The 49,965-nt window shown below is 71.6% G+C and carries 47 protein-coding genes and 2 riboswitches; of the genes, 18 read left to right on the top strand and 29 right to left on the bottom strand.

The genetic code is table 11. The features are described 5' to 3' along the window. Positions 1 to 50 precede the first annotated feature (50 nt). From VIM26_RS23895 to VIM26_RS23920, 6 genes are all read right to left on the bottom strand, one after another. Complete coding sequence (locus VIM26_RS23895) at positions 51 to 566, bottom strand: GNAT family N-acetyltransferase (RefSeq protein WP_331955832.1); 516 nt, start codon at positions 564 to 566, stop codon at positions 51 to 53. Between the two features lie 137 nt (positions 567 to 703). Beyond that, entirely contained in the window at positions 704 to 1,036 is a 333-nt protein-coding gene (locus VIM26_RS23900) for a hypothetical protein (protein ID WP_331955833.1), read from the bottom strand. Positions 1,037 to 1,191: 155 nt separating this feature from the next. Then, a complete protein-coding gene (locus tag VIM26_RS23905) occupies positions 1,192 to 1,902 on the bottom strand; it encodes a hypothetical protein (RefSeq protein WP_331955834.1) in 711 nt (236 codons plus the stop codon). 31 nt (positions 1,903 to 1,933) lie between these two features. Then, positions 1,934 to 2,251, bottom strand: coding sequence for a hypothetical protein (locus tag VIM26_RS23910; protein WP_331955835.1), 318 nt, complete (start codon positions 2,249 to 2,251; stop codon positions 1,934 to 1,936). A 38-nt stretch (positions 2,252 to 2,289) separates the two neighbouring features. Further along, the gene (locus VIM26_RS23915; protein WP_331955836.1) at positions 2,290 to 2,997 is read right to left on the bottom strand and encodes a hypothetical protein; all 708 of its coding nucleotides are present in this window, start codon (positions 2,995 to 2,997) and stop codon (positions 2,290 to 2,292) included. 130 nt (positions 2,998 to 3,127) lie between these two features. Next, positions 3,128 to 4,198, bottom strand: a complete 1,071-nt coding sequence (locus VIM26_RS23920) for a sugar-binding transcriptional regulator (RefSeq protein ID WP_331955837.1) — start codon at positions 4,196 to 4,198, stop codon at positions 3,128 to 3,130. A gap of 157 nt (positions 4,199 to 4,355) precedes the next feature. Between VIM26_RS23920 and VIM26_RS23925 the strand changes: the two genes are divergently transcribed. From VIM26_RS23925 to glpK, 3 genes are all read left to right on the top strand, one after another. Next, a complete protein-coding gene (locus tag VIM26_RS23925) occupies positions 4,356 to 6,104 on the top strand; it encodes a glycerol-3-phosphate dehydrogenase/oxidase (protein WP_331955838.1) in 1,749 nt (582 codons plus the stop codon). 107 nt (positions 6,105 to 6,211) lie between these two features. Then, positions 6,212 to 6,946, top strand: coding sequence for an MIP/aquaporin family protein (locus VIM26_RS23930; RefSeq protein ID WP_331955839.1), 735 nt, complete (start codon positions 6,212 to 6,214; stop codon positions 6,944 to 6,946). Between the two features lie 135 nt (positions 6,947 to 7,081). Next, complete coding sequence (gene glpK / locus VIM26_RS23935; RefSeq protein ID WP_331955840.1) at positions 7,082 to 8,599, top strand: glycerol kinase GlpK; 1,518 nt, start codon at positions 7,082 to 7,084, stop codon at positions 8,597 to 8,599. 75 nt (positions 8,600 to 8,674) lie between these two features. On the opposite strand, the gene VIM26_RS23940 is transcribed toward glpK, so the two are convergent. The 6 genes from VIM26_RS23940 to VIM26_RS23965 all read right to left on the bottom strand — a co-directional run bounded on the left by VIM26_RS23940 (position 8,675) and on the right by VIM26_RS23965 (position 14,448). Beyond that, on the bottom strand, positions 8,675 to 9,778 hold the full coding sequence (locus VIM26_RS23940) for a sugar kinase (protein ID WP_331955841.1): 1,104 nt from the start codon (positions 9,776 to 9,778) through the stop codon (positions 8,675 to 8,677). A gap of 57 nt (positions 9,779 to 9,835) precedes the next feature. Next, positions 9,836 to 10,462: a bifunctional 4-hydroxy-2-oxoglutarate aldolase/2-dehydro-3-deoxy-phosphogluconate aldolase gene (gene eda, locus VIM26_RS23945; protein ID WP_331955842.1), complete on the bottom strand. Its 627-nt coding sequence runs from the start codon at positions 10,460 to 10,462 to the stop codon at positions 9,836 to 9,838. Between the two features lie 206 nt (positions 10,463 to 10,668). Continuing rightward, complete coding sequence (locus VIM26_RS23950) at positions 10,669 to 11,490, bottom strand: IclR family transcriptional regulator (RefSeq protein ID WP_331955843.1); 822 nt, start codon at positions 11,488 to 11,490, stop codon at positions 10,669 to 10,671. Between the two features lie 163 nt (positions 11,491 to 11,653). Further along, positions 11,654 to 12,358 carry a methylated-DNA--[protein]-cysteine S-methyltransferase gene (locus VIM26_RS23955; protein ID WP_331955844.1) on the bottom strand — a complete coding sequence of 235 codons (705 nt, stop codon included), beginning with the start codon at positions 12,356 to 12,358 and terminating at the stop codon, positions 11,654 to 11,656. 170 nt (positions 12,359 to 12,528) lie between these two features. Further along, positions 12,529 to 14,139, bottom strand: a complete 1,611-nt coding sequence (locus VIM26_RS23960; RefSeq protein WP_331955845.1) for a DNA-3-methyladenine glycosylase 2 family protein — start codon at positions 14,137 to 14,139, stop codon at positions 12,529 to 12,531. Positions 14,140 to 14,241: 102 nt separating this feature from the next. Further along, on the bottom strand, positions 14,242 to 14,448 hold the full coding sequence (locus tag VIM26_RS23965) for a BldC family transcriptional regulator (protein WP_331955846.1): 207 nt from the start codon (positions 14,446 to 14,448) through the stop codon (positions 14,242 to 14,244). A 598-nt stretch (positions 14,449 to 15,046) separates the two neighbouring features. Here VIM26_RS23965 and VIM26_RS23970 point away from each other — a divergent pair. Next, positions 15,047 to 15,256, top strand: coding sequence for a DUF3073 domain-containing protein (locus VIM26_RS23970; protein WP_331955874.1), 210 nt, complete (start codon positions 15,047 to 15,049; stop codon positions 15,254 to 15,256). Positions 15,257 to 15,294: 38 nt separating this feature from the next. Here the strand turns inward: VIM26_RS23970 and purM are convergent, their stop codons facing one another. The 7 genes from purM to purL form a co-directional block, all read right to left on the bottom strand. After that, complete coding sequence (gene purM / locus VIM26_RS23975; RefSeq protein WP_331955875.1) at positions 15,295 to 16,425, bottom strand: phosphoribosylformylglycinamidine cyclo-ligase; 1,131 nt, start codon at positions 16,423 to 16,425, stop codon at positions 15,295 to 15,297. Positions 16,426 to 16,436: 11 nt separating this feature from the next. Then, entirely contained in the window at positions 16,437 to 17,984 is a 1,548-nt protein-coding gene (purF, locus tag VIM26_RS23980; protein ID WP_331955847.1) for an amidophosphoribosyltransferase, read from the bottom strand. A gap of 31 nt (positions 17,985 to 18,015) precedes the next feature. Then, complete coding sequence (locus VIM26_RS23985; protein ID WP_331955848.1) at positions 18,016 to 18,549, bottom strand: hypothetical protein; 534 nt, start codon at positions 18,547 to 18,549, stop codon at positions 18,016 to 18,018. A gap of 132 nt (positions 18,550 to 18,681) precedes the next feature. Further along, the gene (locus VIM26_RS23990; protein ID WP_331955849.1) at positions 18,682 to 19,077 is read right to left on the bottom strand and encodes a sterol carrier family protein; all 396 of its coding nucleotides are present in this window, start codon (positions 19,075 to 19,077) and stop codon (positions 18,682 to 18,684) included. A 393-nt stretch (positions 19,078 to 19,470) separates the two neighbouring features. After that, a complete protein-coding gene (gene rsgA / locus VIM26_RS23995) occupies positions 19,471 to 20,622 on the bottom strand; it encodes a ribosome small subunit-dependent GTPase A (RefSeq protein WP_331955850.1) in 1,152 nt (383 codons plus the stop codon). 672 nt (positions 20,623 to 21,294) lie between these two features. After that, on the bottom strand, positions 21,295 to 22,023 hold the full coding sequence (locus tag VIM26_RS24000) for a copper homeostasis protein CutC (protein WP_414696559.1): 729 nt from the start codon (positions 22,021 to 22,023) through the stop codon (positions 21,295 to 21,297). A gap of 314 nt (positions 22,024 to 22,337) precedes the next feature. Further along, the gene (purL, locus tag VIM26_RS24005; protein ID WP_331955851.1) at positions 22,338 to 24,692 is read right to left on the bottom strand and encodes a phosphoribosylformylglycinamidine synthase subunit PurL; all 2,355 of its coding nucleotides are present in this window, start codon (positions 24,690 to 24,692) and stop codon (positions 22,338 to 22,340) included. Positions 24,693 to 24,775: 83 nt separating this feature from the next. On the opposite strand from purL, the gene VIM26_RS24010 reads away from it, so the two are divergent. The 5 genes from VIM26_RS24010 (at position 24,776) to VIM26_RS24030 (ending at position 30,899) form a co-directional block, all read left to right on the top strand. Next, positions 24,776 to 25,936, top strand: coding sequence for a LacI family DNA-binding transcriptional regulator (locus VIM26_RS24010; RefSeq protein WP_331955852.1), 1,161 nt, complete (start codon positions 24,776 to 24,778; stop codon positions 25,934 to 25,936). A gap of 59 nt (positions 25,937 to 25,995) precedes the next feature. After that, positions 25,996 to 27,258, top strand: a complete 1,263-nt coding sequence (locus tag VIM26_RS24015) for a sugar ABC transporter substrate-binding protein (protein WP_331955853.1) — start codon at positions 25,996 to 25,998, stop codon at positions 27,256 to 27,258. 65 nt (positions 27,259 to 27,323) lie between these two features. Next, on the top strand, positions 27,324 to 28,358 hold the full coding sequence (locus VIM26_RS24020; RefSeq protein ID WP_331955854.1) for a sugar ABC transporter permease: 1,035 nt from the start codon (positions 27,324 to 27,326) through the stop codon (positions 28,356 to 28,358). 5 nt (positions 28,359 to 28,363) lie between these two features. Then, positions 28,364 to 29,230: a carbohydrate ABC transporter permease gene (locus VIM26_RS24025; RefSeq protein WP_414696560.1), complete on the top strand. Its 867-nt coding sequence runs from the start codon at positions 28,364 to 28,366 to the stop codon at positions 29,228 to 29,230. A 91-nt stretch (positions 29,231 to 29,321) separates the two neighbouring features. After that, the gene (locus VIM26_RS24030; protein WP_331955856.1) at positions 29,322 to 30,899 is read left to right on the top strand and encodes a glucoamylase family protein; all 1,578 of its coding nucleotides are present in this window, start codon (positions 29,322 to 29,324) and stop codon (positions 30,897 to 30,899) included. Between the two features lie 229 nt (positions 30,900 to 31,128). Here the strand turns inward: VIM26_RS24030 and VIM26_RS24035 are convergent, their stop codons facing one another. The 3 genes from VIM26_RS24035 to VIM26_RS24045 are packed head-to-tail and all read right to left on the bottom strand — an operon-like array spanning position 31,129 to position 34,573. After that, the gene (locus tag VIM26_RS24035; RefSeq protein WP_331955857.1) at positions 31,129 to 31,620 is read right to left on the bottom strand and encodes an AAA family ATPase; all 492 of its coding nucleotides are present in this window, start codon (positions 31,618 to 31,620) and stop codon (positions 31,129 to 31,131) included. 2 nt (positions 31,621 to 31,622) lie between these two features. Continuing rightward, positions 31,623 to 33,764 (bottom strand): acyl-CoA dehydrogenase, encoded by a 2,142-nt coding sequence (locus VIM26_RS24040; RefSeq protein ID WP_331955858.1) that lies wholly within the window; start codon positions 33,762 to 33,764, stop codon positions 31,623 to 31,625. Next, positions 33,761 to 34,573, bottom strand: coding sequence for a TetR/AcrR family transcriptional regulator (locus VIM26_RS24045; protein WP_331955859.1), 813 nt, complete (start codon positions 34,571 to 34,573; stop codon positions 33,761 to 33,763). Before VIM26_RS24045 ends, VIM26_RS24040 begins: the two co-directional genes overlap by 4 nt. A gap of 117 nt (positions 34,574 to 34,690) precedes the next feature. Here VIM26_RS24045 and VIM26_RS24050 point away from each other — a divergent pair, with 117 nt between their 5' ends. The 5 genes from VIM26_RS24050 to VIM26_RS24070 all read left to right on the top strand — a co-directional run bounded on the left by VIM26_RS24050 (position 34,691) and on the right by VIM26_RS24070 (position 40,055). Next, entirely contained in the window at positions 34,691 to 36,052 is a 1,362-nt protein-coding gene (locus VIM26_RS24050) for an acetyl-CoA C-acetyltransferase (protein WP_331955860.1), read from the top strand. Then, positions 36,049 to 37,398, top strand: coding sequence for a 3-oxoacyl-ACP reductase (locus VIM26_RS24055; RefSeq protein WP_331955861.1), 1,350 nt, complete (start codon positions 36,049 to 36,051; stop codon positions 37,396 to 37,398). Before VIM26_RS24050 ends, VIM26_RS24055 begins: the two co-directional genes overlap by 4 nt. A 32-nt stretch (positions 37,399 to 37,430) precedes the next feature. After that, complete coding sequence (locus tag VIM26_RS24060; RefSeq protein WP_331955862.1) at positions 37,431 to 38,447, top strand: MaoC/PaaZ C-terminal domain-containing protein; 1,017 nt, start codon at positions 37,431 to 37,433, stop codon at positions 38,445 to 38,447. Positions 38,448 to 38,563: 116 nt separating this feature from the next. Continuing rightward, on the top strand, positions 38,564 to 39,271 hold the full coding sequence (locus VIM26_RS24065; RefSeq protein ID WP_331955863.1) for a DUF5995 family protein: 708 nt from the start codon (positions 38,564 to 38,566) through the stop codon (positions 39,269 to 39,271). 145 nt (positions 39,272 to 39,416) lie between these two features. Then, positions 39,417 to 40,055, top strand: coding sequence for a pentapeptide repeat-containing protein (locus VIM26_RS24070; RefSeq protein ID WP_331955864.1), 639 nt, complete (start codon positions 39,417 to 39,419; stop codon positions 40,053 to 40,055). Positions 40,056 to 40,333: 278 nt separating this feature from the next. Here VIM26_RS24070 and VIM26_RS24075 read toward each other — a convergent pair whose 3' ends face one another. Continuing rightward, positions 40,334 to 41,710: an aminotransferase class V-fold PLP-dependent enzyme gene (locus VIM26_RS24075; protein WP_331955865.1), complete on the bottom strand. Its 1,377-nt coding sequence runs from the start codon at positions 41,708 to 41,710 to the stop codon at positions 40,334 to 40,336. 39 nt (positions 41,711 to 41,749) lie between these two features. Further along, positions 41,750 to 41,862: riboswitch (SAM riboswitch) on the bottom strand. A 150-nt stretch (positions 41,863 to 42,012) separates the two neighbouring features. Further along, a riboswitch (SAM riboswitch) is annotated at positions 42,013 to 42,114 on the top strand. A 5-nt stretch (positions 42,115 to 42,119) separates the two neighbouring features. Here VIM26_RS24075 and VIM26_RS24080 point away from each other — a divergent pair. Beyond that, positions 42,120 to 42,569 (top strand): rhodanese-like domain-containing protein, encoded by a 450-nt coding sequence (locus VIM26_RS24080; RefSeq protein WP_331955866.1) that lies wholly within the window; start codon positions 42,120 to 42,122, stop codon positions 42,567 to 42,569. 65 nt (positions 42,570 to 42,634) lie between these two features. Beyond that, a complete protein-coding gene (locus tag VIM26_RS24085; RefSeq protein WP_331955877.1) occupies positions 42,635 to 43,885 on the top strand; it encodes an O-succinylhomoserine sulfhydrylase in 1,251 nt (416 codons plus the stop codon). Between the two features lie 123 nt (positions 43,886 to 44,008). Here VIM26_RS24085 and VIM26_RS24090 read toward each other — a convergent pair whose 3' ends face one another. Beyond that, entirely contained in the window at positions 44,009 to 45,433 is a 1,425-nt protein-coding gene (locus VIM26_RS24090; protein WP_331955867.1) for a hypothetical protein, read from the bottom strand. Between the two features lie 344 nt (positions 45,434 to 45,777). On the opposite strand from VIM26_RS24090, the gene VIM26_RS24095 reads away from it, so the two are divergent. Together VIM26_RS24095 and VIM26_RS24100 are read left to right on the top strand one after the other, a co-directional pair. Beyond that, positions 45,778 to 46,095, top strand: a complete 318-nt coding sequence (locus VIM26_RS24095; protein ID WP_331955868.1) for a hypothetical protein — start codon at positions 45,778 to 45,780, stop codon at positions 46,093 to 46,095. 178 nt (positions 46,096 to 46,273) lie between these two features. Beyond that, on the top strand, positions 46,274 to 47,551 hold the full coding sequence (locus tag VIM26_RS24100; protein WP_331955869.1) for a hypothetical protein: 1,278 nt from the start codon (positions 46,274 to 46,276) through the stop codon (positions 47,549 to 47,551). A gap of 21 nt (positions 47,552 to 47,572) precedes the next feature. Here VIM26_RS24100 and VIM26_RS24105 read toward each other — a convergent pair whose 3' ends face one another. The 5 genes from VIM26_RS24105 to purS all read right to left on the bottom strand — a co-directional run bounded on the left by VIM26_RS24105 (position 47,573) and on the right by purS (position 49,803). Next, positions 47,573 to 48,001, bottom strand: coding sequence for a type II toxin-antitoxin system VapC family toxin (locus tag VIM26_RS24105; RefSeq protein ID WP_331955870.1), 429 nt, complete (start codon positions 47,999 to 48,001; stop codon positions 47,573 to 47,575). After that, entirely contained in the window at positions 47,998 to 48,243 is a 246-nt protein-coding gene (locus tag VIM26_RS24110) for a ribbon-helix-helix protein, CopG family (protein ID WP_331955871.1), read from the bottom strand. The genes VIM26_RS24105 and VIM26_RS24110 overlap by 4 nt, the downstream gene beginning before the upstream one ends. A gap of 107 nt (positions 48,244 to 48,350) precedes the next feature. Beyond that, the gene (locus VIM26_RS24115) at positions 48,351 to 48,863 is read right to left on the bottom strand and encodes a GNAT family N-acetyltransferase (RefSeq protein ID WP_331955872.1); all 513 of its coding nucleotides are present in this window, start codon (positions 48,861 to 48,863) and stop codon (positions 48,351 to 48,353) included. Then, the gene (purQ, locus tag VIM26_RS24120) at positions 48,860 to 49,552 is read right to left on the bottom strand and encodes a phosphoribosylformylglycinamidine synthase subunit PurQ (RefSeq protein WP_414696558.1); all 693 of its coding nucleotides are present in this window, start codon (positions 49,550 to 49,552) and stop codon (positions 48,860 to 48,862) included. The genes VIM26_RS24115 and purQ overlap by 4 nt, the downstream gene beginning before the upstream one ends. Beyond that, positions 49,552 to 49,803, bottom strand: a complete 252-nt coding sequence (gene purS, locus VIM26_RS24125) for a phosphoribosylformylglycinamidine synthase subunit PurS (protein WP_331955873.1) — start codon at positions 49,801 to 49,803, stop codon at positions 49,552 to 49,554. The genes purQ and purS overlap by 1 nt, the downstream gene beginning before the upstream one ends. Between the last annotated feature and the right edge of the window lie 162 nt (positions 49,804 to 49,965).

Consider the following 49,965-nt stretch of genomic DNA (forward strand, 5'->3'; position numbering starts at 1 on the left):
CCGCCGCATCGAGGTAGAGCGGTGCACCGCTCTACCTCGATGCGGCGGTACTACCTCGGCGAGGTCCGGGGATCGGGTCCATCGAACGAGATCCAGACGTCGGGGGGTAGGTCGGCGCGGCCGGGGACTGGGCGGCGCTGCTCGTGCCAGGCCTCGCCGCTGAGCTCCGTCGCGACCCGGCGCCAGAAGAGCACCGCGCCCACGTTCTCGTCCTGAAACGCGACCTCCCAGGGGCCGGGGTGCAGCTCGACGAGCGCCCGAACCGCATTCAGGCCGACCGCGCGCCGCCGCGCGCCGCGCACGACGAAGCAGGAATTGAGCACCCGCACCGGGCCGCGCAGGCCCCGGACCAGAGCCAGTCCCACCGGACGGTCGCCGGACTCCATGAGATAGGCCGCCCAGTCCGGGTCGGTGAACGCCGCCCGGAGCCGGTCGCCGCGAAACGTCCCGTCCGGCTCCGGCAACACCCCTCGAAACTCGGACAGGTCGTGCCGAAACATCAGCCACAGGCGTTCGAGCACGGCCCGGTCATCGCCGTTCGCGCGGCGCAGCGTCATCGTGGACATCGGATCTCCTCAGCAGGACGGACAGGGCACAAAAAAACCTCCCGACCGGAGGAGATTCACGGTCGCGAGGCTTCTCGGATCATTCTACTGGGCGCGCCGACATCACCGCAGGCTGCTCAGGAGCGCGCCAGCCGGCGTCAACGCTCAGTGAGAGCCGGTACCGCACTCCGCTGGCCGCAACGCCGACGAGTCATGAGCGCAAGGACGAGCACCGCGAGCAGGAAGAGCACGACGAATATCCCCATCGCGAGGGTGTCGGCCGCCGTCGACGAGCCCGTGGTTCGTTCCCAGACCACCGTCGCGACAACACCCACGACGAGGGCACCGGTGACAGCCGCCGCGCGGCCAGCCCAGCGGGCAAGGCCCACGAGCGGTCGCCCTGCCCGGTCATCAGCCAGCGCGAGCGCGTTGATGACCCCGAGGGAGGCGGAGACCGGCGCACCTATGGCGGCGAGGACCGCGAGGCACACCAACGAAGGCGTGGGCGACGTTGAAAGGGACGTCTGGCTCATCTGGGAGAGAAAGTAGGCCTCCCCCACAAGCCCTAGCGCCAAGACGAGACCGTTGAGGGAACGCGCGATACCTTGCTTGCGCCACGCAGACCGGACGGGGCCAAAGATTCGAGTCATGCCAGTGCGCCCTTCGGCCAGCGCCCGTCGAGGAACCCACTGTTGTCGCCGACCTTCTGCTGGAGCGCGTTAAGGGCTGATTGGCAGCTGGACTTCAGCAGGATGCCGCCGGTGAACACGGCCGCTGCGGCAACGAGGAACGCTCCGGCGCCGATGAGGATCCCGGCAGGGATTCCCAGGATTGTCGCTGTCGAGGCCAACGCGCCAAGGATCCCGACGACGAGCGAGGCCAACGCGCCGAGGAGGCAACCGAAGAAGGTCCAGATGCCCGTCTTCACCGTGTCGAGGGCGCTGCTCATCCCGACAGCGATGGTCGACTGGACCTTGTCGAGCGCTGTCTTATGCAGCGAGATCCGTTGACGGTAATTGTCGGCGGCTTTGCCCGACCACGTCTCGTCGACCTCGAGGTTGCCCGCGTCGGCGACCTGCACCTTGGCACTCACCGGCGCACCGACGTCGGCATTCCACCTGGTCGACATATCGCTGAGCGCCCCTGGATCGCCCATGTTCCCCAAGATTTCCCCGATCGCATTCCAAAACTTCTCGGCCTCGGTGCAGATCTTCGTCCACGCGTCCTGAATCTGATCAGCCACGACTGCCGCCCACGAACCCACCGCGCTCAGGGCGCCGGACACGGCACGTTGTAGTTCCCCGAACTTCGTCTCAATCGTCTTGAGCAGGTCTCGGATCTCGTCTTCCAGAGTCATCGCACGGTCCTTCGTCGTCGAGAATGGCCGGTCACGGCGTGGGCTTCCAGAGCTTCACCAGGCGCTCCTGGGCGCTGACATCGATCGCCTCGTAGTCCGCCTTGACCTTTCGCAGCGTGCTAGCGATGAGCGCGGTCTCCTCCCCACCTTCGGTCAGAAGTCGCTGGGCACGAGCCCTTGCGGACTCGTAGTAGGCCTCGAGGCCGACGTCGGTTGCAGCCCACGAGAGCTGGACGGCCGAGAGATTCAGCTCCGCAGCGGTCGAACCCGCCGTTGCCAGCGTGGTCGCAGCCCCGTCCCAGAGTCTGGCGTCGTGCTCCAACGCGTCGAGGTTCACACTGAAGTTCATCTGATCGTGCCTTCCTGTTCGATCCGGTCCGAGAACGCTCAGCGACGCAGGCGCAGGCGTTCGGCGAGAGCCCGCGGGTCACTGGCCAGCGCTTGGAGCCGCCCGAGATCACTGGCAGCGAGCACATCGGCGACGCTTCTCCCCGCCAACAAGCGCAACGCGTCGTCCTGGGCCACGAGCGTCTCGCGGCCGATGTTCGCGACGTGCGCCCGCTCGAGCCAGGTCGCGTCGTACTGGATCCTCTGAACCTCGCCGTCACCGCTGAGCTGAAGATGTACGCGGCCGCGCGCGCTGCGGCCGGTGACCTGCGACCGCTGCAGCGCTGCGACATCTGCCGACGCCGAGTCGATGCTGTCGTTGATCTCACGCACGAACGCTGCCATCGCCTCGAGGGTCGCGTCCGACTCCGCTCGGGAGGTCGAACCCCGCGTCATGACCTCGTCCAACTTCGCGCCGAAGCTCTCGCTGAACGACGGCATCGGTCGAGTCGATGGCGGGGCCTCATCGAGCCCCTCCGCGAAGCCCGTCCCGAACTGCTCGAGACGATTCAGGCGCGCGGCGGAGTACGCCTCGACCACCGCGGCACCCACTGCGGTGGGCTCGACCTTGGTGCGCCAGGCTGTCGCGACCCTCACGTCCTTGAGTCGACCCTCGCCGGTCACGGTCGCCGCGACCATCCCGGTCGCGTCGTGTGCGCTGAAGTTGCCGGGACCCTTGACCGCCGCCGCTGTGAAGCGCTGAGACATGCGGTCCGTACTGTCGCGAAGGTCCGCGATCTGTTCGATGGGATCTGTCGGCATCGTCGGACTTCCCCTGATCGGGCCTGGCACCGAACTGCGGACCGGGGCGGCTCTACTTCGGCGGGGGTGGAACGGGCTACTGGACGTCCCCCGGCCAGCCCAGCCGACCCCGCACCGCGCCGCCGGCCAGACCGCCGACGGGCAGCGCGCCGCCGAGCGCCCGGGTCAGCCGTCCACCGGCGGCGTCCCGCGCGGGCATCGCGCTCAGCAACCGCGACGCCGTCAGCTCATCCACCACGAGGTCCGTCACCACCCCGGACCGCAGCGCGGCCAGCAGCGGCACCACCTTGTTGTCCCCGGCCACGACGCAGATCCGGCGCGGCACGCGGTGCAGCTCCGCCGGCGTCGGGCCGGTCGCGCGCGAGTTCAGCGCGATGTCCTCGTAGCTTCCGTCGGCCCGCAGGAAGACGGTGCACACGTCGCCGACCACGCCCTCGGCGTGCAGGGTGCGCACGTCGTCGTCGTCCAGGTACCCGGCCGCGTACACGTGGCTGGGCACCGCACCCGCGACTGCCCCGACCGAGAACAGCGCGATGTCCGCGCGCCGTTGCTCGTCGAGCACGCGGCGCACCGAGCGCTCGCGCCACATCGCCGCCTTGGTGTCGGGGAAGTCGAAGAACGCCGGCACGGGGAAGTGGTTCACCGCGGCGTCGAAGGCGGAGCCGAAGCTGGAGATGAGGTCGCTCGCGTACTCGATCCCGCTCGTGCGGTAGTTCGCGGCCCCGTTCAGCTGCACCACCGCGCTGCCACGGGTCGGCTTGTGCGCCAGGTGCCGGCTGACGGCCGCGAGCGTCGTCCCCCACGCGATCCCCAGGATCATGTCGGAGTCGAACCACGAGGCGAGCAGCTTCGCCGTCGTGATCGCGACCTGGTCCAGCCGCTCGAGGTGCCCGGCCGAGTCGGGCACCGGCACCACGTAGCTCGAGATCCCGAACGCCTGACTGATGCTGCGGCCCAGCCCGGGCGCCCTGCTGCTCGCGGGCCGGAGGGAAATTTCTACCAGTCCCATCGCGCGCGCACGCTTGATGAGCCGGGAGACCGTCGACCGCGAGGTGTGCAGGTGCCGCGCGATGACCTCCATCTTCATGTCCTGCAAGTAGTACATGGCCGCCGCCCGAAGGACGTCCTGCTCACCGTCGTTGGCCATCGGGTTCTCCTGTCTCTGCACGTTCGTGCATAGCGGTTGCGCGTTCGTTCGCAACACCGACAGCATAGGAGCGTCGCCCGGTCGACACCTCGACGATGCCGTCGGGAGCCTCGGGGGGCGCGTGGTCCGAGCGTGACCACGGGGCGAGGAGGACAAAGTGAAGACGGCGGCACTCACGGCGCAGACGCGGGCAGCGGCCCTCGAAGCGCTCCAGGCGAGCACCAGCACCGGCCAGGAGCTCGACGTCCTGGTCATCGGCGGCGGCGTCACGGGCGCCGGCATCGCGCTCGACGCGGTGACCCGTGGCCTCAAGGTCGGCATCGTCGAGGCCCAGGACTGGGCCAGCGGCACCTCGAGCCGGTCGAGCAAGCTCGTCCACGGCGGGCTGCGCTACCTCCAGATGCTCGACTTCCACCTCGTCCGCGAGGCGCTCACCGAGCGCGACCTGCTGCTCACGCGGCTCGCACCGCACCTGGTCCGCCCCGTCTCCTTCCTCTACCCGCTCGAGCACCGGCTGTGGGAGCGCGCCTACGTCGGCGCCGGCGTCGCGCTCTACGACACCCTGGCGAGCATCAACGGCCGCCGTCGGGCGCTCCCGCTGCACAGCCACGTGACCCGCCGCGGCCTCGAGAAGCTCTTTCCCGACCTCCGGCACGACGCCGCGATCGGCGCCGTGCGCTACTGGGACGCGAGCGTCGACGACGCGCGCCTGGTCTCCACGATCGTCCGCACCGCCGCGACCTACGGGGCCGCCGCGGCCACGCGCACCCAGGTGGTCGCGATGTCGACCAACGAGAGCGGCTCGGTCACCGGCGCCACCGTCGAGGACCTCGAGACCGGGAACCGGTTCGACGTCCGCGCGCGCCAGGTCGTCAACGCGACCGGCGTCTGGACCGAGGAGACCGAGTCGCTCGCCGGGACCGACGGCGGCCTGCGCGTGCTCGCCTCGAAGGGCATCCACATCGTCGTCCCGCGGGACCGCATCGCGGGCGACACCGGCCTGATCCTGCAGACCGAGAAGAGCGTGCTCTTCATCATCCCGTGGTCGCGCTACTGGGTGATCGGGACGACCGACACCCCCTGGAAGCAGGAGCTGGTGCACCCCGTCGCGACCGCCGCCGACGTCGAGTACGTCATCGACCACGCGAACACGGTGCTGGCACGGCCGATCTCGCGCAAGGACGTCATCGGCACCTGGGCCGGGCTGCGGCCGCTGCTCCAGCCGGGCACCAAGGAGGGCACGTCGTCGTCGAAGGTCTCCCGTGAGCACACCGTCGCCTCGCCGACCCCGGGCCTCACCGTGATCGCGGGCGGCAAGCTCACGACCTACCGGGTGATGGCCAAGGACGCGATCGACTTCGCGCTGGCCGGACGTGCGCACTCGCTGCCGTCGATCACCGACACGATCCCGCTCGCCGGCGCCGAGGGCCTGCGCGTGCTGCAGCGCCAGGCCTCGACCATCGGGCGCAAGTACGGCTGGAGCAAAGCCATGCTCGACCACCTGCTGCACCGCTACGGCTCGCTGCTGAGCGAGCTGGTCGAGACCGTGGACGCCGACCCGGGCCTGCGAGCCCCGCTCGAGCACGCACCCGCGTACCTGCGGGCCGAGATCGCGTACGCCGTCACGCACGAGGGCGCCCTGCACCTGGACGACGTCCTCATGCACCGCACCCGGCTCAACTACGAGCAGGCCGACCGCGGCCTGAGCGCGGTCGACGAGATCGCGGAGATCATCTCCCCGCTCCTCGGCTGGGACGACGACGCGCGGGCGCGCGAGATCGCCGCCTACCGCGAGCGCGCCGAGGCCGAGGCCGAGGCCGAGCTCCAGCCCGACGACGAGTCGGCCGAGCAGGTCCGCCTCAAGGCAGTGGAGATCGCCCCCCTGAGGGCAGTGTCCGCGCCCTGACGATTTCCGTCCGGGCCGCCCAGCAGGGGGGATTGGACGGAGCAAGAGTTCCGGGCGCCCTCGCCCGGGACAGCATGTGACAACGACGTCAAGAAATGAGGTAGACCGTGGACAGTCTCCTTGCCGACGCCTTCGTGTCGGAGATACTCGGCACCGCCACTCTGCTCCTGCTCGGTGCCGGTGTGGTGGCCACAGTGATCCTGCCGAAGAGCAAGGGATTCGACGGCGGATGGCTTCTCATCAACTTCGGCTGGGGCTTTGCGGTCTTCGCGGGTGTGTTCGTCGCGTACAAGTCGGGCGCGCACCTCAACCCGGCCGTGACCCTCGGGCTGTTCGTCGCGGGCGCTGACTTCACCAAGGGCATCGACCCGACGATCCCCCACCTGCTCGTGTACTGGGCCGGCGAGCTGCTCGGGGCCTTCCTCGGCGCCGTGCTCGCGTTCCTCGCCTTCAAGAAGCACTTCGACGAGGAGGCCGACCCCGGCACCAAGCTCGCGGTCTTCTCGACCGGTCCGGCGATCCGGTCCTACGGCTGGAACTTCGTCACCGAGGTCCTCGGCACGTTCGTGCTGCTGTTCTGGATCATGGTCAGCGGGAAGACGCCGACCGGCCTCGGCCCGCTAGGCGTGGCGCTGATCGTCGTCAGCATCGGTGCGAGCCTCGGTGGCCCCACCGGGTACGCGATCAACCCGGCACGTGACCTCGGCCCGCGCATCGCGCACGCTCTGCTGCCAATCAAGGGCAAGGGTTCGAGCGACTGGTCCTACGCCTGGGTCCCCGTCCTCGGTCCGCTCGTCGGCGGCGCGCTCGGTGGCCTGGTCGGTCACTGGTACGTCGGCTGACACCGGCGGTTCCACCCCATCGGGCGGGGCGCACCCGAGCACAGCCGCACGCGGCGCGCCCCGCCCGCTCTTCACCTCAAGAAGACATCTGCACGCCAAGAAATCGCACCATCTCGACACGGAGGATTGACGCACATGGCTGACTACGTTCTCGCTATCGACCAGGGCACCACCAGCTCCCGGGCGATCATCTTCAACCACGGCGGCACGATCGTGGAGACCGGCCAGCTCGAGCACGAGCAGATCTTCCCGCGCGCGGGCTGGGTCGAGCACGACGCCGCGGAGATCTGGACGAACGTCCGTGAGGTCGTCGGCATCGTCCTCGCGCGCGCGAACCTCACGCACGCCGACCTCGCCGCCGTCGGCATCACGAACCAGCGCGAGACCGCCGTCGTCTGGGACAAGAAGACCGGCAAGCCCGTGTACAACGCGATCGTCTGGCAGGACACCCGCACGCAGAAGATCGCCGAGGCACTCGGCGCGCTCGGCGGCGGGGCGGACCGCTACAAGGACCGCGTCGGCCTGCCGCTGGCCACGTACTTCTCGGGCCCGAAGATCAAGTGGATCCTCGACAACGTCGACGGCGCGCGCGCCAAGGCGGAGGCCGGCGACCTGCTGTTCGGCAACACCGACTCGTGGGTGCTGTGGAACATGACCGGCGGGGTCGACGGCGGCGTGCACGTCACGGACCCGACGAACGCGTCGCGCACCATGCTGATGAACCTCGACACGCTCACGTGGAACGAGGAGATCGCGGCGGAGATGACCATCCCGCTGTCGATGCTCCCCGAGATCCGCTCGTCGTCCGAGGTCTACGGCACCGGCCGCCCGGGCGGTCTCGTGCCCGGCGTACCGATCGCCGGCATCCTGGGCGACCAGCAGGCCGCGACGTTCGGGCAGGCCTGCTTCGAGGTCGGCAACGCCAAGAACACCTACGGCACCGGCAACTTCATGCTGCTCAACACGGGCACCGAACCGATCCCGTCGAAGAACGGCCTGCTCACCACGGTCGCGTACAAGATCGGCGACCAGCCGACGGTGTACGCGCTCGAGGGCTCGATCGCCGTGACCGGCTCGCTCGTGCAGTGGCTGCGCGACAACCTCGGCATGATCACGACGGCACCGGAGATCGAGGAGCTCGCCAAGACGGTCGACGACAACGGCGGCGCCTACTTCGTGCCGGCGTTCTCGGGCCTGTTCGCGCCGTACTGGCGCGCGGACGCCCGCGGTGCGCTGGTCGGCCTGACCCGGTACGTCAACAAGGGTCACATCGCCCGCGCGGCCCTGGAGGCCACCGCCTTCCAGACGCGCGAGGTGCTCGACGCCATGAACGCCGACTCCGGCGTCGACCTGACCGAGCTCAAGGTCGACGGCGGCATGGTCCAGAACGAGACCCTGATGCAGTTCCAGGCCGACATCCTCGGCGTTCCGGTGATCCGTCCGCAGGTTGCCGAGACGACCGCCCTCGGCGCCGCCTACGCAGCCGGCATCGCGGTCGGGTTCTGGTCCGGCGAGCAGGACGTCATCGACAACTGGGCCGAGGACAAGCGCTGGGAGCCGAACATGGACTCCGCCGAGCGCGACCGCCAGTACCGGCTCTGGAAGAAGGCCGTCACGAAGACCTTCGACTGGATCGACGAAGACGTGAAGTAGCACTACTCCGCAACGTCCGAGCGTTGACGTCCTATAGGACGTCAACGCTCGGACGTTGCGGGTTTCTTTGTCGGGTCAGCGGTCGACGCGGGCTCCGCCGCCGCCGGCTAGCTTGAGGACCTCGGCCTTCGTCACCATGGTGGTGTCGCCGGGGGTGGTCATCGCCAGCGCGCCGTGCGCGGCGCCGTACTCGACGGCGGTCTGCAGCGGCTCGCCCTCGAGCAGGCCGTAGATCAGGCCGGACGCGAACGAGTCGCCGCCGCCGACGCGGTCCATGATCTCCAGGCGCTCGCGGTGCGTGGCCTGCACGACGCCGGTCGACGGCGACCAGGCGATGGCGCCCCAGTCGTTGATGCTGGCCGAACGCACGGTCCGCATCGTGGTGCCGATGACCCTGAAGTTCGGGTACGCGGCCGCGGCCTTCTCGATCATCGCGGCGAACTTGTCGACCTCGAGCGCCGACAGGCTCTCGTCGACGCCCTCGACCTCGAAGCCGAGGCTCGCGGTGAAGTCCTCCTCGTTGCCGATCATCACGTCGATGTACTGCGCGATCTCGCGGTTGACCTCCTGCGCCTTGGCCTGGCCGCCGATCGCCTTCCACAGGCTCGGGCGGTAGTTCAGGTCGTAGGAGACGACCGTGCCGTACTTCTTCGCCGCGGTGACGGCCTCGACGACGGTCTCGGCGGCGGACTCGCTCAGCGCGGCGAAGATCCCGCCGGTGTGCAGCCAGCGCACCCCGAGCTCGCCGAACAGGTGGTCCCAGTCGACGTCGCCGGGCTTCATCTGGGACACGGCCGTGTTGCCGCGGTCGGAGACCCCGACGGCACCCCGCACGCCGAACCCGCGCTCGGTGAAGTTCAGGCCGTTGCGCACTCCGCGCCCGATCCCGTCGTAGGGCACCCAGTTGATGAACGAGGTGTCCAGGCCGCCGGTGAGGATGAAGTCCTCGACCAGGCGCCCGATCTCGTTGTCCGCGAGCGCGGTGACGATCGCGCCGCGCAGGCCGAACGCACGCCGCAGGCCACGGGCGACGTTGTACTCCCCGCCGCCCTCCCAGGCGCGGAACGAGCGCGCCGTGCGGATGCGCCCCTCGCCGGGATCCAGCCGCAGCATCACCTCGCCGAGGGACACCGCGTCGAAGCGGCACTCGGAGGCGGGTCGCAGGTTGAGGTGAGGCATTGTCGAGATCCTTGTCGTGGGTGGGTCGGCGGGACGGTTCGGCGGGTGCGGTGCGGGTCAGAGCGAGGCGGCGAGCGCGACGGCGTCGGCGGTGAGCTTCACGATGCCCGCGAAGTCGCCGGCCTTGACCAGCGCGTTCGGCACCATCCACGAGCCGCCGACGGCGACGACGGACGGCAGTGCCAGGTAGTCCCCGAGGTTCTTCGGGCCGACGCCGCCGGTGGGCACGAAGCTGACGCCGACGAACGGGGCCGAGAGCGCCTTGATCGCGGGCGCGCCGCCGGAGGTGCCCGCCGGGAAGAACTTGACCGTGGTCAGCCCGAGCTCGAGCGCGGCCTGGATCTCGGTCGCGGTGATCGCGCCCGGGAGGACCGTCACGCCGTGCTCCTGGCACCGCTCGACGACGGCGCGGCTCAGGCCGGGCGACACCACGTAGCTCGCGCCGGCGGCCACTGCCTGGTCGACCTGCGCGGCGGTGAGCACGGTGCCCGCGCCGACCAGGATGTCGCCGCGGTCGGCCATCGCACGGATGGCGTCCTGCGCGGCCGCGGTGCGGAACGTGACCTCCGCGACCGGCAGGCCGCCGGCGACCAGCGCACCAGCCAGGGCATCGGCGTCCTTGGCGTCGTCGAGCACGACGACGGGGACGAGGCGTGCGGTGCTCAGGGCTGACAGGACGTCCATCGTTGGATCCGTTTCGCTAGGTGAAACACAAGTGTCACTCTCAGAAACGATCCTCTCATACCACGCCCCGCAACGGGGAAATCAGAGGCCGCAATACGCCTCCCGTGGACAAACTGCGCACAAACGTGCGAACTGCGCACATCGGATGTGCGCATTGCGCACCGATGTGCGCAGTCTGCGGCGGGAGCGTGCGGTTCGCTCGTCGGTTACGGGGTGGGGAGGGAGAGGGCGGGAGGTAGCAGCGGGGGCAGGATCTGCTGGATCTGGGTGTGCAGCCACTCGATGCGATCGGGGGTCATGCGCTCGGCGGGGGCGGTGATGCTCACGGCGGCGATCGCGACGCCCGCGCGCAGCAGCGGGACGGCGAGGCAGCTGATGCCGGCCTCGTTCTCCTGGTCCTCGGTCGCGTAGCCGCGGCTGCGGGCCAGCTCCAGGATCGACCAGACCTGGTCGGCGTCGAGCACCGGACGCGCGATCGCCCCGTTCTCGCTCGTGCCGCTCTGGCTCGTCCCTTGCGTGCTCGACCCGATCTCGCTCGCCGCGCGCACGTACCCGGGCAGCGCGGACCGCTCGGTGCCGCGGTACGCGAGCAGGGCCCGGCCGAGCGCCGTCGTGACCGCCGCACGGCGCCGCCCGACGGCGGACCACACCCGCACCGATCGCTCGGGCTCGACCTTGTCGAGGTAGACCACCTGTGTCCCACTCAGCACGCCGAGGTGCACGAGCTCGGCAGCGGCCCCGCACAGCGCGACCAGCGCCGGGTGCAGCAGGACGGGCAGGTTCTCGTCGCCGAAGAAGTCCTCGGCGAGCTGGGTGGCCGACGGCCCAAGCAGGTAGGTGCCCGACGCCGGATCCTGGGTCACGAACCCCCGGAACCGCAGCGCGGCCAGCGACCGGTGGACCGTCGACTTGTTCAGCCCGAGGTCGGCCGCGAGTTCGGCGAGGCCGATCCCCCGCGCACCGGCCTCCGCGAGCGCCTGGAGCACGAGCAGCGCCCGATCGACGCTCTCCACGGGTGAGGTGTCCACTCCCGACACTGCAGCCAACTTTCTTCTCGAGACGAGCGGGCCGGCGCACCACCCGTGAGGTTCAGCCTGCCACCCCGGCCCAACCCCGTTCGCCCGTGATCACCCCCATCACCCGATCACCCGCATCCCTCGTGATCACCCCCATCACCCGTGATCACCGCCATCACCCGTGATCACCGCCATCACCCCCGGGACGTCCGAGCGTTGACGTCCTATAGGACGTCAACGCTCGGACGTTGGCGGGAGGCGGGGGTTGGCGTCCGTGGTTCAGGTCCCGCTGCAGGTCCAGGTCCAGCTCGAGGCCCAGGTCGAGCTCGGCGACCGGCGGCGTTGGGGTCAGCGCACCCTCGTGCTCGAGCAGCGCTCGCTTGGTCCCGAGGCCGTAGTAGTAACCGCCCAGGTCACCGCCTGTGCGCAGCACCCGGTGGCACGGCACGAACGGCGCCAGCAGGTTGCGCGCGCACGCGCTGCCCGCCGCACGGACCGCCTTCGGGTTCCCCGCCGCCGCCGCGAGCTCGGCGTACGACGCCGTCCGCCCGGCCGGGATCGCCCGCATCGCACTCCACACCGCATGGAAGAACGGGCCGCCCGGCTGCTCGGCCGGCACGGCGTCGAGGGCTCCCCGCTCGCCCGCGGCGTATCTGCGCACCGCGCCGACGACGGCGCCGAGGGCTGGGTCCGCGGCGGCGTCGACCTCGGTTAGCTCGCGCACTCCGCGCGCGAGCAACGGCTCGGGGAGCCGGGCTGCGGTCTCCCCGACGGGCTCGAACCCCGCGGCGCGCACGACGCCGTCCTCGGGGGTCACGACGAAGGCCAGGGTGCCACCCGGGGTCGGCACGGCGGTCGCCAGCAGGGGTGTCTCGGTCATCATCGGGTCCTCGGGTCGCTCGGGGGGCTGGCGGGCGGGACGGCGGCACGTGCGCCGGGAGGCCGAACGCGGCGACTCGGCACTCGGGCGACCTGCGGCACTCGGGCGGCTACCGGCTCTCGCGCTACCTGCGGCGCTCGGGCCGCCAACGGCACTCGGGCCAACGGCACTCAGGCCAACGGCACTCGGGCGGCCACCGGCGCTACCGCGCCCTGCGGGCGGTCGCGTCCCGCCCAGGCGGACCACAGGTGCTGCGCGGCGTACCCGCGCCAGGGGCTCCAGTCCGCCGCGAGGGCCACCGCCCCCACGATGTCGATCGGCCGCCCGGCGCCGCCGGGAAGCTCGGCGAGCGCCTTGCGGAGCACCAGGTCGCCGGCCGGGAACACGTCGGGGTCGCCCAGCGCGCGCAGCGCGACGTAGTCGGCGGTCCAGGGCCCGATCCCGGGCAGCGCGAGCAGGCGTGCGCGCACCTCCGCCCGGTCCGCGCCCGGTTCGAGCGCCAACCCGCCGGCGACGGCGGCCGCGAGCCCGGCAAGCGTCGCCGCCCGGGAGGCGGGCAGGCCGATCTCGCGCAGCCGGTCGGGTCCGGCAGCCGCGAGCGTGGACGCGTCCGGGAACACCCGCAGACCGTCGTAGGCCGGGCTGCCGTAGGTCTCGACCAGGCGGCCGGCCAGGGTGCGGGCTCCCGCGACCGAGACCTGCTGCCCGAGCACGGCGCGCACCGCGAGCTCGAAGGGGTCCGTGGTGCCGGGGATGCGCAGCCCGGGCCGCGCCGCGACGAGCGGGCCGAGGAGCGGGTCCGAGCCGAGCGCCTGCCGGACCAGCGCCGGGTCGGCGTCGAGGTCGAGCCAGCGGCGCAGCCGGGTGACCACCCCGGCGAGGTCCGCGAGGTCGGTGAGCGCGAGGCGCGCCGAGATCTCGCCGGGCACCCCGAACGAGATCGTCACCCGCACGGGGCCACGGGGAGCCGCGAGCAGCCGGGTCACGGTCCGCCCGCCGTCGATCCGCTCGAGCCCCGGGATCGCCCGACCCGCCACGTGGGCGAGCCAGCCGACGTCGTCGTACGGGCCGGTGTGCCGCAACCGCAGGGTCAGCTCGGCGGCGTCGACCGGCTCGCGCTCTTCCGAACCCGAGCCGGGATCCGGGGCGCGGCCGAGATCCGAAGCCGGGCGGGGATCGCGCGCGTCTCGGCTCCGGACCGCCGAAGCTCGCCGCAGGGTCGACGGTGGAGCGCCGAACTCCGCGCGCATCACGTCGTTGAACTGCCGCAGGCTCGCGAAGCCCGCCGCGAACGCGACGTCGATCATCGACAGTGCGGTCTGGTCGAGCAGCATCCGGGCCAGCTGCGCGCGGCGCGTTCGGGCCAACTGCAGAGGCGAGGCGCCGACCTCCGCGACGAGCAGCCGGTGCAGATGCCGGGGGCTCACGTGCATGCGCTCCGCGAGGCCGTGCACGCCGTGGGTGTCCACGGCGCCGTCGGCGATCGCCCGGAGCGCGCGGGCGGCGAGGTCACCGCGGACGTCCCAGTCGCGCGAGCCGGGCAGCGAGTCCGGCCGGCAGCGCCGGCAGGCCCGGAACCCGGCGGCGACCGCAGCCGCGGCGGCGGGGTAGAAGCGGCAGTTCTCGGCCTTGGGCGTGCGTGCCGGGCACGACGGACGGCAGTAGATGCCGGTGGACAGCACCCCGACGAAGAGCCGCCCGTCGAAGCGCGGGTCTCGCCCGCTGATCGCCCGGTACGCGGCCTGCGGGTCTTGCCAGGGCGCGACCGTCGGGGTGCTCATGCACCCATTCTCAGCCCCGCCCGACGGGGTGGCTCGCGGGTTTCGGACGGGGCAGTGCGCGCGCAGCCGAAGCGCGCCGCGCAGGCGCGGGAGCTTGCTCGGCTAGTCGGTCGGGCGCTGCTGCGGGACGCCGTTGAGCAGGTCGCGGACCTCGAGCTCGCGGTAGCGGCGGTGGCCGCCGAGCGTGCGGATCGACGAGAGCTTGCCGGCCTTCGCCCAGCGCGTGACCGTCTTGGGGTCGACTCGGAAAAGGTTCGCAACCTCCGACGGCGTGAGCAGGGCATCGGAGTCGGTTGCGTGAGTCAGCATGTTTTCCTCCACGTTGGCGGACATCAGGGAGTGCGGCTGTCGGGAACGAGACCCGTGAACAGGCTTGAGGGCTCCACGGGCTCAACCCGGATAAGAAGTCATCACCACAGGTGTATCAAATCCCCCCATGTCCGGCAGCAGTACGAAGGTCCCGATTTCGACCAGCCCGGTCCCGGCCAACCCAGGACCTAACCGGTCAAATCGCTCCTACCGGGACAAACAGGGTCCGATCGGTCGTCCCGGAGGCGGAACTCGAAACATCCGATGACTTTCCGCGTGTTCGCTCGTGGCGGAATAGTGTCCAGCATGAGAGACGGTCGCCCATGCGGTCTGGCCGCTCCCGCGGCGGCCGGATCGGCGCGGCGCGACGGCTCCGATGAGGGATCCGGGCCCCGCGTGCGGACGCTCGTCGGGCACCTGGCGGGCGCCCGCCAGAGGTTCACCCACCACCCAGACGCCGAGCCGCGCTCAGCTAGGTGGTCGGATGGGCTGGGGACCATGTAAAGTCGGCCTCGAACAGAGAAACCAGCACCCCGGGGCCGCACGTGTTGAAGAACACGGAGCCAGCCCGGCTTCTTACGTTAAGGGGGTCGATGCCATGGGGCGCGGCCGTCAGAAGGCCAAGCAGACGAAGGTTGCCCGGGAGCTGAAGTACTACTCCCCGGATACCAACTACCGAGCTCTCGAGCAAGAGCTCACGTCTCCGCCTGGCCGTACCGACGTAGTCACCGAGCGGCGCAAGCCTCCCGTCGACTCGAACAACGAGTCTGAAGCGGAACTTCGCTCCCGCTGGGCTGACGAGCTTTGAGTCTCGCCCGGGTCGCACACCGCGACCCGGGCGATTCGCTATTGCGTCCGGTAGCTCCCCGTCATCCGCACGGCACCGCCGTGCACCCCCTTGGAGCCCCGCACGATGTCCGCGCCCTGAGCCCCGTCGTCGACGCCCACGGTGCCGAGCACCCAGGCCGGCAGCCCGAGCGACGCGAGGTGACGCAGGGCAGCGTCCGCCCCGCTCGCTCCGGTGACCGCGACCATCCCGACACCGAGGTTCAGCGTCGCCTCCAGGTCGCTCCACGGCACCCGTCCGAGACCGCGCACGACGTCGAAGATCGCCGGCACCGTCCAGCTCGAGCGGTCAACGCTCGCGGCGAGACCGACCGGGAGCACCCGGGCCAGGTTGGCCGCGAGGCCGCCGCCGGTGATGTGGCTGTAGGCATGCACCTCGGCGCCGGCGTCGCGGGCCAGCGCGAGCAGGTCGGCGGAGTACACGCGGGTCGGGGTGAGCAGCTCCCCGCCCAGGGTCTTGCCGAGCTCCGGGACGTCGCGGTCGAGCTTCCAGCCGGCGACCTCGATCACCTTGCGGACCAGCGAGAAGCCGTTGGAGTGCAGCCCGGACGATGCGATCGCGATCACGACGTCGCCGTCGCGCACCTTGTCCGGACCGAGCAGGTCGGCCGCCTCGACGACGCCGACCGCCGCGCCCGCCACGTCGTACTCGGCCGGGCCCAGCAGGCCCGGGTGCTCGGCGGTCTCGCCGCCGACGAGGGCGACGCCGGCGACCTCGCAGGCTGCGGCGATGCCGCGCACGATGTCGGCGATCCGTTCCGGGACGACCTTCCCGCACGCGATGTAGTCGGTCATCATCAGCGGCGCGGCGCCGCACACGACGATGTCGTCCACGACCATTCCGACGAGGTCGAACCCGATCGTGTCGTGGATGTCGAGCGCCTGCGCGATCGCCACCTTGGTGCCGACCCCGTCGGTCGAGGAGGCCAGCAGCGGGCGGTCGTAGGACTTCAGCGCGCTGACGTCGAGCAGCCCGGCGAAGCCGCCGACCCCCCCGATGACCAGCGGGCCGTGGGTGCGCGCGACGGCGGCCTTCATCAGCTCGACGGCACGGTCGCCGGCGCTGGTGTCAACGCCGGCGTCGGCGTAGGTGAGGCCCGGGGTCTTGGCGGACGCGGCGGCGTCGGACATCAGGTCGGCGCTCACGGCTGCTCGAGCGCGGTCGCGCCACCGGGGGAGACGGCCAGGGTGTGCAGGCCGTCCTCGGGCGCACCGAGCGGCAGCTCGTTCTGCTCGAGCTGATGCTTGCCGAGCAGGGCCGAGCGTGGTGGTTCGATGGGGTACGTCCCGGTGAAGCAGGCGGCGCAGAGCTGGGCGGCAGGCTGCTCGGTCGCGGTGATCATTCCTTCGAGCGAGATGTAGCCGAGCGAGTCGGCGCCGAGCGAGGCGCCGATCTCCTCGGGGCTGAGACCGTTCGCGATCAGCTCCGCACGGGAGGCGAAGTCGATCCCGTAGTAGCAGGGCCATCGCACGGGCGGTGAGGAGATGCGCACGTGCACCTCGGCCGCCCCCGCCTCGCGCAGCATCCGGATCAGGGCGCGCTGGGTGTTGCCGCGGACGATCGAGTCGTCGACGACGACGAGCCGCTTGCCCCGGATGACCTCCTTCAGCGGGTTGAGCTTGAGCCGGATGCCGAGCTGGCGCAGCGTCTGGGACGGCTGGATGAAGGTGCGGCCCACGTAGGCGTTCTTGGTCAGGCCCTGACCGAACGGGATGCCGGACTCCGCGGCGTACCCGACCGCGGCCGGCGTGCCGGACTCCGGGACCGGGATGACCAGGTCGGCCTCGACCGGGAACTCACGAGCGAGCTGGCGGCCCATCTCCACGCGGGTGGTGTGCACCGAGCGGCCCGCGATCGAGGTGTCCGGACGGGCCAGGTAGACGTACTCGAAGACGCAGCCGGCGCGGTCGACCGGGGCGAACCGCTGGCTGCGCAGCCCGTCGGCGTCGATGCAGATCAGCTCGCCCGGCTCGACCTCGCGCACGAACGACGCGCCGACGATGTCGAGCGCGGCGTTCTCGCTCGCGACGACCCAGCCGCGCTCGAGCCGGCCCAGCACGAGCGGGCGCACGCCCTGCGCGTCACGTGCCGCGTACAGGGTGTGCTCGTCCATGAAGACCAGGCAGAACGCGCCCTTCAGGTGCGGCAGGACCTCCAGGGCGGTGGCCTCGAGGGTGTGGTCGGGGTCGCCCGCGAGCAGCGCGGTGACCAGCGCGGTATCCGTGGTGTTGCCCCGCGCCAGCTCGCCGCGGCGCTGCGCGCCGTACCGCTCGGCGACGAGCTCGACGAGCTCCTCGGTGTTGGTGAGGTTGCCGTTGTGCCCCAGGGCGATCGTGCCGCCCGCGGTCGCGCCGAGCGTCGGCTGGGCGTTCTCCCAGGTGCTCGCGCCCGTGGTCGAGTACCGGTTGTGCCCGATGGCGAGGTGTCCGGTCAGCGCGTTGAGCGCCGTCTCGTCGAACACCTGGGACACCAGACCCATGTCCTTGTAGACGAGCAGCTGCTCGCCGTTGGACGTGGCGATGCCGGCAGATTCCTGCCCTCGATGCTGCAGGGCGTACAACCCGAAGTAGGCGAGCTTGGCGACTTCCTCCCCGGGTGCCCAGACTCCGAAGACCCCGCAGGCGTCCTGCGGGCCCTTCTCGCCGGGTAGGAGGTCGTGTGAAAGAAGTCCGTCTCCGCGGTGGGCCACGCGTCAATGGTCGCACGGCCGACGGCGGGCCTTAGCGCTTGGGGCGGCTTCGGCGATCCGCGAGCACCGCGAAAGCCCCTCCGAGCAGCGCACCGAGCGCGGCAAGGCTGAGTGCGGTCAGCCAGATCACGGCGGCCCGGGGCTCGTCTGCAGCCCGCGGGGTCAGCGTGGCGGCCACCGCTCCGACGATCGCGCCGAGCAGGATCCCGGCACGGATGAACGCCCAGTACTTCGGCGCCCGGCGCAGGGCGGCGGGGGTCGCGATGAGGTCGAGGGCGGTCGGGTCGGGGTCGGTCAGGTCGGGGGCCGTCGGGTCGGGAACGGTCGAGTCGGCGCCCGACGGGTCAGCGGCGGGGGCGGGTGCCTGGGCGGCGGCCGGAATCGGCGCGCCGTCTGGGGCGGACTCGGCGCCAGGTACCGGCGTGCCGTGCTCGGGCGCGGCATCGGGGGCGTACTCCGCGCCAGGTACCGGCATGGCGTGCTCGGACGCGGCGTCGGGCACCGGGGCGGCGTCGGGCATGGATTCGGGCGGGGGCTCGGACGCGGGGGTCTCCTGGCTGCTCACGGCGCCCGACGATACCGGCGACAAACCGGCGACGCGTCCGCGAGTTCGCCGGTCCGACGCGAGATCGTCGATCGAAACAGGCGAACTCGCGTCCGAAACGGCGAACTCACCGACCCCGGGGGCCCGGGATCGTCATGGGGCGAGGGGGCCGGGGCGGTGACGGGCCGCCTGGAGCGGGAGGAAGAGGGTCAGGTCGGCGCGGGCGCCGGACGCCGACACCGTGCCGCTATGCAGAGCGTCCGCCCAGCTCAGCGCACCGGTTGCGAGCGCGAGCCACGTCTCCGGGTCGGTCTCGACGACGCTCGGCGGGGTGCCGCGGGTGTGCCGCGGCCCCGCGACGGCTTGCACCGCGCCGTCGGGCGGGACCCGCACCTCGACCGCATGGCCGGGCGCGACGTCGGCGAGCTCCTCGAGCGTGAATCGCACGGCCGTGCGGACGACCGCGCGCGTCGCCGCGGACGGGTCGGCCCGCCAGAGCGCGAGGGCCGCGCGACCGTCGACGGGGTCCGTCCGGCGGCGTGGGGGCATGAGGTTCAGGTTAGTGCTGGCGTTCCCGGGGGCGACCTCCGGCGTCGGCACGCCGGGGCCGATCGCACGACGTACTGGGTGGGCCGACAAGCTGGGTGCCAAGTTTGGGCGCGGCCGTTGCTCGGGCACTGCGATCCAGGGCTCTCCGCGACCGTCAGAGATCGGCAACCCGGGGTCCAGCGCGTTCGGCGCGGTGTGGACAGCCGCGCGGGGGACTCACGGGACAGAAGTGAACGGCGAGGTTTCACATGAGTCCCATCCTCACCACCAGTCACCCGCGCGGCTCTCCACACCGCGACCACCCGTCGCGGGCCCGCCGAAGGGGGTGCGCGGCGGGCGCCCGGGGGTCCGCGCCTGCGAGCGGCCGCGGCCGGCGCCCGGCGGTCCGCGCGGCTAGCGGCCGCGGCGGGCGCTGCGGTGCGTGGCCGTCAGCTGCTTCCAGCGCGCCTTCTCGAGCGCGGCGAGGCGGGCATCCGAGCGCCGCGCCTGCCACGCGGCCTCGCGTCCCAGCCGGCGCCAGCTCTCGAAGCGCCGCTCTGGGAGCTCTCCCGACTCGAGCGCTTCCTGCACCGCGCAACCCGGCTCGCCGTCGTGCGCGCAGTCGTTGAACCGGCAGCGCTCCGCGAGCTCGGCGACGTCGGCGAACGTCGCGCCGAGGGATGCCGCATCGGCGACGACACCGACTGCGCGAAGGCCCGGGGTGTCGATCAGCACGGCGCCGGAGCCGAGCGGCACGAGCTCGCGGTGCGTGGTCGTGTGCCGCCCACGGCCGTCGTCGCGGCGCTCGCCCGTCTCCATCACGTCGGCGCCGGCGAGCGCGTTGACCAGCGTGGACTTGCCCGCACCCGACGGTCCGACGATGACGAGCGTGCTTCTCGGCACCAGCAGAGCCCGCACCGGATCGAGCCCGGCACCGGTGACGGCGCTGACCGCGTGCACGGCGGCGCCCGGAGCGGCGGCTGCGACGTCGGCAGCCATCCCGGCGGCGTCGGGCACGAGATCCGCCTTGGTCAGCACGACCACCGGCTGCGCGCCCGAGCGCCACGCGATCGTCAGCAGGCGCTCGACGCGCCCGAGGTCCGGGTCGGGGTCCAGGTGTTCGGCGACGAGCACGATGTCGACGTTCGCGGCGAGCACCTGGGTGTGCGACGTCCCGCCGGCGGACCCGCGAACCAGCTCGGTCCGGCGAGGCAGGAGCCGGTCGAGCCGAGCGGCACCGTCGGCCCGGTGGCCGACGTCCACGTAGTCGCCGACGGCCGGCACGCGGCGCTCACCTGCGGCGTCGGATACGAGGCCGTCACGGTCAAGCTCGACCCGCACCGGCTCTTCGCGGTCGAGCCCGACCGGCACCAGCCCAGCACCGTCGAGCCCGACCGGCACGAGCCCGTGAGCGTCGAGCCCGACGCGCACGCGCCCGTCACGATCGAGCTCGGCGTACGCGGGTGCGCTGCGTCGCGACTCCGGCGCGGGCATCGGCCCGTCGGTCGGGACGACGAGCACGGAGCCACGGTCGACGCGCGCGATGCGCATCCGGAAGCTGACCATGGGGCCGAACGTAGAACCCCTCAGCCCGCGACCGCCACAGAATTTCCCTTCCCCCGAGCCGCCGATACCGGCTTGCCACAAGCTGGCCTTTCGCCCGGCAACACGCGAGTGCGCGACTTTGGCTGTTGATCAGGCGATTTCAGCAGCCAAAATCGCGCACTCGGTGGACGAGTGGGATGTCCGGTCCGGCGGAACTACCGGCGGTCAGGTTGTTGCGTGGGTGGGGGCGTTCCCGTCGGAGCGTCTGGTCGGGGCCCGGCGTGGTTCTCGGGCCACCCCGCCGGCCAAACCCGACGCGTACCACTCGAGCGCGGCCCTCGGCTCCCGGCGGAACTCGGTGCTCGGTGCTCGGTGCGCTCGGGCAGATCCGTCCGTGCGGAGCATGGTGCGCGAGTGACCAAGATGTCCCGCTGGACGGGCAATTCGATCAACTCCTGCCCCACCAGCACCATGCTCCGCACCGACGGACGATGCCGACCGACGGAGCGAGCGTCTCGAGGGGAGCCGCGACGACCTGTCTGGCAGCCCGCCGCTCAGTGTCCGAGCTTGACGTGGGCCTTCGAATCCTGCGGAGGGAGGTCGTGCAAAGGAGCCGGCCGGGGCGATACGACCGCCCGCGGGGTGCGGCTCCGCGCGGGGTGCGGCTCCGCGCGGGGTGCGGCCACCGGGGAACTACGCGCGGGCGGCGGCTAGTGCGGCGTGGACTACGTGCTCGTCGGTGACGTCGTAGCCGGCGGAGCCGCCGCCGGGGCCCTGGACGCCCGGTGCGACGGCGGGGCGGCGGGCGGAGAGGTGCACGGCGTCGACGCCCGCGGCGAACAGGTCGCCGATGTCGGTGACCCGGACGCCGCCACCGGCCATGATCCGCACCCGGCCACCGGTCGAGCGGGCGTGTGCGGCGACCGTCGCGAGGACGTCGCGGCCGTCGATCGCCCGCGTGGCGCCCCCGGAGGTCAGCACCCGCCGCACCCCGAGCTCGGCGAGCCGGTCGAGCACCGTGAGCGGGTCCGGGACGACGTCGAACGCGCGGTGGAAGGTCACGTGCGCCTCCCCCGCGGCCTCGACCAGGGCACGCAGCGCGCCCGCGTCCACGCCGCCCTCGGACGTCAGGGCGCCGACGACGACGCCCGCCGCACCCGCGCGGACGGCAGCCCGCACGTCGCGCACGAGGACGTCGAGCTCGTCGGCGTCGTAGCCGAACCCGCCGGGACGGGTCCGGATCAGCGGGTGCACGGGCAGGCCGGTCGCGACTGCCGCCTCGATCAGCCCGATCGGCGGCGTCAGCCCGCCGGTCGCCGCGAGCGCGACGCAGAGCTCGATGCGGTCGGCGCCCGCCGCCTGCGCGATCCGCACGCCCGCGACGTCCTGCACCGCGATCTCGACCTCGTGCCAGGTCAGCACGAGGCCATGCTCTCCGACGTACTTCGGGGCAGGTCGGAGCGCCACGTCAGCACCCGTTCCGACGCAGGCGGGCAGGGACGACTCCACGCCCAGCGCGCCACGTCAGCAACTCGAACCCCGCGGACCTCGCCATACCGGCTTCCTGGCCGCCGAACTCGGAGGTTCGTGTCGAACTCGGACATTGCAATGTCCGAGTTCGGACCAGACCTCCGAGTTCGCGCGATCGGCTTTGAGGCTTTCAGTCGGGTTTCGTTCCGACGTCGGCTGGCAGGGGCCGTGCCGGTCATTGGAGCCTGCCCACGTCCGGGCCCCGATCAGCCGAAGTAGGCCGGCAGGGTCGCTTCCGAGACGGTCCTGGCCTCGGATAGCGGCACCGTGAACAGACCGGCGACCTCGACCGCGGGGCTCTGGGCGTCGTCGTCGGCGGTGGGCGCGGGGGCGTCCGCGGTGATCCCGAGCTTGAGCAGCGGGAAGCCACGCGCGCCGACCAGGTCGGCGAACCGGACCGCCTCCGAGCGGGGCACCGCGACGATCGCGCGGGCGGTCGACTCCGAGAACAGGGCCTCGAACGGCGTGACGCCGTCGCGCTCGCAGAGCGCGTCGAGGTCGACGCTCACGCCGGTGCCGTGCCGCAGCGAGGACTCGATCAGCGCCTGCGCGAGACCGCCCTCGGAGAGGTCGTGCGCGGCATCGATGAGGTGGTCCCGCGAGGCGCGCACCAGGATCTCGGCGAGCGTGCGCTCGGCGGCCAGGTCGACGCGCGGCGGCACCCCTCCCAGGTGGGAGTGCACGACGTCGGCCCAGGCCGAGCCGTCGAGCTCCGCGCTGGTCGTGCCGAGCAGGTAGACCGCCTGACCGGGTGCGGTCCACCCGGAGCCGGTCGCGTTCGAGACGTCGTCGAGCACGCCGAGCACGCCGACCACGGGGGTCGGGTGGATCGAGGAGTCGAGCTGCCCCGGCTCGCCGGTGCCGTTGTACAGGGACACGTTTCCGCCGGTCACCGGCACGCCGAGCACCGCGCAGCCGTCCGCGAGGCCGCGGATGGCCTCGACGAGCTGCCACATGGCGTCGGGGTCCTCGGGGGAGCCGAAGTTGAGGCAGTCGGTCACGGCAAGCGGCCGCGCGCCGGTCGTGGCGACGTTGCGGTACGCCTCGGCGAGCGCGAGCTGCGCACCCGTGAACGGGTCGAGCTTGGTGTAGCGGCCGTTCGCATCGGTCGCGAGCGCGACGCCGAGGCCGGTCTTCTCGTCGACGCGGACGACGCCGCCGTCGTCGGGCTGGGCAAGCTTGGTGTTGCCCTGCACGTACCGGTCGTACTGGTCGGTGACCCACGCCTTGGACGCGAGGTTCGGCGACGCGAGCAGGGTCAGCAGGGTGGACCGGAGCTCGGCGGGGGTGGACGGCCGCGCGAGGCCGGCGGCGTCGACGGTGTCCGCGACGAGCGCGTCCTGCCAGGCCGGGCGAGCGTACGGGCGGTGGTAGACCGGACCGTCGTGCGCGACCGTGCGCGGCGGCACGTCGACGACCGTCTCGCCCTTGAAGTCGATGACGAGGCGACCGGTCTCGGTGACCTCACCGAGTACCGCGGTCTCCACGTCCCACTTGAGCGTGATGGCGAGGAACGCGTCCAGCTGGTCCGGCCGCACGACCGCCATCATGCGTTCCTGCGACTCGCTCATCAGGATCTCCTCGGCGCGCAGCGAGGGATCGCGCAGCGGGACGAGGTCGAGGTCGACGTGCATGCCGCCGTCGCCCGCGCTGGCGAGCTCGGAGGTCGCGCACGAGAGGCCCGCGCCGCCGAGGTCCTGGATGCCCTCGACGACCTTGGCGGCGAAGAGCTCCAGGCAGCACTCGATGAGCACCTTCTCCTGGAACGGGTCCCCGACCTGGACGCTCGGGCGCTTGGCGGACGACCGGCCGTCCTCGTCGAAGGTCTCCGAGGCGAGCACGGAGACCCCGCCGATGCCGTCCCCGCCGGTGCGCGCACCGAACAGGACGATCTTGTTGCCGACACCCGAGGCGTTCGCGAGGTGGATGTCCTCGTGCCGCATCGAGCCGATGCACAGCGCGTTGACCAGCGGGTTTCCCTGGTAGGACGCATCGAAGACGAGCTCCCCGCCGATGTTCGGCAGGCCCAGGCTGTTGCCGTAGCCGCCGACGCCGGAGACGATCCCGTGCACGACGCGCTGGGTGTCCGGGTGGTCGATCGCGCCGAACCGGAGCTGGTCCATCACGGCGATCGGCCGCGCGCCCATGGCCATGATGTCGCGCACGATGCCGCCGACGCCGGTCGCCGCACCCTGGTACGGCTCCACGAAGCTCGGGTGGTTGTGGCTCTCGACCTTGAAGGTCACGGCCCAGCCGTCGCCGATGTCGACGACGCCGGCGTTCTCCCCGATGCCGACGAGCAGGTGCTCGCGCATGGCGTCGGTGGTCTTCTCGCCGAACTGGCCGAGGTGCACCTTGGAGGACTTGTACGAGCAGTGCTCGGACCACATGACGGAGTACATCGCGAGCTCGGCGGCGGTGGGCCGCCGGCCGAGGATGTCGCGGATGCGCTGGTACTCGTCGGGCTTGAGCCCGAGGTCAGCCCAGGGCTGCGGATCGTCGGGGGTCGTCGTCGCGTGGTCGACGGTGTCGAGGAACGGGCGGTCGGGTGCGGTGGTCATCTGTTCCCTGCCGTGGGGTCTGCGGAGCCGACCTCAAGGTTACCGGTTTGCACATTCACCCGGTTCCGTGTGACCCTCGTCATATGGAAGCGCTTCCCGACGACGTCGCCACCCCGCGCCCGGTGCCGCCGTCGGGCAGCGCGACCGTCCCGGAGCCGCGTCCGGCCGGTGCCCAGGCGGAGGTTCCGACGGGGGTTCCGACGGGGGTTCCGACGGGGGTTCCGACCGGGGTTCCGACCGGGGTTCCGGCGAACGGCCAGACGGTGACGATCTACGACGTCGCCCGCCGCGCCGGCGTCGGCATCGCGACCGTCTCGCGGGCCCTGCGCGGCTCCGCCCCGGTCGCCGACGCGACCCGCGCCAAGATCCTGAAGGTCGTCGAAGAGCTCGGTTTCCGCCCCAGCCACCTGGGCACCTCCCTCGCGGAGCGCCGGCACGCCGCCGCCGGGATCGTCTTCCCGGACCTCTCCGGCCCGTACTACGCCGAGGTCGTGATGGGCCACGAGGAGGTGGCGTCCAGCCTCGGCCGCAGCGTGCTGATCCAGGCGACCCACGGCCGGCCCGACCCGGAAGCCGCCGCGCGCGACCTCGCCGGGCGCGTCGACGGGCTCGTCCTGCTCGGCCGCACGGTGCCCGACTCGCTGGTCGAGGAGATCCTCGCGACCGGGCTGCCCGTCGTGCTGCTCGCCCGTCCCGCCGTCGGCAACGCCGACAGCGTGCGGATCGACAACTCCACCGCGGCCCGCCAGCTCGGCGCCCATCTCGGGGAGCACGGCTACCGGTCCGCCCGGTTCCTCGGCTCGCCGGACCTGTCGCACGACGTCGCCGAGCGCTTCGCCGCGATCGCGCAGGGCCTCGCCCCCTCCGGCACCGAGCTGGAGCTCACGCCGTGCGACCTCAACGAGGACGCGGGTGCCCGCGTGGCGCGCTACGTGCTGGCGGAGTCCGCCCGGCCGGAGGTCCTGGTGTGCGCGAACGACGAGATCGCGCTGGGCGCGATCATCGCCGCCGAGGAGGCCGGCCTGCGGGTCGGCGTCGACGTTGCCATCACCGGCTGGGACGACATCATGGCCGCCCGCCATGCGCGGCCGGCCCTCACCACTGTCCGACAGCCCATGCGGTTGCTCGGCGCACAAGCGGCGCAGGTGCTCGACGAACGCATCAAGCACCGCCGCACGACGCCCCGGCACGAGGTACTGCCCGCCGAACTGGTGGTCCGGTCCAGCTGCGGCCCGCACCCCTGAGCCCTGCTCAGACTTCCCACCACAACCCCCAAAGAGCACGACCCCCTAGGAGAATCACGATGCGAAAGATCCTGCGTGTCAGCGTCGCCGCGCTTGCGGTGACGACGACGCTGACCCTGGCCGGCTGCGGGCGCAGCGACACCCCGCCCGCCGAGAACAAGACGGCGGCCCCGGTCGCGGCCGGCAAGGCCAAGGGCACCATCAAGGTCTGGGCGATGGGTACCGAGGGGGACAAGCTCAGCGAGTTCGCGAAGGGGTTCACCAAGGAGAACCCGGACGCCAAGGTCGAGGTGACGTCGATCCCGTGGGATGCCGCGCACGACAAGATCTCGACGGCGATCGCCGCGAAACAGACCCCCGACCTCTCGCTCATCGGCACCACCTGGATGGGTGAGTTCGCGTCCTCGGGTGCGCTCGACGCGGTCCCGGCCGGCATCGATCCCGGCACCTTCTACGACGGCGCCTGGGGCACCACCGAGGTCGGCGGCACGGCGTACGCCGTGCCGTGGTACGTGGAGACCCGCGTGCTGTACACGAACAACGCCGTCGCGAAGAAGGCCGGAGTCTCCACGACGCCCGCGACCTGGGACGACTTCGCCGCGAACGCGAAGAAGATGCAGGCGAGCGGCGCGAAGTTCGGCACCACGATCCAGGCCGGCCAGACCGGCGCCTGGCAGACCCTACTGCCGTTCGTCTGGCAGGCGGGCGGACAGGTGATCAGCAAGGACGGCAAGAAGCTCACGCTCGACACCCCCGAGTTCGTCAAGGCGCTGACCTTCTACCAGTCCTTCTTCACCGACAAGGTCGCCCCCACGGACGTCCCGGTCGGCACGATGGAGAGCGACTTCAACGCCGGCAAGATCGGCTCCTTCGTCTCCGGGCCGTGGCACATGGGTATCCTCAAGGACGCCGGCAATAAGGACTTCACGGTCGCTCCGCTGCCCGCGGGCAAGCAGAAGGCCTCCTTCATGGGCGGCAGCGACGTCGCCGTGTTCAAGAGCGCGAAGAACCGCGACGCCGCCTGGAAGTTCATCCAGTGGCTCAGCAAGCCGGAGACGCAGGTGGCCTGGTACAAGACCACCAGCGACCTGCCGGCCGTCTCCTCCGCGTGGGACACCGGCGCGCTCGCCACCGACCCGCAGCTCAAGGTCTTCGGCACCCAGCTCAAGTCCGCCGTCGCGCCGCCCTCGATCCCGAACTGGGAGCAGATCGCGGCCGTGATCGACACCGAGCTCGAGAAGGTCTGCAAGAGCGGGCTCGACCCGCAGCAGGCCGCGACCGCCATCCAGAAGCAGGCTGACGCCATCGGCACAGGACTGTGAGCACGGGGAGGCGCCGCGAGCGCAGCGAGTGGGGCACCCCGCGCGAACCGAGGTCGGAGTAACCAATGTCGGCGACCACCCTTCCGAAGTCCTCCGCACCGGCCTCCGGGCCGGCGCGGGGGGCCGGCCCGGCCGTCCGGCGCTCGACGCCGCTGCGCCGGCGCCGCAGCCGCGCGGCCTGGGGCTTCGCCCTCCCGTTCGTGACCCTGTTCATGGTGTTCACGGCCTGGCCGGTCGTCTCCTCGCTCCTGATGAGCCTGACCGACATCAAGAGCCGCGACCTGCAGAACCCGTTCGCGGTGAACTTCGTCGGCCTCAACAACTTCAAGGCCGTGCTGTCCGACGAGCTGTTCTGGCAGGCGGCACGCAACACCGGCTACTTCGTGATCGTCGGGGTGCCGCTGGTCATGTTCGTCGCGCTGATGATCGCGGTCGGGCTGAACACCGGCATCACCCGGGCCGCCGGCTTCTTCCGCGTCGGGTACTACATGCCCGTGGTGACCTCGATCGTCGCGGTCGCGGTCGTGTGGCGGTTCCTGCTCGCCCGCGACAACGGCCTCATCAACATCGCGCTGAGCTGGTTCGGGATCCAGGGTCCCAACTGGCTCGGAGACGCGAACTGGTCGATGCCGGCGCTCATCATGATGGCGGTCTGGCGCAGCATGGGCACGCTCATCGTCATCTTCCTGGCCGGCCTGCAGGGCGTCCCGACGTCGCTGCACGAGGCGGCCGCGCTCGACGGCGCCAACGCCTGGCAGCGGCTGCGCAACATCACGGTCCCGACGATCCGCCCGACGCTGCTGTTCGGCGCCGTGATCACCGGCATCGGGTACCTGCAGTTCTTCGAGGAGCCGTTCGTGATGACCCAGGGCGGCCCGCTGAACAGCACGCTGTCCGTCTCGTACTACATCTACAAGCAGTTCGGGTTCGGCAACTACGGGATCGCCTCGGCCATGAGCTACATCCTGTTCCTCGCGATCGTGCTGCTCACCCTGATCCAGTTCCGCCTGCTCGGCGAGCACGACCGGCGCCCACGTCGTCGGCCCCGCCGCGCCACCGCCGTTGCTGTTTCCGTTCCGAAGGCCGGGAGCGCCCGATGAGCACCATGACCAAACGCGAGGTCCGGACCGCGGAGCGCAGGTCGATCGCCATCGGCGAGGCCCGCCCGCACGGGTGGCTGTACGCGGTGCTCGGCGTCGGGCTGATCGCCGTCGTCTCGCCGTTCATCTGGATGGCGCTGAGCTCGCTCAAGCCCGAGGCGGAGATCCGGCAGAGCCCGCCCACCTGGTGGCCGCACACCTTCACGCTGGAGAACTTCCAGCAGCTGTTCACCCAGCTGGACTTCCCGCAGTACTTCACGAACTCCGCGATCGTGGCGGTCGCGGTGACGCTCGGGAACCTGCTGTTCTGCTCGATGCTCGGGTACTCGTTCGCGAAGATCGACTTCTGGGGCCGCGACTGGCTGTTCCGGATCGTGCTCGGCACCCTGATGATCCCCGGCGTCGTGCTGCTGGTCCCGCTGTTCGTGCTGGTCAGCAGCCTGGGACTGGTGAACACCTATGCGGGGCTGATCCTGCCGTTCCTCGCCGGACCGTTCGGGGTGTTCCTGATGCGGCAGTTCATCAGCGGGCTGCCCGACGAGCTGATCGACGCCGCCCGGGTCGACGGCGCGAGCGAGCTGCGGATCTTCGCGCGCATCATCATGCCGCTGTGCAAGCCAGCCCTCGCGACCCTCGGCATCCTCACCTTCCTGGGGTCGTGGAACAACTTCCTGTGGCCCCTGGTCGTGGCGAGCACCGAGGACAAGTACACGCTCCCGGTCGCGCTCGCGCTGTACGCCGTCGGCCAGAACAAGACGGAGTACGGCCTGCTGCTGGCGGGTGCGGTCGTCGTCGTCGTGCCCGTGATCCTCGTCTTCCTCGCGCTGCAGAAGCACTTCATCCAGGGGATCGCCACCACCGGCATCAAGTAGGGCCCCTCGTTCTCCGGTTCGGTTCGCCGGATTTCCCTCGCAGCACCGCACGGCCTCACCTCTGCGCACCCACCCACCGAAGGACTCAACGATGAGACTCCGCCCGCTTCTGGCGGCGGCCACCGCCGCCTGCCTGCTGACCGCCGTCGCCGCACCGGCCATGGCCGACTCGACGCCGGTCCCGCCGACGTCGAGCAAGCTGACCGGCGCCGACCGCGCCCAGCTCACGAAGTACGCGGTCGACACCTGGAAGTCGTTCGCCGCGATGACGGACGAGAAGACCGGGCTGCCGGCCGACAACATCGAGGGTGACCTCGCCGCCGGCTCGCGCTCGGGGTACACCTCGCCGACCAACATCGGCGCGTACATGTGGAGCACGGTGGTCGCCGAGAAGCTCGAGATCATCGGGCACGCGGAGGCGCACGCACGGCTGGCCCGCACCCTGGGCACGCTCTCCACGATGGAGAAGCACACCCCGAGCGGCATGTTCTACAACTGGTACGACGAGGCGACCGGCAAGAAGCTGACCACCTTCCCCGGTGGCGACGCCGTCGACCCGTTCCTGTCGAGCGTCGACAACGGCTGGTTCGCGGCCGCGCTGATGGTCGTGAGCAAGGCAGAGCCGAGCGTGCGCCCGCAGGCCGAGGCGATCCTGGCGGACATGGACTTCGGGGCGTTCTACGACCTGAACCAGTTCGGCGGCACCCGTCCGGGCATGGTGTACGGCGGGTTCTGGCCCGACAAGCCCGCCGGGACGGCGTGCCCCGGCACCCTGGCGAACGGCACCCCGGTGCAGTTCACCTGCAACCACTACGACATCCTCGACTCCGAGCCGCGGATCGTGACGTACCTCGGCATCGCCCGCGGCCAGATCCCCGCCACGGCCTACTTCGCGACCAGCCGCACGTTCCCCGCGAGCTGTGACTGGTCCTGGCTCGAGACCCGCCCGGTCGGCGTGACGCGCAACTACCTCGGCCTGAACGTCTTCGAGGGCGCGTTCGGCTACCGCGGCATGAACATCGTGCCGACCTGGGGCGGGACGATGTTCGAGGAGCTCATGCCCGACCTGTTCATCCCGGAGGCGGCGTGGGGCACCAAGAGCTGGGCGATCAACCACCCGCTCGCCGTCCGCGCGCAGATCGAGCACGGCATGGACCAGGCCAAGTACGGCTACTGGGGCTTCTCGCCCGCGAGCGACCCGTTCGGCGGGTACCGCGAGTACGGCGTCGACGAGATCGGCATGAGCCCGGACGGCTACACCTCCGACCGGGAGCGCACGAACGTCGACAACGGCTACGCCGGCTGCCGCGAGGCGACCAACCCGACCCCGACGTTCGGCGACGGCGTCGTCACCCCGCACGCGTCGTTCCTCGCGCTGCCGTACGCACCGCGGGAGTCGATGGACAACCTGGCGGGCATGAAGACCAAGCTCAAGGCCTACGGTCCCGGCGGCTTCTACGACTCCGTCGCGACCCGCAGCGGCACCATCGCCAAGCGGTACCTGTCCCTCGACCAGGGCATCGTGATGGGCGCGCTCGGGAACGTGCTCGGCGAGAACGTGCTCAAGGACGCGTTCAGCACCGGCGCCGTGGAGCGCACGGTTCGACCGCTGATCGCGCAGGAGCAGTTCGGCTCCGGCTACGCCGACGGCCGGCCCGTGACCCCGTAACGGGTCCCCGCGACGCCGGGTGGTGGCGCCGGGCGGTCGTCTACCAGGTCTACGTCCGGTCCTTCGCGGACTCGGACGGGGACGGGGTGGGCGACCTCCCGGGCTCACGTTGCGCCTCGAGGCGGCGATCGCCGATTCGCGCCGCGAACTGGGAGTTGTTGTCGTGTTCGGGCTCGAAAGACGACAACGACTCCCAGTTCGCGGACCGGCGCCGCCGGGTGGCTGGGTCCTACGCTTCGCTTTGGCGGACGATCTCGTCGACGACGCGCGCGATCGGCGCGGTGGCGTCGATTGAGATGCCGTTACTCGGGAGGTCTTCCTTCGTTCGATGCAAGCGCGCAATGAGTTCTCGTTCCGCTTGCTTGCCGCCCCACTCATCTTCCGTTCGCCCGTCGAGCCGCCGGCTCAACGTCTCGGGGTCGACGTCGAGGACAAAGACGCCGTCGAACAGCGCGATGAACTTCGAGTAGTTCCTGGAGCCGCCGCAGAAGAATGTGACCGCCGCATCCTGGTCGGCGACCAGGGCTTTTACGCTGTCCACCTGCCAGATGTGGTGCTCGTGCGTGGAGCCGTCCGTCGGGGTACCAGTCTCCGGGTCGCCCTGATAGGCCAATTCGTTGTCACCATTGATGGCACGGTAGCCGCGCCGCTGCAATTCTCTGCACACCGACGTCTTGCCGGTCCCGGAGACACCTTCGATCAGATAGTTCCGCACGCCCATCGCTATGCGGACTCGGCGTCGACCGGGTCCGATTCGGCGCTCGCCGGCCGCACGACGCCAACGGCCGGCGCCCCGGCGACCGTCCCGGTCTCGCGCCCCAGCGACTTCTCCAGCACGGGCGCCTCGCCGGACTCGCGCTGCGCTCGGTAGTACTCCCGCGCCTCGTCCTGGCGCGCACGTTCGGCGCCGCTCGCGATGGGCGCGCGGACGTGCTCGGCACCGTAGCCGAACGCGTTCACGAGGTCCTGCGCGTGCGGGCGCAGCCGGGTCAGCAGCCGGTCGATGTAGGACGTCACCGTGCGGGCCCGGCCCGCGGACAGCCGGCCGTGGATCAGGTACCAGGCCAAGTTCCGCTCGATGACGGTGAGCCCGTACAGGTCCCGCACCCAGGTCAGCACCCGGCGCGTGCCGGGGTCCTCGATCAGCTCCAGCCCGACCGTGAACTCCTGCCACAGGATCAGGTCGGCGTGCGCGCGCGCAGCCTCGATGAGCTCGTGCTGGTGGTTGTTGAACAGGGCCGCGGCATCCTCGCGCGAGGACCGGGTCGCCGGCCGCAGCGCAGCGGCGACCTCCGCGACCATCGTTTCGACCCGTCCTGTGAGCAGCTCGCGCTGGGTCTCGGCCTCCCGCAGCTGACCCGCCGAGCGGCGCACATCGCCGCCGTCGGCCAGGGTCTGGACGGCGCGCAGCAGGGGGGTGCGGTGCAGGGCGGCGTCGGCCGCGCGGTTCGCGACGTAGCGCGCGACCCCGCCGGCGTCGATGTCCTTGAACTCGCGCGCGTAGTCGGCGAGCAGCCGCTTGGCCACGAGCTGCAGGAGCACGGTGTTGTCGCCCTCGAACGTCGCGTAGACGTCGAGGTCCGCGCGCAGCGAGGCGAGCCGGTTCTCGGACAGGAAGCCCGCGCCGCCGCACGCCTCGCGGCAGGCCTGGAGCGTGTCGATCGCATGCCAGGTCGACGTCGGCTTGAGTGCGGCGGCCAGCGTCTCGAGGTCCTCGCGCTGCTCGTCGGTGTCCGTCGTGCCCGAGAACACGTCGTGGAAGGTCTCGAGCAGGGTGTCGTGCGCGAAGTGCGCGGCGTACGTCTGGGCGAGCCTCGGCAGCAGGCGGCGCTGGTGCTCGGCATGGTCGAGCAGCACGACCTCCTGGGTGGCCGAGCCGCCCGAGAACTGTCGGCGCTGGTTGCCGTAGGTGATCGCGATCATGAGGCCGAGCTTGCTGACGTTCACCGCCGCGCCGTCGAGCGAGACGCGGCCCTGCACCAGGGTGCCGAGCATCGTGAAGAAGCGGCGCCCGGGGCTGGTGATCGGCGAGCTGTAGGTGCCGTCGACCGCGACGTCGCCGTACCGGTTCAGCAGGTTCGTGCGCCCGATGCGCACGCGGTCGAAGTGCAGCCGGCCGTTGTCGAGCCCGTTCAGCCCGCCCTTGAGCCCGTCGTCCTCGCCGCCGATGCCGGGCAGGAAGTCCATGGTCGCCGGGTCGCGCAGCGGCACGTAGAACGCGTGCACGCCGTGGTTCACACCGCCGGTGATCAGCTGGGCGAAGAGCACGGCGGCCGTGCCGTTCACGGCCGCGTTGCCGAGGTAGTCCTTCCAGGCGGCGCGGAACGGGGTCTGGATCACGAACTCCTCGGTCGCCGGGTCGTACGTCGCCGTCGTGCCGATGCTCGCGACGTCCGAGCCGTGGCCGGTCTCGGTCATCGCGAACGCGCCGAAGACCTCGGCCGACATCGCCCGGGGCAGCAGCCGGCGGTGGTGCTCGGCGGTGCCCAGGTGCAGGATCGCCGACGCGAACAGGCCCCACTGGACCCCGGCCGCGATCTGCAGCGACGGGTCCGCGGCGACCAGCTCCTCAAATCCGGCGAGCATGCCGCCGTCGTCCTCGGTGCCGCCGAGCTCGACCGGGAAGGCGCGCAGCACGTCGCCCTCGACGGCGAGGGTCTTGACCTGCGCCACGATGCGCGCGCGGTGCTCGGCCATCGACAGGCCCTCGATCTTCGCGAAACGTGGGTCGGCCACCCGCACCCGCGCGGCCCGCCGCAGGTCACCCCAGCGGCCGAGCAGCACGTTCTCGAGCCGCTCGACATCGACGATGGCGGCCTCGGGGTTCACCGTGACGTTGGCGGTGCGATCGGTCGTGCTGCTCATCGGGGCTCCTGTGCGGGTTCGGTCGTCCGTCGAGGGGATGTGGTGGTCGGGGCTGGGCGATCGTGGTCGGCGGCGAGGCGGGCGTCGTCGGGCACGACGGCGAGGCGGCCGCGGGTGAGCACGCCCACCGGGCCCGCCCACAGCCACGCGGCGACCTGCGCGGTGAGCTCCTCGCGGTCCAGGCCGTCGGCGTCCTCGGTCCGCCGCAGCCAGCGTTCGCCCGCCCCTCGCACGAAGCCGACGGCGCCGGACGCCCACGTCTCGGCCATCACGCGGCGGTCGGCGCCGGCGGGCGAGCCCGCCTCGGTGAGCGCCAGCGCGAACGGGGCGGCGACCAGGTCGGTGACCGCATCGAGGAATCGGCCGATCGGCGACTCGGACTCGAGCGAGCCCTCACGGGTCACGAAGAAGTACACGTGGGGTGAGGACTCGATCATCTCCAGGTACACCCCGACCATCGCCCGCAGCCCGTCGCGCGGCGTGACCGCCGAGTGCAACGCCTCCTCGAGCGCACCCTGGATCTGGGCCACGACCGCCTCGGCGACGGCGACCCGCAGCCCGGTCCGGTCCCCGAAGTAGCGGTAGACGATCGACTTCGAGGTGTTGGCCGCCGCCGCGATCTCGTCCATGGACACGTCGGGCCCCTGGTGGTGCACGACCTTGCGCGCGACGCGCACGAGCTCGGCGCGACGGGCCTCACGGTGGTCGACCCACCGGGTGGAGCGACCGTCCCGGGGCTCGACGACGGCGCCGTCGGGCGGCATCGTGGGGTCCGTCGACGGCGAAGGATCTGGTGTGATCTGACTCACAGGACGGACAGTATCAGGTACTGTCAGTACTGGACACTGTGCCGGGATCACCGGCCCGGCCCGCCCGGAACGGATCAACCCGCACCGCTCAACGATGACGACGCGAGAGGACCTGCCATGGCCGTACCCGAGACGAACGCGACCGGCTCCCCGACTCCCCACCGCCCGGGCGCGCGACGCGCCGTGATCGTCGGCGGGAACCGGATCCCGTTCGCCCGCGCCGGCGGCACCTACGTGGCCGCGAGCAACCAGGACATGCTCACCGCGACGCTCGACGGGCTGGTGGCCCGGTTCGGGCTGCAGGGCGAGCGGATCGGGGAGGTCGCCGCGGGCGCGGTACTCAAGCACTCCCGGGACTTCAACCTGACGCGCGAGGCCGTACTCGGCTCCGCACTGGCACCGCAGACACCGGCGTACGACGTCCAGCAGGCCTGCGCGACCGGGCTCGAGGCCGTCGTCGGACTGTCGAACAAGATCCGCCTCGGCCAGCTCGAGTCCGGGATCGCGGCCGGGGTGGACAGCTCCTCCGATGCGCCGATCGCGGTCAGCGACGGGCTGCGCCGGATGCTGCTCGAGCTGTCCCGCGCCAAGACCCCTGCTCAGAAGCTCGCCGCCATCGCCAGGCTCCGCCCGAAGGACCTCACGCCCACCGCGCCCAGCATCGTCGAACCGCGCACCGGGCTGTCGATGGGCGAGCACCAGGCGCTCACGACCGTCGAGTGGGGTGTGCGCCGCGAGGCGCAGGACGCCCTCGCCCATACGAGCCACGCCCGGCTCGCGGCGGCCTACGACGCGGGCTTCTTCGACGACCTGCTCACCCCGTTCCGGGGGCTGACCCGCGATGCGAACCTGCGACCCGACAGCAGCCTCGAGCGGCTCGCGACGCTGCGCCCGGTGTTCGGCCTCGGGCTGGAGGCGCCCGCCACGATGACCGCCGGGAACTCGACCCCGCTGTCCGACGGCGCGTCGGCCGTGCTGATCGCGTCGGACGAGTGGGCCGCGGCGCACGACCTGTCGGCCCTGGCCACCGTCGTGGACGCCGAGGCGGGTGCGGTGGACTTCGTGCACGGCAAGGACGGGATGCTGATGGCGCCGGCCTTCGCGGTGCCGCGGCTGCTGGCCCGCAACGGCCTGCGCCTGTCGGACTTCGACTTCGTGGAGATGCACGAGGCGTTCGCGGCGACCGTGCTCGCCACGCTCGCGGCGTGGGAGGACGAGAAGTTCGGCCGGCTGCGCCTCGGGCTGGACGGACCGTTCGGGTCGCTCGACCGCGACCGGCTCAACGTGTGCGGATCCTCCCTCGCGGCCGGTCACCCGTTCGCCGCGACCGGCGGACGCATCGTGGCCACGGCCGCGAAGCTGCTCGCCCAGCGCAAGGCCGAGCTCGGCGGGCCCGACGCCGGGCGTCCGGTCCGCGCCCTGATCTCCGTCTGCGCCGCCGGCGGCCTGGGCGTCACCGCGATCCTGGAGGCAGCGTGAGCGACACCTATCTGACCCTCGTCAACACGGGGCTCACGAAGAAGCTCGCCGGGCGCCTCGGGCTGCCCCGGCCGGTTCCTCTGCTGCGCCACCAGCCCGGTCAGCCGCTGGTCGCCGGGCCGGTGCTGGTGCTCGGCTCCGAGAGCAGCGCCGACGACGCGAAGGCCGTCGCGGCCGCGCTCGGCGGCTGGGCGGTCGACGTGCGCCGGGACGTGGTGCCCGGCGAGACGTACGCCGCCGTCGTGCTGGTGCTCACCGAGATCGCGCACCCGGACGAGCTGTCCGCGCCGGTGCTCGCCGTCGGCGGGATGCTGCGCTCGCTCGCCCGGCACGGCCGGATCGTCACCCTCTCGCGCCCGGCGACGCCCGACGACGCGCCGGCCGTCGCGGCCGCCCGGCAGGCCGTGGACGGCATGCTCCGGTCGCTCGCGAAAGAGCTGCGGGGCGGCTCGACCGCGAACGGGGTGGTGCTGGCGTCCGAGGTCGGGGCGCAGGCGCCGTCGGTGCTCGGGGCGTTGCGGTTCTTCCTGTCGACCCGGTCCGCGTTCGTCGACGGTCAGCTGCTCATGGTGGACAGCGAGGCGGGGACGCTGCCGGCGGACTGGGACGCGCCGCTGACCGGTCGGGTCGCGGTCGTGACGGGGGCGGCCCGCGGGATCGGGGCGGCGATCGCCGACCTGCTCGCGCTGGACGGGGCGAAGGTCGTCGTCGTCGACGTGCCAGCGGCCGGCGAGGCGCTCGCCGGGGTCGCCAACCGGGTGCGGGGCACCGCGGTGCAGCTCGACATCACGGCGCCCGACGCCGGGGAACGGATCCTCGAGCACACGGTGGGGCGGCACGGACGACTCGACATCGTCGTGCACAACGCCGGCATCCTGCGCGACCGGCTGCTGGCGAACATGACCCAAGAACGGTGGGACGCGGTGCTCGCGGTGAACATCGCCGCGCAGCTGCGGATCAACGAGCAGCTGCTCACGTCGGGCGAGTTCACCCAGGCCCCGCGGATCGTCTCGATCGCGTCGACCAGCGGCATCGCCGGCAACCGGGGCCAGACGAACTACGGCGCGTCCAAGGGCGGCGTGATCGGCATGGTCCGGGCCACCGCGCCGCTGCTCACGGCGTACGGCGGCACCGCGAACGCCGTCGCGCCGGGGTTCATCGAGACCGACATGACCGCGAAAATCCCGTTCGCGCCGAGGGAGCTCGCCCGGCGGGCCAGCTCCCTGAGCCAGGGCGGGCTGCCGATCGACGTCGCCGAGGCCGTGGCGTTCCTGGCCAGCCCAGCCGCCGGCGGGATAGTCGGCCGCGTCCTACGCGTCTGTGGCCAGAACCTGGTCGGCGCGTGAGGCGGCCCGCCAGTTTTCGGAAGGATCTGCTCGTGGGGCGCACCGATTCTTCCGATTCTCTCCGGGCGCTTGACGTCGAACTCGGCGAGGTCCCGGGGCTGGGTGGGCTGTACGCGCGCGGGGCCGGGGCCTCGGTGCGGATGACGGTCGCGGCGCGGGTGGGGCGCGGGCGCAGCGCGCTCGAGTCGCTGGCGCTCGGCGGGCCCGGTCTCGGGCCCGATCGGCGCGGGCTCGGCGCACTGCCCACCGTCGCCTACCTCGCGCGCGACGTCCGCGCCGACGCCGACCGGCTGACGGCCTACCAGCACCTGCTCGGCGAGAGCGCGTCGGACGTGCTGCCGGCCGGGTTCGTGCACGTGCTCGCGTTCCCGGTCGCGATGGCACTGATGGTCCGGCCGGACTTCCCGCTGCCGCTCGCCGGGCTCGTGCACGTCGCGAACCGTGTCGAGCAGCGCCGGCCGGTCGCCCTCGGGGACGTGATCGACGTCCGGGCCTACGCCGAGGACCTGCGCGCGCACCGGTCCGGCACCCAGGTCGACTTGGTGACCGAGATCCGCCTCGCGGGCGAGCCGGCCGACGTCGAGCCGGCCTGGCGCGGCCGCTCCACGTATCTGGCCAAGGGCAGCCACCTGTCAGATGCTGCGCGGTCCCTGGCGCGCGCTCGGTCTGACACGTCGGGGGATGGGGTGGCGAGGGGTGGCGGGTTGCCGATGCCGACCGGGCAATGGCGGCTCGCGGCCGACGTCGGGCGGCGGTACGCGGCGGTGTCCGGCGACCGGAACCCGATCCACCTCTCGGCGCTGACCGCGCGGGCGTTCGGGTTCCCGCGGGCGATCGCGCACGGGATGTACACGGCGTCCCGGGCGCTGGCGACCGTCGGCGCCGCGCGCACCGACGCATTCACGTGGACCGTGGCGTTCACCAGCCCGGTGCTGCTTCCCGGCACCGTCACCGTGCGGGTCTCCGGCGACGACGGCGCCTTCACCTTTTCCGGCTGGAATGCCCGCACGGCAAAGGTGCACTTCACCGGAACCGTCGTCCCGCACTGAAAACCTCCGCGTTCTGCAAACTTGCCCGCGTTCTGCAAACTCCCGGAGTTCGCAGAATGCGCCCTACTTTGCAGAACCGGGGTGCTGGACGCCGGGTTGGTCGCTAGGGTCGGGCCATGGACAGTGGGGTTCCGGCGGCGGCTCGGCCTGCCGCGAGCATCGACGAGGTTGTCGCACGAATGCGGTCCATCGACGCCGCGCTTCCGGCGCACGACGGCGTGGCCAGCTTCAACCGGATGTATCTCGACGTCACGGTGGCCGTGAGTCAACGAGTCGCGCAGGGGGGATTCGGCGACCCGGCGTTCGTCGCGCATCTCGACGTCGTGTTCGCCAACCTCTACTTTCGCGCGATCGATGCCATGTCCGGGCCCCGGTCCGCGGTGCCGGTGGCGTGGCGGCCGCTGCTCTCCGCCCGCAAGAACCCCGGGATCGAGCCCATCCAGTTCGCCCTGGCCGGGATGAACGCCCACATCAACCACGACCTGCCGCTGGCCGTCGTGAGAACCTGCCGGGAACTGAGAACGACGCCCGACGACGGCCACCACCACGAGGACTACGAGAGGATCAACGTGCTGCTCGATGCGGCGGACGACGCCATCCGGCGGTCCTTCGAGCCGAAGGACCTGGTCGCCGTCGACCGTCACCTGTCGGCCGTGGCCAACGTCATCAGCAACTGGAGCATCAGTACGGCGCGCGAGGTGGCGTGGCAGACGGCCCAGGCACTGTGGGACGTCCGCGGCTTCGCACCGGCCTCGGATCTGCTGACCAACGCGCTGGCCCGCACCGTGGCGATGGCCAGCCGAGGTCTCCTCGTCGTCGTCTGACTACTCGTTGCCTTCAAGGGGCTGAATCGGCTCCCGATGCGCTGCCCCCGGGCCGTCCGTTGAGGTAAGCCCGCACCATCTTCACGATCAAAAAGATCACCCGGCCGCGCGGCCGGACGCCGTCGGGCATGGCAGGGTCTCAGGCGTGAGACGACGCATCGGAGACGTGAACCTGCCCGAGCTGACCCTGTACACCGGGGACCTCGAGCCCGACGGCGACTTCGACGGCCTCGAGTTGCGCGACCTGGACCTCTCCGGCCAGAGCGCCGAGAACGCACGGTTCCTGGACTGCCGATTCGCCGGCTGCGTGCTCGACGACGCGGCGCTGAACCACGCGCAGATCGCCGACACGGTGCTGGAGGAGGTGCGGGCGCATACGCTCGAGGCCATCGAGACGACCTGGCGCGACGTCGCAGTCTCCGGCTGCCGGCTCGGCGCGGTGACCGCGTACTCGGCGCAGCTCACCCGGGTGCGGATCTCCGGCGGGAAGCTCGACTTCGTCAACCTGCGCGACGCCGACCTGACCGACGTCGTGATCGAGGACTGCCAGATCGGCGAGCTCGACCTGGGCGGCGCGCGCCTGACCCGCGTCACCCTCGCGGGCTGCCGGGTCGGCAACCTCGACGTCACGCGGGCGACCCTGGACCGGTTCGACCTGCGCGGCGCGGACCTCGCCGGTCTGCGCGGCCTGGGCAGCCTGCGCGGCGCGATCATCACCCCGGACCAGCTGATCGAGATGTCCGGCCCCCTGGCAACCCACCTGGGCCTCACCGTCCGCGAGTAAGACTCCGCCGAGAGTGGACTAACCGCCCGTTTGAAACGTCAAAACAAGGCGGTTACTCCACTCTCGGCGGAGGGGTTCGGGCGCGGGCGAGTGCAAAGCGGCGAGTCCGGAGTTGTCAGACGCTGCGCGGTCCCTGGCCCGCGTTGGGTCTGACAACTCTGGGGTGCTTCCGGGTGTGATCGGTGAGTTCGCCATATTGGTGCGAGTTCGCCGGTTTCGAACGGCGAACTCGCATCAAACAAGCGAACTCGCGGCCGGGGCGACTCGCGCCCGGACCGTCAGGCGCAGGCGGCGGCGGTGCCGGCCAGCGCCGACAGGCCGTGCAGCTCGAGCAGCGGGCGGGGGTCGTTCTGGACGGTCCAGCAGCCGTCGACGACCTCGTAGGTCGCCGTCGGGCCGTCGGCGAGGTAGGCGCGGACCCCGACCAGCAGGCGGTCGACCGTCTCGGCATCCGTCCCGACGCCGATGCTCGCGCGCACCGCACCGGCGGGCACGCCCAACCGGGCCAGCAACGGGTGCGCGCAGAACTTGCCGTCCCGCACGCCGATCCCGTGCTCGGCCGCGAGGTAGGCCGCGACGAGGCCCGGGTCGTGCCCGGCGACGTTGAACGTCACCACGCCGATCGGCTCGACGGAGTCCGCCCAGATCCGCACGACCTCGACGCCGTCGATCGCCACGAGGCCGCCGACGAGCAGCAGGCGCAGCTCGCGCTCATGGGCCTCCAGCGCGCCGTCGGGCAGGGCGGCGAGCGTCTCGCACGCCTCGGCCAGCGCGATCGCGCCGATCACGTTGGGCGAGCCGGCCTCGTGCCGCGCGGGCGCCGTCGTCCACAGCGTCCGGTCGACCCGCACGTGCTTCACGGCGCCGCCGCCCGCGAGGTACGGGGTGCCCTCGTCGAGCCAGTCGCGCCGGCCGACCAGGGCGCCCGCGCCGAACGGCGCGTACGTCTTGTGCCCGGAGAACGCGACGTAGTCCGCGCCGGTCTCGGCGAGCGAGAAGCCGCGGTGCGGCACCAGCTGGGCGCCGTCGACCACGACGCGCGCGCCGGCGTCGTGCGCGAGCCGCACGACGTCGTCGATCGGCAGTGCCTCGCCGGTCACGTTCGACGCGCCCGTGGTCGCGACCAGCGCGTATGACGTCGTGGCGAGCTCGCGCGCGAGCGCCTCGAGCGTCCCGGCGACGGTGTCCTCGAAGGGCAGCACGGTCGCGTTCAGGCGCTGCCAGGGCAGCAGGTTCGCGTGGTGCTCGACGTCGAGCACGAGGACCTTGCCGCCGGGCGGCACGCAGCCGGCGAGCAGGTTCAGCGCGTCGGTCGTGTTGCGCGTGATGATCGCGAGGTCGTCCTCGCGCGCTCCGACGAACCGCTCGATGGTGTGCCGCGACGCCTCGTACAGCGCGGTCGACACCTGGGACAGGTACCCGGCGCCGCGGTGCACGCTCGCGTACAGCGGCAGCACCTCGGTGACCCGGGCCGCGACGGCCTCGAGCGCGGGGGCACTCGCCGCGGAGTCGAGGTTCGCGTAGGTGCGCGTGCTGCCGTCGATCAGCGGCACGCGGGTCGCCGCGCCGACGACGGGCAGCAGCGCGCCGGGCCCGGTCGAGCGGGCGTCGGTGCGGGTGGGCGCGCAGGTCGCGCTCTCGGTGATCACAGACATGAAATGCCTCCGGTAGGTCCATCGGGACCACGTCGTGAGGCCCCGCGCTTGCCCGGGCCGATTGGCCAAGGCCAGGTCGTCACCCGGGGCACCCCGCCGCGGAGGAGGGTTGCCGGCCAGCAAGCCGGGGCTATCTGCTGGCACTCATGACCTGTGAAGAGAATCGACCACGCCCCGCAGGACTGTCAACCCGGTCGGCCCCCGATCGCCAAATGTCTAGTAAATGGTCGGAAATGTCTCACTGGTCGGACGGCACCCGTTCGGCGCTTGGACTCGACCGGGCTGGGGACGTAGCATCCGGAGCACCATCCAGAGCGGCCGAGAGATCTGGCTCGTTGACGCCGCAGCAACCCCCCAAAGCCTCCGGGCGGCGGGCGAGGGTGCTACCGCCAGGACGATGGAGGCGCATATGAGCACAACGACCGACCCTGCCAAACCCACGACCTACGCGGGTGACCTCACTCCTGCACAGGCGTGGGAGTTGCTCGAGGGCGACGAGCGCGCCGTCCTGGTCGACGTGCGCACCGCCGCCGAGTGGCGCTACGTCGGGGTGCCCGACGTCGGCTCGCTCGGCCGGGCGCCCGCGCTTGTCGAGTGGATCGGCTACCCGAGCGGCGCGCAGAACCCCCGATTCCTGGACCAGCTCGCCGCGGCCGGACTGGCCGCAGGCGACGGTCGCCCGGTCGTCTTCCTGTGCCGCTCCGGCGTGCGGTCCATCGCCGCGGCACAGGCGGCCACCGCGGCCGGGCTCGGCCCGGCGTACAACGTGCTCGAGGGTTTCGAGGGCGGCGTCGACCGCGCCGGACACCGCGGCGCGACCGGCTGGCGAGCAGCCGGCCTCCCATGGAGCCAGGCGTGAGCGCCGACCGCGTGCCCGGCGACGGGACCGCCCCGGACGCCTTCCCCGGCAACGGCCCGGACCGCGTGCCCGGTCCGGCCGCCTGGGACGACGGTTCCCTCCCCGTGGACCGCCTGCGCCCGGACACCCTCGCGGTGCGCGGCGGACACGTCCGCACGCCGTTCGCGGAGACCTCCGAGGCGCTGTTCCTCACCACCGGCTTCGTCTACGACCGCGCGGCCGACGCCGAGGCCGCGTTCGCCGGCCAGAACGACCGGTTCGTGTACTCCCGCTACGGCAACCCGACCGTCTCGACGTTCGAAGAGCGCCTGCGCCTGCTCGAGGGCGCCGAGGCGTGCTGCGCGACGGCGACCGGCATGTCGGCGGTGTTCACCACCCTCGCGGCGCTGGTGAAGTCCGGCGACCGGATCGTCGCGGCGCGCGCCCTGTTCGGCTCGAGCCTGGTGATCTTCAACGAGATCCTCGCGAAGTGGGGCGTGCACACCGACTACGTGGACGCGCACGTGCCCGAGCAGTGGGAGGCCGCCCTCGCGACCCCCGCGACCGTGGTGTTCTTCGAGACCCCGTCGAACCCGATGCAGGACCTGGTCGACGTCGAGCGGGTCAGCGCGCTCGCGCACGCGGCCGGCGCCGTCGTCGTGCTCGACAACGTGTTCGCGACGCCCGTGCTGCAGCTGCCGCTCACGCAGGGGGCCGACGTCGTCGTCTACTCCGCGACCAAGCACATCGACGGCCAGGGCCGCGTGCTCGGCGGCGCGATCCTCGGCTCACGCGAGTTCATCGACGGGCCGGTCCAGCTGTTCCTGCGCAACACCGGGCCGTCGCTCAGCGCGTTCAACGCGTGGGTGCTGCTCAAGGGCCTGGAGACGATGTCGCTGCGGGTCCGCGCCCAGACCGCCGCCGCTCTGCAGATCGCGACCTGGCTCGAGGCGCAGCCCGGCATCGCGAGCGTGCGGTACCCGTTCCTGCCCTCCCACCCGCAGCACGACCTGGCGCGCAAGCAGATGTCCGGCGGCGGGACCGTGGTCACCCTCGACCTCGCCGTGCCCGACGGCGCGACGGCGGAGGTCGCGAAGAAGGCCACCTTCGCGTTCCTGGACCGGCTCGAGGTGATCGACATCTCGAACAACCTCGGCGACGCGAAGTCCATGGTCACCCACCCCGGGACGACCACCCACCGCAAGCTCGGGGTGGAGGGACGGGCTGCGGTCGGGATCGCGGAGACGACGGTGCGGCTCTCGGTCGGGCTCGAGGACCCGCTGGATCTGATCGACGACCTGCGCCGCGCGCTGGGGTCCGCAGCCCCCACCGCCTGAGCGCCCCCAAACCGCCGTCTTCACCAGCGCCTCAATCACCGCTGACGTCCGAGCGTTGACGTCCTATAGGACGTCAACGCTCGGACGTCAGCGGGGGTCTTGTGCTTGGCGGGCTAGGAGCTACTAGCAGCCGCCGTTGGACGGGAGCTTGCTGGCCAGCTCCGGGTCGCCGCTCAGCACGCCGACGATCAGGACCGCGTCGTTCCAGTACTTCGCGTAGTAGTACGGGTCGGCGTTGCGCTGAACGGTGTGCGCGGCGATGGTGGGCGGCATCGCATGCCAGCCCGGCACCCGCAGCAGTGCCCGGCCGAAGCTGGTCGCCGCGATCCGCGGATTCATCCGATCCGAGTACGAGCCCCACGCGCCGTTGTCGCGCTGCTGGAACAGCCCGCGGCTGTCCGGGCCGACGGCGTCACCGTGGTCGACGTTGTGCAGGGTCGACTCGCCGATCGCGGTCATCACGGCGATGACCTGCCCGCGGGAATCGAGCCCGAGGTCGATCGAGGCGATGACGATCTGCGCGGCGTTGGTGATCTGCTCCCCGCGGTAGGAGCCGATGCGGGACGGCAGGGTCGCGGCGGCGGCGCTCACCGACGAGGTCCCCACCCGGGCCGACGGCGACGCGCCGGCACGCCGTCGGGCGGCGGCCTCGGCGGCGCAGATCACGGCCTGCGCGGCCGCGCGCTGCTTCGCGAGGATGCCGGCGAGCTCGCGACCGATCACCTGACGCTGGACGGCGACCTTGGCCGCTTCGGCGTCGGCCTTGGCCATCATCGAGGTGATGGCACGCTGGTTCGCGGCCTGGCTCGCGATCAGGGTCTTGATCTCGGTCTCCCGGGCGGCCGCCGAGGCCCGGGCGGCCACAGCCGCGGCCACCTTCTGGTCGGCGTCGGCCTTGAGGTCGGTGACCCTGTGCCGGACGGCGGCGAGGCGCGCTCGGCTGTTCAGGTCCGCGGCCGCGGCCTGCTCCGACTCCCGCAGCGCCTTGGTCTGGATGCGCAGCGCCGTGGCGACCACGCCATACTCGTTGACGAAGTCCTGGGCGTTCTTGGAGTCCAGCACCGTGGCGAGCGCCGTCGCGGCCGTCTGGCCCTTGTACGCGCGCCGCGCCATCTGCCCGACGGCGACATGGAGCTGCGCCCCGCGCACGGCGTCCGCGGCGATCGTCGTGGATATCGCGGACTCCTGAGCCCGGGCGTCCTTGAGGCGAGCGGCAATCAGGGTCGCCTCGCGCTGGGAGCGCTCGAGGTCCACCTTGGCGGCGGCGACCTCGGCCTGCGCGATCGGGAGGCGGGCCTTCGAGGCCTGCAGATCGAGCACCGCCTGGTCGAGGGCCACGTTGAGCGCATCGATCGAGGCCGACAGCGCCGCGGCCGACTGGGTGGCCTTGGCCGCTCTCGCCTCGGCGGCGCGGCGCTGGGGGTCGTAGCTGTCGGCCGCAGCAGGGCCGGCGAACGCGGTGAGCGCGAGCAGCACGGTGGCCAGCACCGTGGCGAACGTGCCCGCGAGCGCACCGCGGCGCGGTCGCCTCGTGCGGGGCTGGCTCATCGACTCACTTCCACGGTGTCACTCGGGACACAGTGCCGATCGGTCCCCCGGCGGCTGCCGTGAGCGATTCCGGCCGAGCAGTTCGGGCGGCGAGCGCGCGGACGGCCGGCGGTGGTCACCAGCAACGGCACCCCGGAGCCGACGGCGACGCCCCGGAGGGTGACCGTTCGCGTGCCCATCGCTGTCCTCCGTTTCGGGTTCGGGCGCCCATTGGAGCACGCAGCCGAGGCCGCGGTGTCGCTTTTGACCCCCCATTCGGACGCCGAACAGGCCCCGGAGCGGGCGAAGTTACGATGGCAGCGGCGGCCCATCGAGGTTCGGCGCACGGCGAGGGACGGAGCGACATGGACGCGGCACGCACCCTCTCCTACCCGATCTGGAACCCGGGCGGCGAGCTCCGCCTCGCGCTGGAGGTTGCCGCCGAGCTGCTCGAGAGCAACGGCCTGCGCGCCGAGGGCACCTGCCCGCTCGACGGCATGACGCGCCACCAGCGGGCCGCGCTCGGCGCCCTGCTCGGCTGCGGCATGGTCCGACCCCGGGTGCTGCTCAACCTCGCCGTGCTGGACGCGATCTTCCGGGAGAAGTACGCCCTTGCCGGCGGCCTCGTGGAGGCGTGCGAGAGCGCGCTGGACCGGCGACTGGTGCGGTCGACCGAGGCGTGAACGCCCCGGGTCACCCGGGCTCGAACGCCTGCCCGGCCTGACCAGCCACGAAGTTCCCTGTCTGACCAGCCAAGAACGGGCCGCGGCCCTTCCTCAAGACCTGTTCGTCGTGCGCCGATGAGCGAAGAGTGGGCAGATCGCCCCTGTGTCGCCTCGCGCGACCCCGATGTGAAATGAGATGCCCGCCGTGGTGAAAGCCCGAGGTCTGCGCGCTGCCTTCGGAGCTTGGGGCGCCGGGTTCTGGCTGACCCGCCGCTCGGCGCTCGTCGCGGCGGCAGCGGCCGTGCTGGTCCTCGCCCCGTCGACATCCCCGGCGCACGAGTGGTTCGACTCCTCCTCGAGCGCCTCGGCGCTGGAACCCGAACCGACCCCGACGCCCACCCCGGAACCGACCCCCGAGCCGACCCCGACCCTCGCCCCGGTCATCACCCATCCGCTCGAGCTCGTGCCGCTCTATGCCTACGGGCACAGCTACGTCGCGGGCGAGGGGGCGACCACCCCCGCGCGCAGCTACGTCTCGCGGCTGGGGAACCGGATCGACGCCAGCACGACGGACAACAACGGGATCTCCGGCGCCGTCATCGGCCGCGTCGTGGAGGCCGCCTGCAGCGTGCCCGGCAAAACCTGGACCCCCAACAGCAAGGGCCTGGTGGTCCTGGACGCGGTCCTCAACTCGGTCGTCACCGTCCGCTCCCCGGCCGACGCCGCCGAGAAGGTCGACTTCCCGAACTCGCTGCGCACCCTGCTGCGGCTGTTCCGCAGCTATCACTGGACCCCGGAGACCAGCCCGTCGGTGGTCCGGACCGGAACCTGGACGGCGTCGAGCGTCGGCACCGCCGGGGGTGGCGCCGCGATCAAGACCAGCGCCCCGGGCTCGAAGCTCACGATCACCACGACCGCCAACGAGATCTCGTTGATGGTCATCGGCTTCCGGCCCTCGGAGGGGCGCGGCTCGCCGTACTCGGTCACGGTCAACGGCGTCCCCTACGGGTCGGGGACGACCGTGGGCCAGACGACGGAGAAGAACGGCTTCCACGACATCTCCTACCGGGTCGCCGGCCTGACCGGCACCTCCAAGATCGTCGTGACCAAGGGCAGTGGTGGCGGCGAGCTGTATTTCGACGGATACCTGGACAAGAGCGCCGCGCCGCCCGGGATCGTGGTGGTCAAGGACCCCACGCCGAGCGCCGCGGGCCTGGCCTTCGTGGCCGCTGACACCAATCACACGGCCGCAAATCTCGCGGTGTTCAACGGCATGATCGATTCCGTGGTGGCCGAGCCCGAGTTCGACGACGGGACCATCGTCGTCGCCGACCCCGGCGCGATCTGGAATCCGGTGACAATGTTCGCGCCCGACCGCATCCACCCCAACAACATCGGCCATTCCGTCATCGCGGATGTCATCCAGAACGCCGCGGAAGGGTTCGCCTACCGCAAGGGCCTCGCGACGTTCTGAGCGGCGGCGGGACCGGCCGACTCAACCCAGCGGGGAACGCCAGCGCAGGCCAGGGAAGCGGGCGAAATCGCGGTCGAGCGTCACCCAGGTCGCACCGTGCTCGACGGCGACCGCCGCGTGCTGCGCGTCCGCGACGAGATTCCCGCGAGCATCGCCGGATCGACAGAGCCCCTCGAAAAGCTCCCAGTGCCGCGGCCCGGGCGTTACCCGGACGACGCCGTCAGCCGCTCGGAGGCTGTCGATCTGGGTGAGCACCTCTGCGAGAGTCGACGGCGTGACGAAGATCCGCGGGTGGGTCACGATCCGCACGACGCCGCCGAGCACCGCGTCGGTGAGCCCGAGCAGTTCGGCGCCCGCGACGGCGGACTCGAGCCAGTCGCGCAACGCTGCGTGGCCGGACGCGTCCCGTCGGAACGCGGCGACGAGCACATTGACGTCAGGAATGATCACTCGCGCTCCATCAATTCGAGGAGCCGCGCCGAGTCGGTGAGGTCGACCCCGGGCACGACACCGCCGACACCCACCGGCGTGACGCGATAGGCCTCTCGCTCGAGGTCAGCCGGCTCGTGCTCACGCAGAAGGGCGGCGCGCAGCGCGTCCTCGATGAACGAGGTGACGTTCCGCCCGGTGCTCGCCGCAGTGACCTTGACCTCGCGATACAGGTCGTCGGGCAGCCGGATCGTGGTGCGCATATGTCTAAGCATATGTACGTGATGCGAATATGTCAGCCACGGTGCACGGTCACCGTGGTGCCCGGTGACCGTCGTCGCAGAACCCGAGCCGGCCGACGTCGGGCGGGTCAGAGGGCCTTCGCGAAGCACCAGGAGTCGGCCTCGTCCTCGTACGGCGCGTAGTTCGGGATCGGGGTGTAGCCCGCCGAGCGGTATAGGCCGATGGCGGCGGGCTGGAGCTCGCCGGTCTCGAGGATCAGCCGCTGCCAGCCGAGTTCGGTGGCGCGCCGCTCGAGCTCGGTGAGCACCATGCGCGACAGGCCCCGGCCGCGCTGCTCGGGCCGGACGAACATGCGCTTGACCTCGCCGACGCCGTCGCCCCGGTCGCGCAGCGCCCCGCAGGCCGACGGCACGCCGTCGACCCGCACGACGAGCATCGCGGTGATGTCGTCCGGGGCGGTCAGCGCCACCAGGTCGCCACGGCCGTACTGCACCGCGAGCTCGGCCTGCTGGGCGACTCGCAAAGCGGTCGCGCCGGCGTCGTCCCAGGCCACAGCCTCGACGGTCACTGCGGGCGCGGGCACCTCGGGCGTCGCGGGCTGGGCGGACCGCGCGGACGGCACGCCGTCGGCCGCGGTCAACCGACGAGGCTGTGCAGGACCGAGGTGAAGAACTTGAGCCCGTCGGTGCCGGTCCGCGGGCCGTTCGCGCCGTCGGGGCCGTAGCCGACCTCGACCGCGTGCTCGGGGTGCGGCATGAGCCCGACGACGTTCCCGGCCGCGTTGGAGATGCCGGCGATGTCGCGGCGCGAGCCGTTCGGGTTCCAGCCCTGATAACGCACCACGACCCGGCCCTCGCCCTCGAGCTCGTCGAGGGTGTGCTCGTCGGCGACGAACTGGCCGTCCTGGTTCTTCAGCGGGACGGTGATCCGCTGTCCTTCCGCATAGTCGCGGGTCCAAGCCGTGCGGGCGTTCTCAACGGTGAGCTGCTGTTCTCGGCAGACGAACGTGAGCTGCTCGTTCTTGATCATCGAGCCGGGCAGCAGGTGCGCCTCGCACAGGATCTGGAAGCCGTTGCAGATCCCGAGCACCGGCAGGCCGCCGTTCGCGGCGTCGATGATCGAGCCCATCACCGGCGCGAACCGCGAGATGGCCCCGGCGCGCAGGTAGTCCCCGTAGGAGAACCCGCCCGGCAGGACGACGGCGTCGACCGCCTTGAGGTCGGCGTCCGCGTGCCACAGGGCAACGGCCTCGCCGCCGCCGAGGCGCACCGCGCGGGCGGCGTCCCGGTCGTCGAGGGTGCCCGGGAAGGTGACGACGCCGACGCGCATCAGGCGCCGACGGCCGAGACGCGCACGACGTCCTCGATCACGGGGTTCGAGAGCACGGTCTCGGCAGCGTCCTGCGCAGCGGCGAGGATCTCGGGCGTCACCTCGCCCTCGACCTCGAGCTCGAACCGCTTGCCCTGGCGCACGCTCGTGAACTGGGCGAAGCCCAGCCGCGGCAGCGCGCCGGCGACGGCCTTGCCCTGCGGGTCGAGGATCTCGGGCTTCGGCATGACATCGACGACGACACGTCCCATGCGTGGATCACTCCTGGGGCTCAGCGCGGGTGGTTGTGCCCCCAGGATACCGGTGCGCGCACACCGCCTCCGCCCGCCCCCGACGTGTCACACGCTGTGCGGTGTAGAGCGCGCGCTGATTCATTCCCCGTAACGTCCGAGCGTTGACGTCCTATAGGACGT

Source organism: Pengzhenrongella sp. (assembly GCF_036565025.1).
GTDB lineage: Bacteria > Actinomycetota > Actinomycetes > Actinomycetales > Cellulomonadaceae > Pengzhenrongella.

Coding starts and splice junctions, on each gene's coding strand:
- VIM26_RS23895 (WP_331955832.1), bottom strand. CDS start 566: ATGTCCACGATGACGCTGCGCCGCGCGAACGGCGATGACCGGGCCGTG.
- VIM26_RS23905 (WP_331955834.1), bottom strand. CDS start 1,902: ATGACTCTGGAAGACGAGATCCGAGACCTGCTCAAGACGATTGAGACG.
- VIM26_RS23910 (WP_331955835.1), bottom strand. CDS start 2,251: ATGAACTTCAGTGTGAACCTCGACGCGTTGGAGCACGACGCCAGACTC.
- VIM26_RS23915 (WP_331955836.1), bottom strand. CDS start 2,997: ATGTCTCAGCGCTTCACAGCGGCGGCGGTCAAGGGTCCCGGCAACTTC.
- VIM26_RS23920 (WP_331955837.1), bottom strand. CDS start 4,198: ATGGCCAACGACGGTGAGCAGGACGTCCTTCGGGCGGCGGCCATGTAC.
- glpK (WP_331955840.1), top strand. CDS start 7,082: ATGGCTGACTACGTTCTCGCTATCGACCAGGGCACCACCAGCTCCCGG.
- VIM26_RS23940 (WP_331955841.1), bottom strand. CDS start 9,778: ATGCCTCACCTCAACCTGCGACCCGCCTCCGAGTGCCGCTTCGACGCG.
- eda (WP_331955842.1), bottom strand. CDS start 10,462: ATGGACGTCCTGTCAGCCCTGAGCACCGCACGCCTCGTCCCCGTCGTC.
- VIM26_RS23955 (WP_331955844.1), bottom strand. CDS start 12,358: ATGACCGAGACACCCCTGCTGGCGACCGCCGTGCCGACCCCGGGTGGC.
- VIM26_RS23960 (WP_331955845.1), bottom strand. CDS start 14,139: ATGAGCACCCCGACGGTCGCGCCCTGGCAAGACCCGCAGGCCGCGTAC.
- VIM26_RS23965 (WP_331955846.1), bottom strand. CDS start 14,448: ATGCTGACTCACGCAACCGACTCCGATGCCCTGCTCACGCCGTCGGAG.
- VIM26_RS23970 (WP_331955874.1), top strand. CDS start 15,047: ATGGGGCGCGGCCGTCAGAAGGCCAAGCAGACGAAGGTTGCCCGGGAG.
- purM (WP_331955875.1), bottom strand. CDS start 16,425: ATGTCCGACGCCGCCGCGTCCGCCAAGACCCCGGGCCTCACCTACGCC.
- VIM26_RS23990 (WP_331955849.1), bottom strand. CDS start 19,077: ATGCCCCCACGCCGCCGGACGGACCCCGTCGACGGTCGCGCGGCCCTC.
- rsgA (WP_331955850.1), bottom strand. CDS start 20,622: ATGGTCAGCTTCCGGATGCGCATCGCGCGCGTCGACCGTGGCTCCGTG.
- purL (WP_331955851.1), bottom strand. CDS start 24,692: ATGACCACCGCACCCGACCGCCCGTTCCTCGACACCGTCGACCACGCG.
- VIM26_RS24010 (WP_331955852.1), top strand. CDS start 24,776: ATGGAAGCGCTTCCCGACGACGTCGCCACCCCGCGCCCGGTGCCGCCG.
- VIM26_RS24015 (WP_331955853.1), top strand. CDS start 25,996: ATGCGAAAGATCCTGCGTGTCAGCGTCGCCGCGCTTGCGGTGACGACG.
- VIM26_RS24020 (WP_331955854.1), top strand. CDS start 27,324: ATGTCGGCGACCACCCTTCCGAAGTCCTCCGCACCGGCCTCCGGGCCG.
- VIM26_RS24025 (WP_414696560.1), top strand. CDS start 28,364: ATGACCAAACGCGAGGTCCGGACCGCGGAGCGCAGGTCGATCGCCATC.
- VIM26_RS24030 (WP_331955856.1), top strand. CDS start 29,322: ATGAGACTCCGCCCGCTTCTGGCGGCGGCCACCGCCGCCTGCCTGCTG.
- VIM26_RS24035 (WP_331955857.1), bottom strand. CDS start 31,620: ATGGGCGTGCGGAACTATCTGATCGAAGGTGTCTCCGGGACCGGCAAG.
- VIM26_RS24040 (WP_331955858.1), bottom strand. CDS start 33,764: ATGAGCAGCACGACCGATCGCACCGCCAACGTCACGGTGAACCCCGAG.
- VIM26_RS24050 (WP_331955860.1), top strand. CDS start 34,691: ATGGCCGTACCCGAGACGAACGCGACCGGCTCCCCGACTCCCCACCGC.
- VIM26_RS24065 (WP_331955863.1), top strand. CDS start 38,564: ATGGACAGTGGGGTTCCGGCGGCGGCTCGGCCTGCCGCGAGCATCGAC.
- VIM26_RS24075 (WP_331955865.1), bottom strand. CDS start 41,710: ATGTCTGTGATCACCGAGAGCGCGACCTGCGCGCCCACCCGCACCGAC.
- VIM26_RS24080 (WP_331955866.1), top strand. CDS start 42,120: ATGAGCACAACGACCGACCCTGCCAAACCCACGACCTACGCGGGTGAC.
- VIM26_RS24090 (WP_331955867.1), bottom strand. CDS start 45,433: ATGAGCCAGCCCCGCACGAGGCGACCGCGCCGCGGTGCGCTCGCGGGC.
- VIM26_RS24095 (WP_331955868.1), top strand. CDS start 45,778: ATGGACGCGGCACGCACCCTCTCCTACCCGATCTGGAACCCGGGCGGC.
- VIM26_RS24100 (WP_331955869.1), top strand. CDS start 46,274: ATGCCCGCCGTGGTGAAAGCCCGAGGTCTGCGCGCTGCCTTCGGAGCT.
- VIM26_RS24110 (WP_331955871.1), bottom strand. CDS start 48,243: ATGCGCACCACGATCCGGCTGCCCGACGACCTGTATCGCGAGGTCAAG.
- purQ (WP_414696558.1), bottom strand. CDS start 49,552: ATGCGCGTCGGCGTCGTCACCTTCCCGGGCACCCTCGACGACCGGGAC.
- purS (WP_331955873.1), bottom strand. CDS start 49,803: ATGGGACGTGTCGTCGTCGATGTCATGCCGAAGCCCGAGATCCTCGAC.